General features: G+C 72.7%; 40 protein-coding genes (1 of these 40 only partly in view). 19 read left to right on the forward strand and 21 right to left on the reverse strand.

All coding sequences use genetic code 11. The features are described 5' to 3' along the window. Positions 1-44: 44 nt before the first annotated feature. Genes ABZ883_RS25110 through ABZ883_RS25120 form a run of 3 tightly spaced genes read left to right on the forward strand, consistent with a single transcriptional unit; the run spans position 45 to position 3,981 of the window. Positions 45-872, forward strand: a complete 828-nt coding sequence (locus tag ABZ883_RS25110; RefSeq protein WP_360909698.1) for a hypothetical protein — start codon at positions 45-47, stop codon at positions 870-872. Further along, positions 872-3,187 (forward strand): SDR family oxidoreductase, encoded by a 2,316-nt coding sequence (locus ABZ883_RS25115; protein ID WP_360909940.1) that lies wholly within the window; start codon positions 872-874, stop codon positions 3,185-3,187. Before ABZ883_RS25110 ends, ABZ883_RS25115 begins: the two co-directional genes overlap by 1 nt. Continuing rightward, complete coding sequence (locus ABZ883_RS25120; RefSeq protein WP_360909700.1) at positions 3,187-3,981, forward strand: ferritin-like domain-containing protein; 795 nt, start codon at positions 3,187-3,189, stop codon at positions 3,979-3,981. The genes ABZ883_RS25115 and ABZ883_RS25120 overlap by 1 nt, the downstream gene beginning before the upstream one ends. A 154-nt stretch (positions 3,982-4,135) precedes the next feature. Here the strand turns inward: ABZ883_RS25120 and ABZ883_RS25125 are convergent, their stop codons facing one another. Continuing rightward, positions 4,136-11,134 (reverse strand): glycoside hydrolase domain-containing protein, encoded by a 6,999-nt coding sequence (locus ABZ883_RS25125; protein ID WP_360909942.1) that lies wholly within the window; start codon positions 11,132-11,134, stop codon positions 4,136-4,138. A gap of 544 nt (positions 11,135-11,678) precedes the next feature. Here ABZ883_RS25125 and ABZ883_RS25130 point away from each other — a divergent pair. From ABZ883_RS25130 to ABZ883_RS25140, 3 genes are all read left to right on the forward strand, one after another. Next, positions 11,679-13,319: a M48 family metallopeptidase gene (locus ABZ883_RS25130; protein WP_360909702.1), complete on the forward strand. Its 1,641-nt coding sequence runs from the start codon at positions 11,679-11,681 to the stop codon at positions 13,317-13,319. 73 nt (positions 13,320-13,392) lie between these two features. Then, entirely contained in the window at positions 13,393-14,502 is a 1,110-nt protein-coding gene (locus ABZ883_RS25135; RefSeq protein ID WP_360909704.1) for a hypothetical protein, read from the forward strand. Positions 14,503-14,632: 130 nt separating this feature from the next. Beyond that, positions 14,633-15,637 carry a LacI family DNA-binding transcriptional regulator gene (locus tag ABZ883_RS25140; protein ID WP_360909706.1) on the forward strand — a complete coding sequence of 335 codons (1,005 nt, stop codon included), beginning with the start codon at positions 14,633-14,635 and terminating at the stop codon, positions 15,635-15,637. A gap of 7 nt (positions 15,638-15,644) precedes the next feature. Here the strand turns inward: ABZ883_RS25140 and ABZ883_RS25145 are convergent, their stop codons facing one another. Both ABZ883_RS25145 and ABZ883_RS25150 read right to left on the reverse strand, forming a co-directional pair. Continuing rightward, complete coding sequence (locus ABZ883_RS25145) at positions 15,645-16,415, reverse strand: hypothetical protein (RefSeq protein ID WP_360909708.1); 771 nt, start codon at positions 16,413-16,415, stop codon at positions 15,645-15,647. A gap of 79 nt (positions 16,416-16,494) precedes the next feature. Beyond that, complete coding sequence (locus tag ABZ883_RS25150; RefSeq protein WP_360909710.1) at positions 16,495-17,589, reverse strand: ABC transporter permease; 1,095 nt, start codon at positions 17,587-17,589, stop codon at positions 16,495-16,497. Positions 17,590-17,661: 72 nt separating this feature from the next. On the opposite strand from ABZ883_RS25150, the gene ABZ883_RS25155 reads away from it, so the two are divergent. Next, positions 17,662-18,111, forward strand: a complete 450-nt coding sequence (locus ABZ883_RS25155) for a MarR family transcriptional regulator (RefSeq protein ID WP_360909712.1) — start codon at positions 17,662-17,664, stop codon at positions 18,109-18,111. An 81-nt stretch (positions 18,112-18,192) separates the two neighbouring features. On the opposite strand, the gene ABZ883_RS25160 is transcribed toward ABZ883_RS25155, so the two are convergent. Together ABZ883_RS25160 and ABZ883_RS25165 are read right to left on the reverse strand one after the other, a co-directional pair. Then, the gene (locus ABZ883_RS25160) at positions 18,193-18,891 is read right to left on the reverse strand and encodes a zf-HC2 domain-containing protein (protein ID WP_360909714.1); all 699 of its coding nucleotides are present in this window, start codon (positions 18,889-18,891) and stop codon (positions 18,193-18,195) included. Beyond that, positions 18,888-19,445 carry a sigma-70 family RNA polymerase sigma factor gene (locus ABZ883_RS25165; RefSeq protein WP_360909716.1) on the reverse strand — a complete coding sequence of 186 codons (558 nt, stop codon included), beginning with the start codon at positions 19,443-19,445 and terminating at the stop codon, positions 18,888-18,890. Before ABZ883_RS25165 ends, ABZ883_RS25160 begins: the two co-directional genes overlap by 4 nt. A gap of 537 nt (positions 19,446-19,982) precedes the next feature. Here ABZ883_RS25165 and ABZ883_RS25170 point away from each other — a divergent pair. Beyond that, positions 19,983-21,044: a right-handed parallel beta-helix repeat-containing protein gene (locus ABZ883_RS25170; protein WP_360909718.1), complete on the forward strand. Its 1,062-nt coding sequence runs from the start codon at positions 19,983-19,985 to the stop codon at positions 21,042-21,044. Between the two features lie 2 nt (positions 21,045-21,046). Next, the gene (locus tag ABZ883_RS25175) at positions 21,047-22,093 is read left to right on the forward strand and encodes a methyltransferase (protein ID WP_360909720.1); all 1,047 of its coding nucleotides are present in this window, start codon (positions 21,047-21,049) and stop codon (positions 22,091-22,093) included. Positions 22,094-22,100: 7 nt separating this feature from the next. On the opposite strand, the gene ABZ883_RS25180 is transcribed toward ABZ883_RS25175, so the two are convergent. From ABZ883_RS25180 to ABZ883_RS25225, 10 genes are all read right to left on the reverse strand, one after another. Beyond that, the gene (locus tag ABZ883_RS25180; RefSeq protein WP_360909722.1) at positions 22,101-23,447 is read right to left on the reverse strand and encodes an acetyl-CoA carboxylase biotin carboxylase subunit; all 1,347 of its coding nucleotides are present in this window, start codon (positions 23,445-23,447) and stop codon (positions 22,101-22,103) included. A 5-nt stretch (positions 23,448-23,452) separates the two neighbouring features. Next, on the reverse strand, positions 23,453-24,025 hold the full coding sequence (locus tag ABZ883_RS25185; RefSeq protein ID WP_360909724.1) for a biotin/lipoyl-containing protein: 573 nt from the start codon (positions 24,023-24,025) through the stop codon (positions 23,453-23,455). Next, complete coding sequence (gene accA / locus ABZ883_RS25190) at positions 24,022-25,737, reverse strand: carboxyltransferase subunit alpha (RefSeq protein WP_360909726.1); 1,716 nt, start codon at positions 25,735-25,737, stop codon at positions 24,022-24,024. The genes ABZ883_RS25185 and accA overlap by 4 nt, the downstream gene beginning before the upstream one ends. A gap of 1 nt (position 25,738) precedes the next feature. Then, positions 25,739-26,071 (reverse strand): TcmI family type II polyketide cyclase, encoded by a 333-nt coding sequence (locus ABZ883_RS25195; RefSeq protein WP_360909728.1) that lies wholly within the window; start codon positions 26,069-26,071, stop codon positions 25,739-25,741. Then, positions 26,068-26,535 carry an SRPBCC family protein gene (locus ABZ883_RS25200; RefSeq protein WP_360909730.1) on the reverse strand — a complete coding sequence of 156 codons (468 nt, stop codon included), beginning with the start codon at positions 26,533-26,535 and terminating at the stop codon, positions 26,068-26,070. Before ABZ883_RS25200 ends, ABZ883_RS25195 begins: the two co-directional genes overlap by 4 nt. A 3-nt stretch (positions 26,536-26,538) precedes the next feature. Beyond that, the gene (locus tag ABZ883_RS25205; protein WP_360909732.1) at positions 26,539-26,796 is read right to left on the reverse strand and encodes an acyl carrier protein; all 258 of its coding nucleotides are present in this window, start codon (positions 26,794-26,796) and stop codon (positions 26,539-26,541) included. Between the two features lie 32 nt (positions 26,797-26,828). Further along, positions 26,829-28,049, reverse strand: coding sequence for a ketosynthase chain-length factor (locus ABZ883_RS25210; protein WP_360909734.1), 1,221 nt, complete (start codon positions 28,047-28,049; stop codon positions 26,829-26,831). Then, positions 28,046-29,314, reverse strand: a complete 1,269-nt coding sequence (locus ABZ883_RS25215) for a beta-ketoacyl-[acyl-carrier-protein] synthase family protein (protein ID WP_360909736.1) — start codon at positions 29,312-29,314, stop codon at positions 28,046-28,048. Before ABZ883_RS25215 ends, ABZ883_RS25210 begins: the two co-directional genes overlap by 4 nt. Continuing rightward, entirely contained in the window at positions 29,311-29,802 is a 492-nt protein-coding gene (locus tag ABZ883_RS25220; RefSeq protein ID WP_360909738.1) for a cupin domain-containing protein, read from the reverse strand. The genes ABZ883_RS25215 and ABZ883_RS25220 overlap by 4 nt, the downstream gene beginning before the upstream one ends. Positions 29,803-29,889: 87 nt before the next feature. Next, positions 29,890-31,002, reverse strand: coding sequence for a SchA/CurD-like domain-containing protein (locus ABZ883_RS25225; RefSeq protein ID WP_360909740.1), 1,113 nt, complete (start codon positions 31,000-31,002; stop codon positions 29,890-29,892). Between the two features lie 139 nt (positions 31,003-31,141). On the opposite strand from ABZ883_RS25225, the gene ABZ883_RS25230 reads away from it, so the two are divergent. Then, positions 31,142-32,779 (forward strand): FAD-dependent monooxygenase, encoded by a 1,638-nt coding sequence (locus ABZ883_RS25230; protein WP_360909742.1) that lies wholly within the window; start codon positions 31,142-31,144, stop codon positions 32,777-32,779. Between the two features lie 78 nt (positions 32,780-32,857). On the opposite strand, the gene ABZ883_RS25235 is transcribed toward ABZ883_RS25230, so the two are convergent. The 5 genes from ABZ883_RS25235 to ABZ883_RS25255 all read right to left on the reverse strand — a co-directional run bounded on the left by ABZ883_RS25235 (position 32,858) and on the right by ABZ883_RS25255 (position 37,971). Further along, complete coding sequence (locus tag ABZ883_RS25235) at positions 32,858-33,523, reverse strand: hypothetical protein (RefSeq protein WP_360909744.1); 666 nt, start codon at positions 33,521-33,523, stop codon at positions 32,858-32,860. 338 nt (positions 33,524-33,861) lie between these two features. Further along, a complete protein-coding gene (locus ABZ883_RS25240) occupies positions 33,862-34,359 on the reverse strand; it encodes an ATP-binding protein (RefSeq protein ID WP_360909746.1) in 498 nt (165 codons plus the stop codon). Positions 34,360-34,613: 254 nt separating this feature from the next. After that, entirely contained in the window at positions 34,614-35,381 is a 768-nt protein-coding gene (locus ABZ883_RS25245; protein ID WP_360909748.1) for an enoyl-CoA hydratase-related protein, read from the reverse strand. A gap of 67 nt (positions 35,382-35,448) precedes the next feature. Beyond that, a complete protein-coding gene (locus ABZ883_RS25250; protein ID WP_360909944.1) occupies positions 35,449-36,636 on the reverse strand; it encodes an Ig-like domain-containing protein in 1,188 nt (395 codons plus the stop codon). A 201-nt stretch (positions 36,637-36,837) separates the two neighbouring features. Next, complete coding sequence (locus ABZ883_RS25255) at positions 36,838-37,971, reverse strand: Ig-like domain-containing protein (protein WP_360909946.1); 1,134 nt, start codon at positions 37,969-37,971, stop codon at positions 36,838-36,840. A 261-nt stretch (positions 37,972-38,232) separates the two neighbouring features. Here ABZ883_RS25255 and glgX point away from each other — a divergent pair, with 261 nt between their 5' ends. The 5 genes from glgX (at position 38,233) to ABZ883_RS25280 (ending at position 48,438) form a co-directional block, all read left to right on the forward strand. Next, positions 38,233-40,509, forward strand: a complete 2,277-nt coding sequence (glgX, locus tag ABZ883_RS25260; protein ID WP_360909750.1) for a glycogen debranching protein GlgX — start codon at positions 38,233-38,235, stop codon at positions 40,507-40,509. Between the two features lie 135 nt (positions 40,510-40,644). Further along, positions 40,645-41,844 carry an MFS transporter gene (locus ABZ883_RS25265; protein ID WP_360909948.1) on the forward strand — a complete coding sequence of 400 codons (1,200 nt, stop codon included), beginning with the start codon at positions 40,645-40,647 and terminating at the stop codon, positions 41,842-41,844. Positions 41,845-41,878: 34 nt separating this feature from the next. After that, positions 41,879-43,693: an ABC transporter ATP-binding protein gene (locus ABZ883_RS25270; protein ID WP_360909752.1), complete on the forward strand. Its 1,815-nt coding sequence runs from the start codon at positions 41,879-41,881 to the stop codon at positions 43,691-43,693. Between the two features lie 55 nt (positions 43,694-43,748). Beyond that, positions 43,749-45,644, forward strand: coding sequence for an ABC transporter ATP-binding protein (locus tag ABZ883_RS25275; RefSeq protein WP_360909754.1), 1,896 nt, complete (start codon positions 43,749-43,751; stop codon positions 45,642-45,644). A gap of 418 nt (positions 45,645-46,062) precedes the next feature. Next, positions 46,063-48,438: a M4 family metallopeptidase gene (locus ABZ883_RS25280; protein WP_360909756.1), complete on the forward strand. Its 2,376-nt coding sequence runs from the start codon at positions 46,063-46,065 to the stop codon at positions 48,436-48,438. Between the two features lie 83 nt (positions 48,439-48,521). Here the strand turns inward: ABZ883_RS25280 and glgP are convergent, their stop codons facing one another. After that, the gene (gene glgP, locus ABZ883_RS25285; protein WP_360909758.1) at positions 48,522-51,158 is read right to left on the reverse strand and encodes an alpha-glucan family phosphorylase; all 2,637 of its coding nucleotides are present in this window, start codon (positions 51,156-51,158) and stop codon (positions 48,522-48,524) included. Positions 51,159-51,629: 471 nt separating this feature from the next. Between glgP and ABZ883_RS25290 the strand changes: the two genes are divergently transcribed. From ABZ883_RS25290 to glgB, 4 genes are all read left to right on the forward strand, one after another. Further along, positions 51,630-53,627 carry an alpha-1,4-glucan--maltose-1-phosphate maltosyltransferase gene (locus ABZ883_RS25290; protein ID WP_360909760.1) on the forward strand — a complete coding sequence of 666 codons (1,998 nt, stop codon included), beginning with the start codon at positions 51,630-51,632 and terminating at the stop codon, positions 53,625-53,627. Further along, positions 53,624-55,342, forward strand: a complete 1,719-nt coding sequence (treS, locus tag ABZ883_RS25295; protein ID WP_360909762.1) for a maltose alpha-D-glucosyltransferase — start codon at positions 53,624-53,626, stop codon at positions 55,340-55,342. The genes ABZ883_RS25290 and treS overlap by 4 nt, the downstream gene beginning before the upstream one ends. 253 nt (positions 55,343-55,595) lie before the next feature. After that, positions 55,596-57,056, forward strand: coding sequence for a maltokinase (locus ABZ883_RS25300; protein WP_360909764.1), 1,461 nt, complete (start codon positions 55,596-55,598; stop codon positions 57,054-57,056). Between the two features lie 37 nt (positions 57,057-57,093). Beyond that, positions 57,094-57,671, forward strand: partial view of a 1,4-alpha-glucan branching enzyme gene (glgB, locus tag ABZ883_RS25305; RefSeq protein WP_360909766.1) — the start only. Its footprint extends 2,098 nt past the window's final position; 578 of the gene's 2,676 nt are visible here — the first part of the coding sequence; its start codon is at positions 57,094-57,096; the stop codon falls past the right edge of the window.

Here is a 57,671-nt window from a genome sequence, read left to right on the forward strand (position 1 = left end):
CGGGATCCCCGCAGGAATTCCCCCCACCCCCAGAAAGCCCGCGCATGGACTCACACGACGAGGCGCCGACCACGCCGCCCGGTACCGCGGGCTTCGACGTGCGGGAGTTCGCCCGTACGGCACACGGCAGCCACCGCGGAACACTCGACCTCGCCGCGCTCGACCGGGAGCCGCTCGACGCCCCGTCCGCCCGGCTCGTCCGCGCGCTGCGGGACACGGAACGCGCGACGCTGCACCGCGTACGCGACCTCCTGGTGACCGCCACGCACAAGGACGCCCGCGTCACCGCGTTCCTCACGACCTGGATGTTCGAGCGGTTCTGGATCGCCGACGCCCTCGACGCCGTCCTGGACGCCTCGCCCGCCGCCCGCGCTCTCCCGCCGAGCGCGGGCCCGCCGCGGTGGTCCCTGGCCGAACGCCGCGAGCGCCGCGGCCCGGTCCGCCGCTCCCTCGTCGCGGGCGTCACCGGCACGCAGATCGTCGCCGAGCACATGACGACGGGCCTGGTGGACGAATGGGTCACCGGTGCCGCCTACCGGCGGCTGGCCGGGGTGTCCCCCGCCATGGCGGCGGTCGTCGACCCCGTGGTGGAGATCAAGGGGCGTCACATCGCCTTCCTCGCCGAGGAGGCGGAGCTGCGCCTCGGGCGCTCGGTCCGCGCCCAGCGCCTCACCCGCCGTGCCCTGCGGCACTCCGCCTGGCCGCTGGGCTGGGCCGGCCGCTCCGCGCACGAGCGCGACTTCTTCGAACGCCAAGTCTTCGGCGGCCGGCACGGAAGGGCCGAGGCGGCCCGGGTCCGCACGCTGGTCGCCGCACTCCCCGGCATCGGTCCCGGTGTCGCAGCCACCGTGGAATCGAGGCTCCTTCCGTGATGCCGCACAGCGCGAAGACCGACCTGGGCACCGCGCACGTCCTGCTCACCGGCGCGACCGGCTTCGTCGGGCAGGCCGTGCTGGAGCGGCTGCTCACCGATCACCCCGGCACCCGCGTCTCGCTCCTCGTGCGCGGGAAGGGCCGGCAGACCGGGCAGGACCGGCTCCGGCAGCTGCTGCGCAAACCCGTCTTCCGGCGCTGGCGGGAGGCCGTGGGCGCCGAGGAGGCCGAACGCGTCGTCCGCGAGCGGATCACGGTGCTCGACGGCAGCATGACCGCCGTTCCCGAACTGCCCTCCGATCTGGACGTGGTGATCCACTCGGCGTCGGTCGTCTCCTTCGACCCGCCCGTCCACGAGGCGTTCGACACCAACGTCAACGGCGCGGTGAACCTCTACGAGGCGCTGCTCGCCTCCGGGGCGGACCCGCACGTCGTCCATGTGTCGACCTGCTACGTCGGCGGCCTGCGCCGCGGTGTGGTGCCCGAGGCCAGGCTCGACCACGACGTCGACTGGCGCACCGAGTGGCGCTCCGCGACCCGGGCCCAGGAGCGCACCGAACTCGCCTCGCGGGAACCGGCGCAGCTGGAGCGGTTCATGTCCCGCGCCCGCGGCAGCCACGGCAAGCAGGGCCCGATCGCGGCGGCCCGCGCGAGCGAGGAGGCGCGGCGCGCGTGGGTGCGTTCGCAGCTCGTCGACGCGGGCCGGCGGCGCGCCCAGAGCCTGGGGTGGACGGATGTCTACACGCTGACCAAGGCGCTCGCCGAACGGGCCGCGGAGGACCTGTGGGGCGAGGCCGGGCACCGGCTGTCCGTGGTCCGGCCCGCGATCATCGAGAGCGCCCTGCGGCATCCGTTCCCCGGCTGGATCGACGGCTTCAAGGTCGCCGACCCGCTGATCTTCGCCTACGGCCGCGGCCAGTTGCCGGACTTCCCGGGGCTGCCCGACTCCATCCTCGACGTCATCCCCGTCGACTTCGTCGTCAACGCCATTCTCGCCGCCGCGGCCAACCCGGCCCCCGCCGACGAGCCGGCGTACTTCCACATCGCCTCGGGCGCGTCGAATCCGCTGCCCTTCCACCGCATGTACGACAACGTGCGCGCGTACTACCTGCGGCACCCGCTCCCGGGGGACGACGGCTTGGTCTCGGTGCCGACCTGGAAGTTCGCGGGCGAGCGCACCTTCAACCGGCGGCTCGCGCTGGCCCGGCGCAAGGCCGATCTGTGGGACGCCGGCCTGCGGCTGCTGCCCAACGACGAGCGCCGCCGCACACTCGCCGCGCGCAACGCCAAGCTGCGCGCCGGCATCGCCACCCTCGGCACCTTCACCGATCTGTACCGCGCCTATGTGCGGACCGAGATCATCTTCGACGACCGCAACGCCCGCGCCCTCCACCACGCCCTGCCGGCCGAGGTGCGCGAGGACCGCGGCTTCGACGTGGAACGGATCGACTGGGAGGAGTACCTGCAGCAGGTCCACCTGCCGTCCCTCGGCGAGTTGACGGCGGTCCACCGCCGCCGCAAGGCCGCTGCCGCCCGGCCGGCCGGCAGCCGCCCGAAACCCGCACTGCCGCACCGCACCGACGTACTCGCCGTCTTCGACCTCGAACGGACCGTGGTCGACTCCAACATCGTCGAGCAGTACCTCTGGGTGCGCACCTCGGGCTTCCGCAAGGCGGCCTGGCCGAAGGAGGTCGCCGACCTGCTCGCCTCGCTGCCCGGCTACCTCCGGGCCGAGCGGCGCGACCGCGGCGAGTTCATCCGCGCCTTCCTGCGCCGCTACCGCGGCATGCCGCTCGCCCGTCTCGAAGAGGTCGTCGCCCGGCGCGGCTACGCCGCGGCCGTGCTGCGGCACACGAGCGCGGACGCCCTGGAGCGCATCCGCGAGCACCGCGCGGCAGGGCACCGCACCGTCCTGGTCACCGGTTCCATCGGCCTGCTGGCCGCGCCGCTCGCCGGGCTGTTCGACGAGGTCGTCGGGAGCACGATGCACACCAAGGACGGTGTGCTCACCGGCTGGCTCGACAAGCCCCCGCTCGTCGACGAGGCACGGGCCGCCTGGCTGCGGCGCTACGCCGAGGAGGGCGGCTACGACCTCGCGGCCTCCTACGGCTACGGCGACAGCCACTGCGACCTGGCGTGGCTGTCGCTGCTGGGCAGGCCCTCGGCGATCAACCCCGACGCCGGACTGGCGCGCGAGTCGCACCGGCGGCACTGGGGCATCCACCGCTGGAAGCGCGGCGGCCCGGGCGTACTCGGCGAGATCACCGCTGCCGGGCCGGCGACGCCGGCGGGCACCGACGAGAAGAGCGACTGATGGCTTTCGACATGGACAAGTACGCGCAGAACTCCGCGGCGGTGCAGTGGGCCGACCTCGACTTCGACGCGTTCGAGCGCGACCCGCTGCCCGAGGGGACACTGCGCACGCTGCGGTACATGTGCGACATCGAGTACCACACGGTCTGCTACATGCGTGATCTGCTGACGACCCCGTCCCACAACGAGCCCGCGGTGGGCACGTTCATGACGATGTGGAACCGCGAGGAGTTCTGGCACGGCGAGGCGCTCGCGGCCGTGCTCGAACGCCACGGGATCCGGGTCGACTTCGACGCGCTCAGGGCGACCCGGCTGAAGCTCGGCTGGAAGGACCGCCTGGGGACGGTGAAGCAGACGGCGATGAGCCGCCTGGTCGGCCACGACTTCGTCGCCGTCCACATGGCGTGGGGCGCGGCCAACGAGTGGTCGGCGACCGCGGCGTACCAGCGGCTGGCCGCGCTGGAGACCCATCCGGTGCTGGTGACGCTGCTCAAGCGGATCGCGCAGCAGGAGACGAAGCACGTCGCCTTCTACGCGTCCCAGGCGCGCGAACGGCTCGCGGCGAGCAGGAAGGCCCGGGTGTTCGCCCGGTTCGCGCTGGAGAAGGCCTGGGGCCCGGTCGGCTCGGGCGTCATGTCCGAGGACGAGGTCACGTACGTCATGACCCGGCTGTTCGCGGGAGCCGAGGGCCGCAGGCTCGTCCGCGAGATCGACGCGCACATCGCGAAGCTGCCGGGCATGGACGGGCTGCGCATCGTCGAGGACTCCATGGACGAGCGCGGCATCCCCGCCTGACGCCGGTGCCGGACGGCCCGGCGCCCCCGCACGGGAACGGCCCCTCCGGGTGAACAGCGATGTTCACCCGGAGGGGCCGGCTCAGTGGTGGCGGTGCGCCTGTGCGGGAGCGGGGATCCGGCCGCGGTCCCGTGGGCCGCGGCCGGTCACAGGATCAGGTCGTGGCCTGCTCCCCCGGGATCTCCCCCGGGATCCACATGGGCTCCGCCCACTGCGTGCCCTGCGTCCAGAACCCGGTGCCGCCGAGGAAGTCCGCCCCGTGGCCGCCCTCGTGGCCCCACGGGCCGGAGGAGGGCCAGTGGCCGGAGTCCCCGTCGTCGCAGTTGCCGTTGCCGCCGGCCGGAACGGGCCGGTGGTCGCGGTCGGTGGGCTGGAACCCGACCGTCCAGGTCCGGGTGACCTCACCGTTGGCCGAGGTCACCGTGATGGTGCGGGTGGTGAACCGCTTTCCGCCCGAGAGGATCCTGCTGCCCTCGGTGACCTTCACCCGCGCCCCGGACTGGGCCGGCACGGCGGTGACGGACGGGATCTTCTTGTCCTTCGGCCAGTCCACGACGTACGTGGAGACCTCCGGGTCGAACCCGTCGATCGCGGTGCCCCCGACGGTGATCGCCGTGGCGTCGGCGTCGGAGGCCCTGGTGGCGTCCGAGTGGTTCGTCACCTTGACCGACCCGTCGGCGCGCACGACCACCCGGGCCGTCATCGCCGCCGCCAGGTTGATGCGCTGCCAGCTCGCCTGGCCGTCCGCGGTGAGGTCGAGCGGGTAGCCCGAGTCCGTCGCGGTCTGCTCGATGACCTGCGTGCGCTGCGCGGCGGTCAGGTTCGGGAAGGCGGTGACCAGCAGGGCCGCCGCGTCGGACGGCGCCTTGAGGCTCTGCCCGGCCTTGCCCACCTGGGAGAACCCGTAGGTCAGGCGCTGCGTGTACAGGTCGACGTCCTGCGCCGTGCTCAGACCGGCGTAGGGGTCGCCCGCGCAGGCCGCGAGCGTGTCGCCGTACCCCTCCTTCTCGCACTGCGCCAGCAGCACGTTCTCCATCTCGGTGTGGGCCTGCATCAGCAGGTCCGCGAACTCGGGGTCGGCCCACCGGTGGGCCACGGTGGCCTGTCCGGCGATGCGGCCGCCCATGACGTCGAGCGGGTAGTGGAACCCGAGGACGATGCGGTTGTCCCCGTACTCCGAGGTGCGCGCCAGGATCGACGGAGCCAGCTCCGGCAGGAGCGTGGCCAGGACGGTCCCGGCCTCGTAGCCGCCGTAGGTGTGGCCGCTGGGGTACGAGCCGCTGGTGGTGAGGCTGCCGTACGAGCCGTCCTGCGACTCGTAGATGTCACCGCCGTCGCCGACGAACCCGAGCCGCACGTACGGGCGCTGGTAGCCCCAGTGGTTCTTCGCCGCGTCGACCTTGTCCAGGCCCTGCGTGACGCGGCCGAACAGCGCGCCGGTCTTGGGCAGTCGGCCGCCGTTCAGGGCGTCGAGGTAGATCTGCCCGAGCCGGGACCCGAGGCCGTCGGCCATCGTGACGGTGGAGCTGTTCGTCGCGTCGACCTCGGCCCGGTCCACCTCCTTCTGCGTCGCCGCGTTGTTGATGCGCACGGCGATGCGGTCGTTCTCGGCGGTGGGCGGGGTGCCGAAGGGCACCTTGGTGTTGGCGGCGAGGATGCCGGAGCCGAGGGCGTCGACACCGTTGAGGAGACCGTAGAAGTAGTCGGTCCCGTCGCCGGTGCCCGGCCACGTGTCGGAGGCGTAGTTCGCCTTGAGCGTGTCGTCCGGGAAGGGCGAGGGCTCGTACGCCGGGTCGGTGGCGTCCGCCGAGGCGGTCGCACCCGTCGCGGCGGACGCGTCCGACTCGTCGGAGGTGCCGGCCAGGGTGACCGCGGTGACGGTGGCCGTGTGCGCCTTCGCCGTGTCCTTGGTGGTGAGCAGCGCGGTGTCCGCCGTGGCGGGCAGGTGCGCCGTGGTGCCGTCACCGAGGGCCACGGTGTAGCCGATGACCGGGAATCCGCCGTCGCCGGCCGGCCGCCAGGTCACCCGGACCTGCTTGCCGTCGGTGAGCACACCGGTCACGGCGGGCCGCTGCGGCTTGCCGCCGTCGGCCACCACGGGTGCCGTGACAGCACTCGGGCGCGAGGCGCCGTAGGTGTTCAACGCCTGGACGCGGGCCGCGTAGGACCGGCCGGACCGCAACCAGGTGAAGGTCGTGCTCCGGGCGGCCGGATCGTCGATCTGCACCTCGTGGCCGTCGTTGAGGGTGACGCGGTACCCGGTGACCGGGGAGCCGCCGTCGTCCTCGGGTGCGGACCAGGCGACCGTCACGCTCGTACCGGACGAGGACGCCGACACGGCGCCGGGCGCGGCCGGCACCGTCCTGGGCTTGGTGGTGAGCGCGGACATCGCGCGGCTCAGGGCGTCGTACCGGGCCGTGAGGGCCTGGTCCGTGGACGTATCGTCCGCGACCGCGGCCTTCGCCGCGGCGAGCGCGTCGGTGAACGCCTTCCACGACGCGTCCGTGTAGCGGGTGTTGTCCAGGGCCGACGCGGTCGTGACCAGGTTCTCCAGCTTCAGCCTCGGCAGCGGGATCAGCTGACCCGCGGCGAGGGTGAGGCTGCGCGTCTGTCCGTCGACCTCCAACTGCGTCGCGCCGTCCGCGTCCACGAGGGCGCGGGCGGCGGCGAGTTCCCGCAGGAACACACCGAAGTCGACCGTGTCGTAGCGCGCCGCGTCCGCGGAGAGCCCCGCGAACTGGTCGATCGCCTTGCGCAGGGCGGTCTTGTCGGTGACGGCGGGCGTGTCGACGTGGCTGAAGGTGATCCGGCCCAGGTTCGCCACGTACGGGTGCGAGGAGTCCGGGGTGGTCGTCAGCCGCAGGTAGACGGTGTGCGTGCCGGTGATCGCCTTCGGCAGGGTCAGGCTCGTCGTCCCACCGGACGACCACGCGCTCCCCGTCACCGGCAGCGACACGGTCGCGTACGGCGTGCCGGGGTTGGCCGCGTCGAAGGAGTCCAGGTAGAGCTGGACGGCGGAGCCGGTGCCGCAGCGGGCGGAGTTGTTGACGTAGGTGACGGTGACGGTGGACTTCGGCGAGCTGCCGAAGTCGATGTCCCCGTAGTTCAGCCAGGCGCCGTTGTAGGTGCCGCCGAGGTCGGTGGCCGAGCCGGCGCCGGTCCAGCCGACCGGCTCGCTCTTGAGGCCGCCGCCGCTGTTGGCGCGCCACGCGGTGGCGTCGAAGCCCACGGGGGCGTCGGCGTTGCGCGAGAAGGCCAGCGAGTAGACGTTGGCGACGTAGGGCTGGGCGCTGGTCTGCGTGCTGGACACGAAGACCGCGTACACGTCCTGGACGCCGGTGAAGACCTTCGGGTCGAGCTGCACGGTCGTGGTGGCGACCGTGCCCCAGCCCGATCCGGTGTAGTCGAGCGGGACGGAGACGGTCTTGGCGCCGTCCTTCGAGCCGAGGTGCAGCTCGATGTGCGAGTCGGACGCCGCCCGCGACTGGGGCTTGTCGTAGCTGACGCTGACGGTGTCGGCGCCGTCGCGCAGGTTGGTGCCCGTCCACTGGGCCCACGCGCCGTTCGTCACGTTCTCGAAGATGCCGCCCGTGAGCTTGAGCGGCAGCGAACCGTCGCCGGTCGAGGTGCTGTTCGCCGCGGTCAGCGTGGCGAGGACGGTCGAGGGCGTGGAGGAGACCGGGTTGGGCGAGAACTGGTACCAGTCGAAGTTCGACACCCACTGCTGACCGGCGGGGGCGTGGAAGACGAACGTCGCGCTCTTCGCCGCCAGCAGCGCCTCCGGGTCGGTGACGGCCACCTGCACCGTGGTGTAGAACTGCCAGCCGCCGGTCCCGGGGAGCGAGGCCGTCGCGACAATGGGCCCGTCGGCCGTGCCGGCGTGGATGTCCACGCTGCTCGGCTTCGCGTTCGTCGGCTGCGAGTTGGCGTAGCGGACCGCGATGCTGCGCGGGGCGACCCCGCCGAAGTCCAGCTTGCCGTACCGCTCCCAGGCGCCCTCGGTGACGCCGCCGAGGTCGCCGTCCGAGTAGTACGCCTCCTTCACCAGGCTCGGGCCCTGCATCTGGTCGGGGGCCTCGGCCTGGAGGACGGCGTAGCCGCCCTCGTCGATGACGAGCCCGTCGATCGCGGACCGCAGCCCGTCGGACGCGGCCATGATCGTGCCCGTCGCGGAGGCGGTGTCCGCGAGGACGGTCCGCGCGCGCTCCAGGGCCGAACGGAACAGGTTCCAGGAGCCGTCGGAGTAGTTGCCGCTGCGCACCAGGGACGCCTGGTCCACCAGTGCGGCGAGCGCCTTGCGGTGCACCGCGGCGGCGGAGACGAGCAGCGGGTCGGTCGGGGAGACCCCGGTGCCGGTCACCGTCGAGGCCCGCACGCCGTGGGCGAAGGCCGCGTCGCGGAAGGTGATGCCGACGCGCGCGTCGGCCTTCGTGGTGCCGGTGAGCGACAGTGTCGCCGTCCGCTTGTCGCCGACGCGCAGGTCCGCCGTGACGCCGTCCGGCAGGCCGGTCACGCTCGCCGCACCGCTCTTGGTGAGGCTGGTCCCCTTGCGGGCGTCGAACTCCGCCGGCCCGTCCAGGGTGAGCTTGACGCTGCCGTCGAGGGTGCCGTCCGCGGTGGTGGCGACGGCGCCCGGGCGGGCGGAGACGACGGTGTCGCCCTTCACCCCTCCGGTGCCGCCGTCACCGGTGTCGCCCCCGTCGGTGTTCAGCGAGTACGCGGGCTTGGTCTTGGCACCCCACTGGGAGGGCTTGGAGCCCATCGTCAGGTCCAGCGTTCCGCCGGAGACGATCTGGGAGTAGTCCAGCCACGTGTTGTCGAACCGCTTGCCGTTGAGGGTGGCGTTCTGCACGTAGTAGCTGCTCGGCGAGACGCCGTCGGCCTTCACCGTGAACTTCGCACCGTTGGCGTAGCTGATCGTCGTGGAGTCGAAGAACGGGCTGCCGATCTGGAACTGGCTGGAGCCCGCGGTCACCGGGAACAGGCCGAGCGCGGCGCCGACGAACATCGTCGACATGGTGCCGGCGTCGTTGTCCATGGTCGGCAGGAAGCCGTTCGGGGACAGCTTGTAGACCTGGGTCTTGACCGGCGGGCGGAACTCGCCGCCGGAGCTGGGGGCCTCGTTCGTGGAGCCGGTCGCGATGTAGCGGTTCCAGGTGGCGCCGGTGTAGATGGCGCGGACCCACTTCTGCGTCAGGCTCGGCTCGCCGACGTAGTTGAACAGGTACGGGGCCTGGAGGTCGATCTCGTTGGCGTTGGAGTGCAGCATGGTCGAGCCGTCGTCGACGGTCGAGTCCTCGCCGAACATGTGCTCGACCGCGGCCTTGCCGGCCTTCGGGCCGCCCATGGCCTCGATGAGGCCGCCCATGTCGTACGCGTCGTACCAGTGGTACTGCCAGAGCGTGCCCTGGTAGAGGCCGGCCGCCTCGAACTTCTCGTAGTCGGCGCTCTGCCAGTCGCCGTTCGCGGCGCGCGGGGTGAGCAGACCGACCTTGGTGCCGTCGGCCGCCGTCCAGGCGCCGGACTTCACGAGGTTGTCGATCGCCATCGTCGACTGGGCGCGCAGCTTCTTCGCGTCGTCCGTCTTGCCGAGCGCGTCGGCGATGACGGACAGCGCCCACTGGTCGTAGCCGCGCTGGACCGTCGTGCCGGGGTCACCGGTGACGTAGCCCTGCCGCAGCTGCGCCCCCGTGTAGTAGCCGCTGTACTGCAGCAGCGCCGGGTACGCCTCGTCCAGCCGGTCGAAGTTCTTGTAGCCCTTCGACAGCGCGTCGGCGACCAGCACGGCCGAGCGCTCCCAGCGCACGGTCGGGACCGAGTGGGTCAGGCTGCCGAGGCTCTTGCCGGAGGCGCGCTGGTCGGCGAAGAGCTCGATCAGCGACTGGATCATGTCCCGGTAGGTGGCCGGGTCGATGTACGCCTCGACGGAGTACTTGCGGAAGTCGTCCCAGGTGGACCAGCCGTCGTAGTACGTGAAGCCGTTGGCCTGGTGGACCGCGCCGTCGGCGCCGCGGTACGTGCCGCTGGTGCTGGTGGCGTTCACCGGTGCCGCGTACATGCGGTACAGGTGCGTGTAGAACTCCTTGGTGAGCGTCGACCCGGGGTCGGACTTCGCCGTGGCGCGCACGTCGACGGCGCCGAGCGCGCTGTTCCACTCCGCCTTGGTCCGCGCGCGGGCCTGGTCGAAGGTGAGACCGCCCACCTCGCTGCGCTGGTCGACGGCGGCCTGTTCGGCGCTGATCGGCGACAGCGTGATGCGCAGTTCGATGTCGTCGCCGGCGGCCTTGTCGAACCCGAGGACGGCACCGGTGTCGGTCCCGTCCTGCGAGGTCGCGTCGCTCAGCTTGCCGTCGTTGCCCCAGCTCTTCAGGGAGGTCACGGGGACGTTCGTGGTGGCGTTGTAGTACAGCTTGTACGAGGCGCCGTTGAACGAGCCCGCGATGAGGCCGGCGATCGAGGTGGTCCCGTCGGGGAGCGTCGTCGCCTTCATCGTCGAACGGGTGCGGCTGGTGTAGTTGTTCGCGAGGTCGAGGACCAGCTCCGGGTTCGACCCGGCGGGGAAGCTGTACCGCTCCAGCGCCGTGCGCGTCGTCGCCGTCATCTCGGCCTTGATGGTGCCGGGGTCCTGCGTGACCGACGAGGCCGTTCCGGAGATGGCCCCGAGGCCCACCTGGTAGGAGCCGGGCGTCGCGCTCTCGTCGTCGTGGCTGTACGCGTGGGCGTACGTGCCGGCGGCGGGGCGGCTGTCGTACTGCACGGAGGTCGGGACGACGAGCAGGTCGCCGCCGCCGCCCGAGCCGCCGACACCGTCGAGGTTCGTCGCGGTGAAACCGGCGATGTGGTCCTCGTTGTGGTCGTACCCGGTGTGGTTGCGGTTCGGCGTGGTCAGCGGGTTGACCTTGGCCAGGCTGTGCGGCGCCTCGGCGCCCGGCAGGTCGTTGCCGTCGTCGCCGGCGGTCGACACGAACGGGTCGACGAGCGCGGTGTAGTCCTTGCCGGCGGGGGTCCCCGAAGACCCCGAGGTCGCGCCGGGCACGGCCGCGGCCGTGCCGCCGCCCGCCAGCGCGGCGAGGCCGAGGGCACCCGTGAGCAGCGCGGCGACCGTCGAGCGCAGCGGCGAGCGGCGCCGGCGGGCGGGCCCCGGTGGGATCACGCGGGGCAAGGGGGGATGGGATCTGATGGGCACGTAACCTCTCCAGCGTCGCAATACGCACGCGCGGTCCGGCCTTATTCAGAAGACAACGTTGTCGACCCGAATACCGGGCGTGCAACCCAGAGCGAGACGGCAGTGGACGCACGGGATCGCACCCGCCGCGTTCACGACCGCCCGCCATCCCACACGGGAAAGGCGTACGGCGGGCAAAGGGAATACGTACAGTCCGTGCGTACCGGGCACCGCGGAGGCGACGCCGCCCCGCAGGGCGGCCGTCAGGTCCCGCTCCCCGCCGAAGAACCCGGCCGACGACGTGTCAGAGGGTAGCCGCACCGACCCCCCTGACAGGCGTTCATCCGTCCTCCCGCCCCGGTCGGCACCAGGATTGCCTTGCTGACCTGCGGTGCGGCATACTCCGTCTGCCCCGGCTTTGCCCGCGCTTTGCCGAGGGCCCTCCCCGGCTCCCCCACACGCGCTCACCCGGCGGCGTCCGTCCCGGGGTGTCCGCCATGTCATGTCTCCGTGCCCTGGGGGGAACCTGCCGATGGGTATGACCCTGCGCGCGCTGCGCGCCCTCATCCTGCTCTGCGGCTTCTATCTGCTGAGCGCCGCCCTGCTCGCCGTGCTGATCGGCCTCGATGCCCTCCTGCTCACGGAGGTGCACGGTCTGCTGGCCGTGAAGATCGTGGCCGTCTCGGCGCTGCTCGCCGTCCCGCTCGTGCGCGGGATGTCCATGCTGCGCTCGCCCAGAGGCGAGGATCCGCCCGGCATCGAGGCGACGGAGCAGGACGAGCCCCGGCTGTGGGCGCTCGTGCGGGAGCTCGCGCACGCGAGCGGCACCCGCGTCCCGGACCGCATCCTGCTCACCGACGACGTCAACGCGGCGGTGAGCGAGCGGCCTCGTCTGCTCGGCCTGCTCCCCGGCCCGCGGCGTCTCGATCTCGGCGTACCGCTGCTCATCGGCCTGACCGAGGCGCAGTTGCGGGCCGTGCTGGTCCACGAGTACGGCCACTTCGCCGGCGGCGACACCCGGCTGTCGGCGCTCGTGGTACGCGGCCGGATACAGATCGGCCTCGTCGTCGAGCAGTTCCACGCCCGCGCGGACAGCAAGGTCGCCGCCGAGCGCGCCCGCCAGGAGCAGGCCGCGGCCAAGCGGGTCGCCAAGGGCAAGAAGGCCGGTCCGGTCGACACCCGCGGCACCGGCGTGCTGTACCGCACGCTGGCCGCGGTCTTCACCTGGTACGGAAGGCTCTGTCTGCGGGCCTCCCAGTCCACCGCCCGCTCCCAGGAGTTCGCGGCGGACCTCGCCGCCGCCCGGGTCGCCGGCCGTGACGCGACCGCCTCGGCGCTGCGCGAGATCCCGGCCCTCGCCGCCTCCTACGAGTTCTACCTGGACTCCTACGCCACCTTGGGGCTGCCGGTACGCCTGCTGCCGCCGCGCGGCGCGTTCTTCGGCGGCTTCGCCGAGCTGCTCGCGGCCCGTGCGGACAACCTCGCGGCGTTGCGCGCGCAGCTCCCGTCGGCCCCCGTCTCGCCCGAGGACTCGCACCCGCCGATCGCCGAGCGGGTGCGCCGGATCGAGGCGCTGCCTGCGGACGGCCGCGCCGCCGCGAGCGGGGACGGCGCGTCACGGGCGGTGCTCACCGACCCCGCGCGCACCTGGGCCGCGCTGGAGGACGCGGTCCTGAGGACCGAGATCCTGGCCTTCGAACGCGCCGCGGGATGGCCGGAACTGCTGGACGCCGTCATGGCCCACGCACTGTCGTCGGCGCACACCCCGCTGCACCGTGCGCTGGCCGAGTACACGGGGAGTCCCGCGACACTGCCCGCGCTGCTGGACGTGATCGACGACAACAGGCTGTGGCGGCTCGCCGAGCGGCTGCCGATGTCCGAGGAGGCCGCGGCGGCGAAGGGCCGCGCCTTCCGGGCGTTCGTCCGGCCGTCGCTGACCGACGGGTTGAGGACGATGGTGCTGGCCGAGTTCGGTGCCCGCTCGCTGCTCCGGTGGGAGTTCTCCTGGTCCCGTGCCGCCGCGGCCCGGCTGCCCGGCTCGCTCGCCGCACAGGCGACGGGGGACGGTCCCGAAGCGGCGCTGGATGCCGCCGTCGCCGCCGCGCTCGCCGACCACCCCGACACCGGCCCGCTGCGGGCGCTGATCGCCCCGGAGCTGCCGGCGCCGGCGTGAGCGACACCCGTCCCACCCGGCAACCGGCGTTCCTCCCCCCGCAGTCCTTCCGACGAACGGAATCGCACCCCTCATGACCGTCCTGCTCTGGATCCTGGTGGCCCTGGCCGTTCCCACGGTGCTCTTCGGGGCATGGCTGGCCGTGGTGTTCCTCAAGACGTTCTTCTCGTGGAGCCCCGACGACGAGGAGACCCTGACCGCGGAGGCCGCGAAGGCCGCGGAGACGGCGCGGGGGCTGGGGCTGCTGCCCGTCGAGCGGCAGAACACCGAGTACGCGGCCGCCCTGCCCGAGGAGTGGTCCGCCGCCCTCACGGCCGTGCGCGACGGGGACTGGCGGCCCGCCGCCGGTCTGCTGCGCGCCGTCGGCCGGGACTGGGAGCGCCGGTCCGCGATCGCGTACCTGCTCGCCGAGAAGGCCGCCGAGGACGACGAGTGGCTGTTGGCCTGGGAGTCCGAGCGGGCCGACGACCCGGACGCGGCCGTGGTCCGGGCGCGCAGCACGGTCGTCCTCGCCTGGAAGCTGCGGGGGGCGAAGCGGAGCCAGTACACGACGCGGGAGCAGTTCGACCGCTTCCACCGGATGCTGGGGAGCGCCCGCGCGGAGACGGAGCGCGCCGCCGCCCTGAACCCCGACGATCCGACGCCGTACATCACGGAGATCTGGATCGCGCTCGGGCTCGGCTACCCCAACGCCGAGATGGACAGGCTGTGGGAGGAGATCACCGCCCGGGCCCCGCACCACTACGAGGCGGCCTTCTCGGCCCTGCAGTACTGGTGCGCGAAGTGGCGGGGTTCGGAGCGGCTGGCGTCCGAGTTCGCGGAGCGGGTGGCCAAGGACGCCCCCGTGGGGAGCCTGCTGACGGCAATGCCGCTCATCGCGCATTTCGAGCACGACGAGTCGGAGGACGTCTCCGCCGACAACACGCCCGAGATGCGGGCCCGGGTCGAAGCGGCCCTGGTGGACGTGGCCGCCGCCGACCCGGCGCACCCGCGCGTGGCCGAACTGCGTCATCTGCTCGCCTTCTACCTGCACCTCCAGGACCGGGACGAAGCGGCCCTGGAGCAGTTCACGCTGGTCGACGGTTATGTCCATGCCCTGCCGTGGCGCTACCGCCCGGGACCGGCGGCCTATTACTGCCAGGTCCGCGACGCGGTGGCGCAGGCGGTGGCGGGCACGGCCTGACAGGGGGCACGGGCGGACCGCGGGCCTTCCGCCGGCGCGTGGCCGGGTCCGGTCTCGCGCCGTCGTGCCCCGCGGGGGCATACTCGGCCCCTCGGGCGGATCGGCGCCCGTGGGCAGTGGGAGGTACGCGATGGTGTCGTCGTCGGGGACGGAGCCGCGGAGGATCACGATCCATGACGTCGCCCGGTCCGCGGGGGTGTCGCGGCAGACCGTGTCGCGGGCGCTGAACGACAAGGACGAGATCGACGGGCTGACCAAGCAGCGCGTACTCGACGCGGCGCGCGAACTGGGCTACCGGCCCAGCCGGTTCGCCCGCGGCCTGGTCCGGCAGGACACCACGACCATCGGGCTGGTGATCCCCGACCTGCTTAACCCGTTCTTCACCGAGGTCGCCGCGGCCGCGCTGGAGGCGGCACGCGCCCGCGGCTGGCACGTCGTGGTGTACGACACCGGCGACCGCGCCACGGAGGAGCTGGGCACGCTCCAGGTGATCTGCTCCCAAGTGGACGCGGTCGTGGGGTACTTCAACAGCCCGGAGAGCGAGATCGAGCACTTCACCCGGGGCATGCCGGTGGTGCTCATAGGCCGTGAGCACCACACCGCGCGCTTCAGCTCGATCCGGGTCGACGGCGAGGCCGGCTTCCGTGCCGCGGTCGCGCACCTGGTCGCAGGCGGTCACCGCCGCATCGGCATGCTCGACCACGACGGCCGCGCCGAACCCAGCGTCCGCCGGGCGTGGTTCGAGGCCGCGGCGGCGGCCCACGGGCTCGGCGCGGACGCGGTGACCGGTGCCGCGCAGTCCGCCGAGGGCGGCGCCGCGGCGCTGCGGGCGCTGCTCGGCCGCCACCCCGACGTGACCGCGGTCCTCACCTTCAACGACATCATCGCCATGGGCGCGCTGCGCGAGGCGCGCCGCACGGGCCGCGAGGTCCCGGGCGACTTCGCCGTGATCGGCTTCGACGGCCTGCAGCTCGGCACGCTCGTCGAGCCCGCGCTGTCCAGCCTTGCCCTGGACACCCGGCGGCTGGGCGCGCTCGCCATCGACCAGGCCGCCCGCCTGCTGTCGGGCGGCGAGCCGCTGGCCGCCGAGGAGCTCGTCGTCCGGGCCGAGTTGCTGCTGCGCGACTCGGCCTGATGGTACGTCAGATGACGGCGAGCACTCCGGCTCCGGCCACCGCCGCTGCGTAGACGGCGGTCGCCAGCAGCACCAGCCGGGTCCGCGCCGCCTCGCTCCACCCCGTGCGGGACAGCAGCCGGGCCAGCGCGGGCAGGACGAGCACGGCGTGCAGGCTCACGGCGTGCAGGGGCTTCAACGCGGCCGTGGAGTGGTAGGCGGCCTCCTGGTGGCCGGTACGGGTGAGGTACACGCCGCGGGCGATCATCGCGGCGCCGGAGGCGAGGCCCACCAGCAGGATCGCGAAGCCCGCGCGCAGGGCGAGGGCCATGCCCGCGGGCCCGTCGGGACGCCGCCGGAAGGCCGCGGCGGCGAAGGCGCCGAGCACGACGACCAGGACGGCGCCGCCCACCGCCAGCGTCATGGAGACCGTGGTGTCGAAGCCGGTCTCCATGTCGAGGTGCGAGGGCACCCGCCGCCAGGCCTGGAGCGTGATGCCCGCGACCTCGACGACGCAGTCGGCCGCGAACACCGAGAGCAGGACGGCCCGTCGGCGCTCCCCGGTCCGCAGGTACGAGGTGATCCAGGCGACCGCGATCAGGGTCAGCCCGAAGGAGACGCCGAAGGTGAAGGGCTTGCGCCACGACACGGGCCCGTTCCAGGGGCCCCCGTCGACGGACCAGACGGCCAGGTGGAACAGGCCCGACAGGACCAGGAGCGCGCCGGTCGCGTACGACACGCGCTCGGATGTGAGGGGGACGCGCAGCGCCTGCCGCGGGCCGAGGGTGGTGGTCGCCATGGTCCCAGCCTGCCGGGCGGGTCGCGGCCGGTCGTCCTCCGTCCGGAGGCCGGCCGCGTACGCCGCGGGGAGCAGGCCGTCAGCGGTGCGCCGCGTGCACGATGCCCGTCGAGGCCGCGATGCGGTCGAGCAGGTACACCGCCCCGACGCAGACGGCGATCCACGCGAGGAGGATCACGATCCCGCGGGTGAGGCCGTCGTGGTGGAAGTACGCGAGCCCGTCGAGCGCGCGGACGCCGACCCCGGCCGGCATCACGGAGGCGAGCGGCTCCAGCCAGCCCGGGAGGAAGCCCGGCGGGAGGACGCCGCCGCTGGTGGCGTTGCCCATGACGAGCATGAAGATGGAGCCGAGGAGGACGCCGACCGGGCCGAAGATCCTGATCAGCATGACGGTGGCCGCGGCGACGGCGCCGGCCATGAGCGTGATGATGCCCATGATGCCCAGGAACGAGCCGGGGATCGCCGCGAAGGCGGTGCACGCGATCAGCGCGGTGGCCAGGCCGCCGAGGACGGCGAAGAGCGCGAGGCTGACCATGCGCTGGCCGAACGAGAGCCGCGGCGCCACCTGGTAGGTCATCTGCCCGAACAGGAAGCCGGCCAGGACCAGCCCGAACGATGCGTAGAAGACCGACAGTCCCCTGCTGTCGCCGCTCGACAGCGGCAGGATGTCGACCACCGGGATCTTCTCCCCGTCGCCGTGCGGCACCGCCGCCAGCGGGGCCACCAGCGCGGAGACCGCCGGCCCGTTGGCCCCGGCGTAGACGACCCGGGGCTTGCCGCCGTCCGACAGGAACGCCGCGTACGCCCGGCGGTGTTCGACGGCCCGCCGCGCGGAGGCCTCGTCGGGGTAGCGGTCGATCTGGAACGCCTCGGGCGCGATGCGCTGGAGCCGGACGTCGAACAGCGCCGCCGAGTGGTCCGAGGCGGCCACCGCGACCGGCAGCCGGTGCGCGGTGGGGGTGTGGAAGGCGGCGAGGAACACGCTGACGAAGGCGAGACCGATGACCAGTACCGTGAGGACGGGCTTGATCACCGCGTGCGCGCCGGTCATCCCCGGGCGGGCGGGCGGAGCGTCGGTCTGCGGTCCGGGAACGTGCCGGTGCCGGTGGCGTTGCTGCGGGGCGCCCTCCTCCGCCAGGGGGTGAGCGTCACGCATGAGGGCGGTGTCGGACACGGCGGCCTTCCTCCCAGAATATAAGCTGACTGATATAAGTTAACAGACAACAATGCGGAAGGACGGTCCGGTATGCCCGTCGGCGACCCGGGTGAGCGCGTCGGCTATCTGATCTGGCAGCTCTCGCAGGCGTACGTGCAGCTGCTGGAGCAGGCCCTGCGCCCGTTCGGCCTGACGCAGACGCAGTACAGCGCCCTGGTCCGGCTGACCATGGAGGGACCCCTGTCGGGCGCCGAACTCGCGCGCCGCTGCGGAGTGACCGCGCAGTCCATGGGGGTCGCCGTGCAGGGCATGGCCGACCGCGGGCTCGTCGGGCGGCACGCGCATCCGACGCACGGGCGGATCATCGAGATCAACGTCACCCCGGCCGGCGAGACCCTGGCCGGACAGGCCACCGAGGCGCTGCAGCCGTGCGAGCAGGAGGCGCTGGCCCCCTTCACGGAGGACGAGGGGGCACAGCTCAAGGCGGATCTTCGCCGCATGCTGCGCTCGATGAACCCCCACGCGCTGCCGCACCCGTGAGCTGTGCGCGCTCGCGCAACGCCCGCCGCCCGCCCGTCCCGGTGACCAACGGGACGGGCGGGCGGCGGTCCGGCCGGGGGGTCAGACCCTGGCGGTCACGTACTCCTTGCCGGCCGCGTTCTCGACGACGACCTCGGAGATGTCGTCCGCGGCCACCGCGGCCGAACCGTCGAGGCTCACCCCGTGCTCCTCGCCGGCCTTGGGGACGACCCAGCTGCCCGCGACCTCCCGGTGGCCGTCCTTGCCGACCACCACGAGCCGGCAGCGCTCCCCCGCCGGGATCCCGCTGACCGACGCGTTGAGCCGGACCCAGGCACTGGCCGGGGTGACCCGGACGGTCATCCGGGCCTTGGTGGCCGGGTCGGTGGCCGACGCGACCTTGGCGCCGGGCTGCGCGCTGGCCCCCGGAGGCCCGGCGACGTCGGCCGTACCGGCGTTCTGCCCGATCACGACACCGCCGAGGATCAACACCGCCGCCGCGGCGGCCGCCGCCGCTCCGGCCGCGGTCCACCGGCGCCGCTGCACCCCCGTGCGCTCTGAGCGCACCTCCCGCAGCGTGCGCTGCAGCAGCAGGGCGCCGTCCTCCGGCGGGCCGTCCAGGAAGATCTCCGGCGGGACCTCACCGAGCGCGCGCTCCATCTCGCGGAGCTCGTCGACTTCGGCCCGGCAGCGGCCACAGGTGGCGATGTGCTCCTCTACGGCACGCACCTCCTCCGCGTCGAGTGCGCCGAGGACGTAGGCGGTGAGCGTCCCGCCGTCGTGCTGCTCTTCCGTGCTCATGCCGCCACCTCCCGCAGCGCGACCGGCTTCTTGGTGTAGTACTCCCGCAGCGCCTTGAGGGCGTAGTGGGACCGGGACTTGACCGTTCCCGGCGGTATCCCGAGGGTCTCCGCCGCCTCGGCGACGCTCTGCCCCCGGAAGTAGATCTGGTACAGCACGTCCCGGTGGTCCGGCGAGAGGCGTTCGAGGGCCTCCATCGCGACCATGGAGTCCACCACGGCGTCGGCGTGGTCGCGCTCGACGGGCGGCGTGGCCGGGGACTCGGCCACCTCCTGCGGCCGGGCCGCCTTGGCCCGGTACCGGTCCGTGATGATGTTGCGGGCCACCGTCAGCAGCCAGCCCCGCACCGAACCCTTGCCGTTGACCAGCGCGTCCGGGTGCCGCCACGCGCGGATCAGGGTCTCCTGGACGACGTCCTCGGCCGCGGCGCGATCGCCGGTGAGCCGGGTCGCATACGCGAGCAGGGCTTTGCCGTGTTCCTCGTAGAGCGCCCGTATGAGCGCCTCGTCACTCGTGCCCTTGCTCTGACGAGTGCGCGACCACAATGCCGCCATCCACTCACTCCGTCCTCTCCCGATCCGTGTCGCAGATCCCTCAGGGCGGACACGAGACGGGGAGGGCGGGGGGTTCAGGTGACCCTGGCCACATGTGGGGCTGCGCCCCTTGTACCGGGTTTTTCTCCCGCCCTCCCGCCCGTGTGCCCGGCACGGTCTGGGCGCCCCGACGCGCGTGCGGGGTGGGCCGGGTTCGGGGCCTCCGGGGCTGCCATTCTGGACAGCACATTTAGGTGCATCAGGTACCCGCCTTGATCGCCCCGGGTCGTGCACCCAAATATGCTCCAGTGTCCAGAACGCCACCCCTCCGACCCCGCCCCCTCCGTCTCGTCATGCGCCTGATCCCCGGTGGGGGGCGTGAAGCGGCACCGTGCTCAGGCGGCCGTTGGTGCGCGCCTGATCCCCGGTGGGGGGTGTGCTCAAGGGCCGTTGGCGTGGGCCTCTGATGGCCTGACGGAGTGGCAGGAGGTCATAACAGCTCATAACGTACTTTTCCGGGTGGCTGCGGAGGCCGCCAGGAAGGCAGGTGCGGCAGTCATGACACTTCGTCGGTCCCTCGCGGCCGCGGCCGCCACGGCCGCGGTCGTCGTGGGGCTGTGCAACGTCCCCGGGGTCCAGGCCGCGGACGCACCGCTCCTGGTGCGGCCCGGGGAGTCCATCCAGGCGGCGGTGGACCGCGCCCACCCGGGCGACGTCATCGAGATCGCGCCCGGGACCTACCCGGGCAGCGTCAACATCACCAAGCCCCGGCTGACCCTGCTGGGGGCAGGTCGCGAGACCGTGATCACCCCGAGCGACAAGGGGACGGAGAACGCCTGCGCCGCGGCCGGCCACGGCATCTGCGTCACCGGTACGGAGCAGAGCCCGCTGACCTATGTGCGGCTGCGGTCGCTGACGGTCTCCGGGTTCCGGAAGAACGGGGTCGACGCCGCCTGGACCGACCGCATGGACGTGACCCGGGTCGTCGCGCGCGCCAACGGGCAGCAGGGCATCAGCATGCAGCGTTCGGTGCGCGCCGTGTTCCGCGACAACGTCGCGGAGAACAACGGCGAGTCGGGGATCTTCCTGGCCAACGCGGTGGACGCCGAGGGCGGCGCCCTGGACACCAAGCACACCTTGATCGCCGACAACGAGCTGTCGGGCAACCGGATCGGCCTCGTGCTGCGCCGGGTGCGGACCGTGGACGTCGAGTACAACGACATCACCGCCAACTGCGGCGGCGTCTTCGTCGTCGGCGACGAGGGCGTGCCGCGGGCCGGGTCGCTCACCGTCTCCCGCAATCTGGTGGCGGCCAACAACAAGTACTGCCCGGCCAACGCCCGGCTGCCCTTCATCCAGGGCGCCGGCATCGTGCTGACCGGCGCCGAGAAGACCCAGGTGCTCCACAACCGGGTCGTGGAGAACATCGGCACCTCGCCGATGTCCGGCGGCATCGTGCTCTTCCGCAGCGTGGTGGGCGCCCCCAACACCGGCAACTCCGTACGTGACAACACCGCCATGGGCAACAGCCCCGCCGACCTGGCCGCCGAGGACCAGGGCAAGGACAACGTGTTCAGCGGCAGCACCTGCCGCGTCTCCCAGCCGAAGGGCCTGTGCTGACGATGAGTCTGACCGAGACCACCCCCACCGCCTCCCCCGCCCAGGGCGCGATGCGCCTGCGCGAGCTCGTCTTCGGCGCGGCCTGCGCCGCCGCCGTCCGGGCCGCGGCCCGGCTCGGTGTCGCCGACGCGCTCGGCGACCAGCCGGCGACCTGCGAGGAGCTCGCGGCCGTCGTGGGCGCGGAGCCGCGCCCGCTGCGCCGGCTGATGCGCGCGCTGTCCTCCTACGGGGTCTTCGAGGAGCGGTCCGACGGCCGCTTCGCGCACACCGACATGTCGCGGATGCTGCGCAAGGACACCCCCAACAGCCTGCACTACATCGCCCTGTGGTGCACCGAGCCGTGGACGTGGGAGGCCTGGCCGCGGCTCGACGAGGCCGTGCGGCACGGCCGCAACATCTTCCCCGACATCTACGGCAAGGAGTTCTTCGACTACCTGCACGACGACGCGCAGGACAGCGCCAAGGTCTTCGACCGGGCGATGACGAGCTCCAGCCGCCAGTCCGCGCAGGACATCGCCGAGCTGCTGGACCTGACGGGGATCTCCTCGGTCGCCGACATCGGCGGCGGCCAGGGCCACGTGCTGGCCGCGCTGCTGGAGAAGCACCCCGAGGTGCAGGGCTCCCTGCTCGACCTGCCCAAGGTCGTCGCGGGCGCCGACCCGCGGCTGCGCCAGGGCGGCGAACTCGCCTCCCGCGCGCGGCTGCTGCCGGGCGACTGCCGGGTGGAGATCCCGGTGACCGCCGACATGTACATCATCAAGAACATCCTGGAGTGGGACGACGAGAGCACCCGCCGCACGCTGCGCAACGTCGTGGCGGCGGGCCACCCCGGTGCGCGGGTGGTCGTCATCGAGAACCTGGTGGACGACACGACGTCCATGCGGTTCACCACCGCGATGGACCTGATGCTGCTGATGAACGTCGGCGGTCAGAAGCACACCCGCGACAGCCTGACCGGGCTGATGACCGAGGCGGGCCTCGCCGTCGGCGAGGTCACCCCGGTCAACCCGTTCCTGCACGCCATCCACAGCACCATCGGCCGGGTGTGAACCCGGCTCAGCCGGTCATCTCCCGTACCAGCGCCGTGGTGTGACGGCCCGCCCGGAACTCCGGGCGGGCCAGCACCGTGCGCAGGAAGCCCGCCGTGGTGCACACGCCCTCACCGCGGACGCGCAGTTCCTCCAGGACGCGGTCCATGCGGGCCAGCGCCCGTTCCCGGTCCGGTGCCCAGACGACGGCCTTGGCCAGCAGGGAGTCGTAGTCCGGGCCGATCCGCCAGCCCGGGTACGCGTGGGTGTCCACCCGGACGAAGGGGCCGCCGGGCGGCACGAACTCGGTGAGCAGCCCGGGGGTGGGGGCGAAGCCGCGGGCCGGGTCCTCGGCGTTGACGCGGCACTCCACGGCCACCCCGCGGGGCACGATGTCCTCCTGCCGGAGCGTCAGGGGATGTCCCGCGGCGATCAGCAGCTGCTCGCGCACCAGGTCGACGCCGGTGACCATCTCGGTGACCGGGTGCTCCACCTGGAGGCGGCAGTTGACCTCCATCAGGTAGAAGTCGCGCTCCGGGGTCAGGACGAACTCGAAGGTGGCGACACCCTCGTAGCCCACCGCCATCGCGCCGCGCACGGCGGCGTCGCACATGGCGCCGCGGAGCCGGGCCGGCAGGTCGGGGGCGGGGGTCTCCTCGACGAGCTTTTGGTGGTGGCGCTGCACGGAGCAGTCGCGCTCGCCCAGGTGCACCACCGCGCCGTGCCGGTCGCACACGACCTGCACCTCGACGTGGCGGGCCCCGTCGATGTACCGCTCCAGGTAGAGCCGGTCGTCGCCGAGGACGGCGCGGGCGTGCGCCCTGGTCTCGCGGAAGGCGTCCAGCAGCCGGTCCGGTTCGGTGACGACGGCCATGCCGCGCCCGCCTCCGCCCGCGACGGCCTTGAGGATCACCGGGTAACCGGCCTGCTGCGCCGCCTCCTTCGCCTCGGCCGGTCCGTCCAGCGGCCCGGGGCTGCCGGGCAGCACGGGCAGGCCCGCCTCGGCCATCAGGGCGCGGCAGGCGGCCTTGTCGCCGAGCCGCGCGAGCACCTGCGGCGAGGGCCCGATGAAGGTCAGTCCGTTGGCCTCGCAGACCTCCGCGAAGTCCGGGTCCTCGGACAGGAAGCCGTAGCCGGGGTGGACGGCCTGGGCGCCGGTGCGGCGGGCGGCCTCGACGACGGCGGGGATGTTGAGGTAGCTGGACCGCGCGGGGGGCGGCCCGATGTGCACGGCCTCGTCGGCGAAGCGGACGACGGCCGAGTCCCGGTCCGCGGTGGAGTACACCGCGACGGTGCGCAGGCCGAGTTCGCGGCAGGCGCGGGCGACCCGCAGCGCGACCTCGCCGCGGTTGGCCACCAGTACGGTGGAGAACACGGCGTTCACTCCCCTTCGGGCTCCACGGCGATCAGCCGCTGGTCGAACTCCACGGGCTGCGCGTCCCCGGCGACGATCTCCACGACCCGCCCGGCGACGTCCGACTCGACGGTGCTGAGCATCTTCATGACCTCCAGGACGCCCACCGGCTGACCGGGGGCGACGAGGTCGCCGACCCGGACGCAGGGCGCGCCGCCGGGTTCCTGGGCGCGGTAGAAGGTGCCCACGGTGGGGGCGCAGATGTAGTGCGGGGCCCCGGACGCCGGCTCGCCGGGCTCCTCGGGCCGCGGCGCGGACTCCTGCGGGGGCTCCTCCACGGTGATCCGCGGCGCGGGGCCGGCGGACTCGGGCCGTTCGTGGTCCCGGGGTTCCGGCCACTCGATCTCGACCGAGGTCTGACCGTGCCGCAGCCGGATGCGTCGTGGCGGGGTGGGGACGGACGTGGCCAGTTCGGTCGCGCTGCGGCACACGGCGTCGAGCACCGGGTGCGCCGGTTGCGCGGTGGGGGCCGATCCGTTCAGGTTCCGGCCCACGCCGGCGGCGTGGGCGGGCAACTTGTTGTCGCCGTGGAGCGTCATGGTGCTGCCTCCTCCTCCAGTCGTCCGGAACGGTGCAACCCGGGGGACCCTGAGAGCCGGTGGAACCGGTGGTAGCGATCGCGGCGTTCGGCCAGCAACCGCTCGGGCTCCAGGGCGCGCAGCTCGTCCAGGGCGGCCGTCAGCGCGCCGCCGACGTGTGCGGCGGCGGCCGCGTGGTCCGCGTGGGCGCCCTCCGGCGGCTCGGGGACGACACCGTCCACGATGCCCAGCCGCAGCAGGTCGCGGGCGTGCAGCCGCAGCGCGGCCGCGGCCCGGGGCGCCGCCCGCGGGTCCTTCCACAGGATCGCCGCGCAGCCCTCGGGGCTGATCACGGAGTAGATGCCGTTGGCGCTGACCAGCACCCGGTCGGCGACGCCCAGCGCGAGGGCGCCGCCGCTGCCGCCCTCGCCGGTGACGACGGCGACCACGGGCACCGGCAACCGGGACATCAGCCGCAGGTTCTCGGCGATGGCGAGTGCCTGGCCGCCGCTCTCGGCCTCCGGCCCGGGGTCGGCGCCCGGCGTGTCGATCAGGGTGATCACCGGCATGCCGAGCTTGGCGGCGGTGCGCATCAGGCGGGCGGCCTTGCGGTGGCCGGCCGGGCTTGCCATGCCGAAGTGCCGCCGGCGGCGGCCGGCGGGTGTGGGGCCGCCCTTGTGGTGGCCGATCAGCATGACGGGGTGCCCGTCGAGCAGACCGGGTCCGCCGATGACGGCCGGGCAGTCGGCGCCGAGCCGGTCGCCGTGCAGTTCGTGGAAGTCCTCCAGCAGGTGCGCCGCGTAGTCGGCGGCGGTCGGCCGGCAGGGGTGCCGGGCCAGCCGTACGGCCTTCCAGGCGTCGCGCTCGGGCAGGGCGTCCACGTCGCGGACGACGGTCACCGGCGCCCGGGGCGCGGCGGCCCGGTGCGGCGCGCCGGGGCGCATCCCGAGCAGCCGGGCGAGCGTGCCGCGCAGGGCGGCGCGCGGCACGACGTCGTCGACGAGACCGTGCGCGAGCAGGAACTCCGCGGTCTGGAAGCCCTCGGGCAACTGCCGCCCGGTGGTCTGCTGCACGACCCGGGGCCCGGCGAAGCCGAGGCGGGCGCCGGGTTCGGCGAGGACGACGTCGGCGAGGGTGGCGTACGAGGCGGCGACACCGCCGTAGGTGGGGTCGGTGACCACGGAGAGCACCAGGACCCCGGCCTCGTCGAGTTCGGCGAGGGCCTGCGCGGTCGCCGCCATCTCCATCAGGGACAGCGCGCCCTCCTGCATCCGGGCCCCGCCGGAGGCGGTGACCAGCAGCAGGGGAACGCGATGGCGCAGGCTGGTGCTCGCTGCGGCGGTGATCCGCGCGCCGACGCCGAGGCCCAGACTGCCGCCCAGGAAGCGGAAGTCCATGACGGCAGCGATCACCGGCCGGCCGCCGATCGTGCCGCGCACGCAGAGCACGGCCTCGTCCAGGCCGGTGGCCTCCCGGGCGTCCCGCAGCCGCTGCGCGTAGGGCCGGGTGTCGGTGAACTCCAGGGGGTCGTGCGCAGGCGGCCGCTCGCCACCCTCGGGGACGAGCGGCGCCTGCGAGCCCGGGTCCAGCAGCTGGTCCAGCCGCTGACGGGCGGTGAGCCGGCCGTGCGCGCCGCAGTGCGGGCAGACGCGCAGCATGCGGGTCCAGCGCTTGGTGTACACGAGCGCCTCGCAGCGTTCGCAGCGCACCCACTCCGGCTCGGTGGCGGCCATGTCAGCCGCTCCGCTCCCAGCGGTAGAACTCCCGGGCCATGGCGTCCTTGGGCTCGCGCCAGGTCTCGGGGTTGTACGGCAGCACGTAGGACGACAGCCGCTCGCTGATGTCGCGGAAGGCGGGGTGGTCCTTGTACCGGGCGACCTCCGGGCCGGGCGGCCGGTCGGCCTCGACCAGGTGCAGGTAGACGTCGCCGAACTGGAAGAGGCTGCGCCCGGTGACCCCGATCAGACCGGGGAGTTCGCCCTGGTCCGAGTCGGCGAACACCCCGGCGACCTGGTCCTCCACACCCGGCTTGATCCGGGCCACGATGAGCGAGCGGTAGGTGCTCATGCGCGCCCCTCGCCGTCCCGGTGCCGCTTGACGATGCGCTCGCGGATCAGCTCCAGCTGGACCTTGGAGTTCTCGTTGATGCGGTTGGTCATCGCCTCGTCGTCCAGCGGCGCGCCGGGCTTCATGGAGAAGTCCTGGACCCAGCGCATCCGGACGCCCTCGGGGGTGTCCTGGTACGACCAGTGGATGTCCATGTACTGGAACGGTCCGGTCTCGACCCGGTGCGCGCGCACCGTGCGCGAGGCGCGGTCCGCGGTGCGCTCGGAGACCCAGCTCCAGACCTGCCCGTTCTCGTCGGGGTGCATCGTCAGACGGAAGACGACCCGGTCGCCGTCGCGCTCGACGATCTCCGCGGAGGCGTACTCGCTGAAGAGCTGCGGCCAGTCCTCCACGTCGTTGGTGATGTCCCAGACGAGGTCGAGCGGGGCGGGGATGGTGATCTCGTTCTCGGTGTGGCCGGGCATGAATCAGACTCCTGCCTTGAGTGAGTGGTTGACGACGTCCATGAAGGCGCCGGGGGTCTTGCACGAATCGGCGTCGCCGGCGATCGACACGCCCCGGTCGTTCTCCAGGGCGCCGACGATTCCCAGCAGGCCGAGCGAGTCCAGGCCGTACTCGGCGAAGGGCGTGTCGGGGTGACCGGCCAGCATGGTCGGTTCCACGGTGATGCCCGCGCTGGACTTCATCAGAGCGGCGAGTTCGCCGTACGTGAGTTCCTTGGACATGGAGCACTCTCCTTGGATGGACGGGACGGGCCTCAAGCCCGGACCACGAGGGCCGAGTTGGAGCCCATGAGGCCGCGGCTGAGGACCAGCGCGGTGCGCAGGTCCGCCGGGCGGGGCCGGCCGGTGACCAGATCGAGGTCGTGGCAGATGTCGGTCACGTTGGGGGTCGGGGGGACCACCTGGTGCCGCAGGGCGAGCACGGCGGCGGCCACGTCGAGCACCGGGGCGCCGCAATAGGCGCGGCCGGTACCGGTCTTGGGAGCGGTGACGGGGACGCGGGCGGCCCACGGCCCGAGGGCGTCGCCGAGCGCCAGCGCCTCGGCCCGGTCGGCCTCGACGGTGCCGAGCGCGTCGGCGAAGACGACGTCGATCTCCTCGGGCGCGCACCGCGCCTCGGCGAGGGCGTCGCGGATCGCCCTGGCCAGGCCCTCGCGGGACCTCTCCCACTGGGAGGCCCCGGTGAAGGTGGCGCCGTGCCCGGCGACGACGGCCCGGACCTCGGCGCCGCGGCGGGCGGCGTGCTCGGCGTCCTCGACGACGAGCATGGCCCCGCCCTCGGCGGGGGCGAAGCCGCGGGCGCGGTCGGTGAAGGGCAGGTAGGCCCGGTCGGGCTCGGACTCCAGGCTGAGTTCCTGGTAGCCGAGCTGGCACACGCCGGAGTACGGCGCCAGCGGCGCCTCGGCGGCACCGACGACGACCGCCCGGGTGCCGGTGCCGCGGGTGATGTTGCGGCAGGCGTGCGCGATGGCGTCCAGGCCGCCGGCCTCGTCGCTGGCGACGACGCCGCAGGGGCCCTTGAAGCCGCCGCGGATGGAGATCTGGCCGGTGCTCGCCGCGTAGAACCACGCGATGGACTGGTAGGGGCCGACGAAGCTCGGCCCCTTCCCCCACAGGTGCTGCAGTTCGCGCTGGCCGAACTCGCCGCCGCCGGAGCAGGCCGCGGTCACCACACCGATGTCGAACGGGGCTCCCTCGTCCGGGCGCAGGCCGGAGTCGGCCACCGCCTGGTCGGCCGCCGCCATCGCGAAGTGGGTGAATCGGTCGGTCTGGACGGTGTAGCGCTCCTCGACGACCGCGGAGACGTCGAAGCCGCGCACCTCGCCGGCGACGCGCAGCGGAAGGTCCTGGCAGCCCTCGCGGCTGACCGAGTCGAGAACGGCGACGCCCTCCTGGGTGGCCTTCCAGAAGGCGTCGGCACCGATGCCGTTCGGCGCGACCACGCCGATGCCGGTGACCACCGCTTGGGTTCTCATCGCTGGCTCCCCTCCGGTCGGTTGAGGACCACCGCGGACTGGAAGCCACCGAAACCGCTGCCGACGGACAGCACGGTGCGCAGCTTGAGTTCGCGGGCGGTGCGCGGGACGTAGTCCAGGTCGCACTCGGGGTCCGGGGTCTCGTAGTTGGCCGTCGGCGGGACCACGCCGTGGGCGAGGGCGAGGGTGCAGGCGGCGAGTTCGATCGCGCCGATGGCACCGAGGGAGTGGCCGACCATGGACTTGATGGAGCTCATGGGCGTGGAGTAGGCGTGCTCGCCCAGCGAGCGCTTGACCGCGGCGGTCTCGTGGCGGTCGTTCTGCTTGGTGCCCGAGCCGTGGGCGTTGACGTAGTCCACGTCCCGGCGGTCGAGCCGCGCGTGGTCCAGGGCGCGGTCGATGGCCTCGGACATCTCCAGGCCCTCGGTGGTGAGACCGGTCATGTGGTAGGCGTTGCCGTAGGTGGCGTAGCCGCCGATCTCGCAGTAGATGCGGGCCCCGCGGGCCCGGGCGTGCTCCAGGTCCTCCAGGATGAGGACGGCGCCGCCCTCGCCCATGACGAAGCCGTCGCGTCGGGCGTCGAAGGGCCGCGAGGCGTGGGCCGGGTCGTCGTTGTTGGGCGACGTGGCCTTGATGGCGTCGAAGCAGGCCACGGTGATCGGGGATATCGGGGAGTCCGAGGCGCCGGCGATGACGATGTCGGCGCGTCCCTCCTCGATGGTGTGGAAGGCGTAGCCGACCGCGTCCAGGCCCGAGGTGCAGCCGGTGGAGACGGTCTGCACGGGCCCGCGGGCGCCGTGCCGCTCGGCTATCTCGGAGGCGAGCGCGCTGGGTGCGAACGCCCGGTGGAGGTGGGCGCCGGCCTTGGCGGGGTCGACGTCCCAGCGGGCGCCCGAGGCGCTGACGCGTATGTAGTCGTGTTCGAGCCGGGTGGTGCCGCCGACGGCGGTGCCGAGCGACACCCCGACGCGCCACGGGTCCTCGTCGTCCAGGTCCAGTCCGGCGTCGCGCAGTGCCTCGGCGGCCGCGACGAGCGCGAACTGCACGTACCGGTCGGCGCGTTCGGTGTCCTTGGGGCTCAGTCCGCAGGCCTCGGGGTCGAAGTCGACCTCGGCGGCTATGCGGGACCGGAAACCCGTCGCGTCGAAGAGCGTGATCCCGCGGGTCGCCGTACGGCCGGCGGTCAGCAGCTCCCAGAACGCGGGGACCCCGACACCGCCGGGGGCGACGACACCTGCCCCGGTGACCGCCACCCGGCGGGTCATGACGCCGGGCCCTGGTGGGTATCGCGACCCTGGTCGGCCGCAGCGGTCCAGGCGGGCTCGGTGCCCTCCGTGACCTCCGTGTCCACGTGCCCGAGTTCGGGGCGCGGGGCGAGCGGGCCGAGGTGGAAGACGAGCCGGGCCTCGGTGCTGCCGACGTTGCGGAACCGGTGCCGGACGTACGGGGGGATCATCAGGCCCTGCTCGGGCCGGAGCGGGCACGGCTCCCCGTCCAGGTCGACCTCCAGTGAGCCGCACTCCACGTACACGAACTCCTCCGAGTACGGGTGGTAGTGCTCACCGATCCGCTCGCCGGGCTGCACGAGCGCCACGCCCATGAAACCGCTGGTGGCGCCGACCGCGGTCGGGGTGAGCATCGCCCGCAGGTCGCCGCCGCGACGGCGGTTGGGCGCGGTGTCGCCGAGATTCACGATCGTCGGGGTGAACGGAACGTCCCGGTTGCTCCGGTCGTTCGTCAGCAGGTCATCCATGCTTCTCTCCTCCGGCCGGGCCGGCCCCGGGGCGTACCCGGGGCCGGCCGGTACCTGCCGGTTGCGGTGGCGGGTGTGGGGGGTGGTTCAGGACGCGGGCGCGTTCGCGGGGGCTCGCCGGTCGGTGAGCATCCGCATGTCGCACTCGTTGAGGAACCGCTTGAGACCCAGGTCGCTCGAGACGTCCAGGTCGGGCCCGACGTCCAGCAGCCGGGCGAGCACGCTCGCCTTGTGCCGGCCGGCGGCCCCGACCGCGATCAGGGGTGCCTCCTCGACCGGCATGCGCAGGTCGATCAGGCGGACGACGATGTCCTCGCGCAGGTACACGGTGCTCCGCGCGAGCGGGCCCTTCTGGTCCTCGACCGCCTGCTCGTCCTGCGCGGCCAGCATCTTGGCGACGGAGGGCCCGCAGCCGTCCTTGGCGGGGTAGAACAGGGCGTGCCGGCGCAGGGTCTCCGGCCGGTCGGCGCCCTTGGCGACGTGGTGCACGGCCGGCAGGGCCGCGCGGGCGAAGAACTCCCGTGCGGAACTGGGGTCGCTGAGGTCGCGGTGCGCCTCGAGGTAGGGGTTGATGGCCTCCTCGACCTCCTGCACCTCCGGCTGCCGCGCCACGTGGCGCAGCGCCCGGATCAGGTCGCCCTCCACCTCCACCGCACGCACGACACGGTTGCCGTGCATGAACAGCGAGGTGCGGTGCAGCCGCGTGGTCTCGTCGACCTGCGCCTGCGGTGAGGTGTAGCCGGCGAGGATGTCGGCGACGACCGACTCGCTGCCGGGCTTCACGGTGAAGGTGATGGCGTGTCGGTTCAGCCCGTCGCCGACCCTCGGCACCGACTGCAGGAGACCCGGCTCGTACGAGGTACGGGTCTCCCGCAGCACGCCGAAGCGCAGCGAGCGGGTGTCCTTCACGCAGCCGTGCATCGGCTGCACCATCTCCAGATGGGTCGGGCTGTCCACCCAGGCGAGGAAGTGCAGCGCACTGTCCCACTCACTGGTGATCAGCCATTGCGAGGGATTCTCGATCGACTGGCAAAGCTGGTCGCTGACGTGCCCGGGCACGGCGGCGACATGGCGGCACATTTGGTCATACGCGTCAAGAAACCGCTGCTCGGCACCGTCCTCGACATCCAGCATGAGGACGACGCGCAGGCGGGTGCCATCGAGCGCGGACTGCGAGACCTTTTCGGCCAGGGGTGTCATATTCCACCTCTTTCGAGAGCGAGCAACCCCGAGGTCCGTCGTCCATTGATCGTGCTGTGGTGGCCCAACCGGTGCGAGATATGTGATCCGATTGGGTGACGGGCGTAAATACGCTCCGTTATCGGGCATCAAGGGAGCTATGACTCCACAGGCCGAAGACCGGGTCCCGGTCCTCATCGTTGGAGGCTCCCTCGTAGGGCTCTCCACTTCCGTCTTCCTGGGCCGGCTCGGCATCCGGCACCTCCTCGTCGAGAAGCACCCGGGAACGTCCATCCACCCCCGCGGCCGCGGCAACAACCTGCGGACCATGGAGGTGTTCCGCACCGCGGGCGCCGAGCAGAAGATCCGGCAGGCGGCCTCGGTCCTCGCCGACAACCACGGCATCCTCCAGGCCGAGTCGCTGACCTCGGCCAACGCCGAGTGGCTGTTCCGCGACATCGACCCGGGCGGCCGGCTCGCCGGGATCAGCCCGAGCGGCTGGTGCCTGTGCAGCCAGAACGACCTGGAGCCGGTGCTGCTGAAGTACGCCCGCGAGCTGGGCGGCGACCTCGCCTTCAGCACCGAGATGCTCTCGTTCGAGCAGGACGGCAGCGGTGTCACCGCGGAGCTGCTGGACCGGGAGACCGGCGCGCGCCGCACGGTGCGGGCGGACTACCTGGTCGCCGCCGACGGCCCGCGCAGCCCGATCCGCGAGCGGCTGGGCATCGGCCACAGCGGGCGGGGCGACCTGTTCGCCAACATCAGCGCCACGTTCCGGGCCAAGCGCCTGGCCGACGCCGTCGGCGACCGGTACTTCATCGCCTGCTACCTGACCAACCCCGAGGCCGACGGGGTGCTGCTGCCCGTCGACAACCAGGAGAACTGGGTCTTCCACGCCCCCTGGCACCCCGAACACGGCGAGAAGATCGAGGACTTCACCGACCAGCGGCTCATCGCCCACATCCGCACCGCGGTGGGCGTGCCCGACCTGGAGGTCGAGATCACCGGGCGCGCGCCCTGGCGGGCCGCCGAGCGGGTCGCCGACTCCTACGGCCGCGGCCGGGTGCTGCTCGCCGGCGACTCCGCCCACGAGATGTCCCCGACCGGCGCGTTCGGCTCCAACACCGGTATCCAGGACGCCCACAACCTGGCGTGGAAGCTCGCGGCGGTCGTCGACGGCTGGGCCGGTCCCGGGCTGCTGGAGACCTACGAGGCCGAGCGCCGCCCGGTCGCGGTGGCGACCAGCGAGCGGGCCTCGGCCCGTTCCGCCGAGCACGCCCACCCCGGGTACGCCCCGCCGGCCGGCGGCGGCCCCCAGAAGGGCGTCCTCGTGGTCGCCCTCGGCTACCGCTACCCCGAGGGCGCGTTCCTCGGCGGCGAGGCCGGCCGCCCGGTGGTCCCGGAGGACTTCCGCCCGGTCGCCGAGCCCGGCGGGCGCGCCCCGCACCTGTGGGCGACGACGCCGGACGGCGAGCGGCGCTCGACGCTGGACCTGTACGAGCGCTCCATGGTGCTGCTCTGCGGCGACGGCGCCGAGGGCACGGCGTGGCACGAGGCCGCCCGCACGGCCGGCGCGCGCCTCGGCGTGCCGCTGGCCGCGTACCGTCTCGGCGGCTCCGCCGACGCGGACCTGACCCCCGAGGGCGACACGGACTGGGCCGCCCTGCACGGCATGTCGGCGCGGGGCGCGGTCCTGGTCCGCCCGGACGGTTTCGTCGCGTGGCGCTCCGAGGACGCCGTGGACGACCCGGAGGCCACTTTGGCCGCGGTGCTCACGACGGTGCTGCGGCGCGGCTGACCGCCCGTCGGACAAGGGCCCCGCGGGGGGCCGGGGCCCTGTGGTCCCGGTCCCCCGCGGGGCCCGCGTTCTTCCCCGTCACGGCGCCGCGGGCCGGCCGCCCCCGCTCGGCTCCGGCACGCCGGTCCAGGCGGGGGCGGGCCAGCCGCGCCAGGGGGCGTAGGAGGGGTTGGTCACGCACTGAGCGGTGATCTCGGTCCGGGTCGCGGGGTCCACGGGGCAGCCCTTGACGACGAACTGCCGGGCGATGCCGCCGGGGAAGGCGACGGCCGTCTGGGGCGCGCGGACGGTGCGGGTGCCGACGGTGGCGTTGACGTCGATGCCGCCGGGGGCGTCGATCCAGTAGTGGTAGGCCTCGCCCTGCCGGCGGTAGGCCTCGCGGTCGTACGTCGCGGCGACGTAGGGCGCGGGCTGGTCGCGCTGGGCGTAGGACCGCAGGTCGTACTGGCCGTGCGTGTCGGCCGGGCGCAGGCCCTCCTTGAAGACGACCGCGGGCGGCCGGTCGTCCGAGCGGTACAGGGCGAGGCAGTTGGCGCGCCAGGCGGGCTCGCCGGGCCGCATCCTGGCGAGGTCCACACCGGGGTCCGCCGCCGCGTAGAGCCGGTCGGGGACGAGGGGGCACCACTCGGCGGTGTCGGCGAGCCCGGGGGCGACGGCGTCGGCGGTGGCGCACAGCGGGAGGGCGAGGACGCCCAGCGGAAGCGCGGCGGCGCTCAGCCGGCGCAGCATACGCAGTGTGATCATAAGCTCACGATCACCCCGGTCCGGCCCGGGGACGGGGATGCTCACCCGATCGTCGGCGTGTCCGCGCGATCGCGCCCCCGCCGCCGCCGCGGCGGCCGGCGCACCGACCCCGTACCACCCACAAAAAGAGGCCCCCTGTGCGCCGTTGTTCGGCGAGGCGGGGGCCTCTCATTCGTCATGGAACCAGGGGGTGTGATCCAAGACGTCCTGGAACGACCGAGCCGGGTCAATGGGGTCGTTACGCACAACTATACGACCTTCCCCACCCTGAACCTCACGATGTGGGCGTGAGGTGGGCCACTGACCTTGCAAACGCAGGCGCTAAGTTCACTTTGTGTTCAACGGTCCATGACGCGCATTTCGAACCAAGTGGTCTTTCCGCGCGGGAGCAGATCCACGCCCCACCGGTCCGCCAGCTTGTCCACCAGGAACAGGCCGCGGCCGCTGATGTCCATCTCCCGCACCGGCATCAGGCAGGGCAGCGCCCGGGACGGGTCGCGCACCTCCACCCGGATCCACCCGCGGCGGCGCAGCATGCGCAGGCCGAAGGTACGGGCCCCGGTGTGCCGCACGGCGTTGCCGACGAGCTCCGAGACGAGTAACTCGACGACGTCGTCGAACTGCGGCAGGCCCCACAGCCGCAGCACCGAGAGCGCCAGCCGGCGGGCGGTGGCCGCGGACTCCGGGCGCGAGGTGAGCCGCACCTCGTCCACGGACGGGTTCCCCACCAGATCGAGGGATGTCGCCGCCAGTTCGTCGGCCGCCGCGGGCGGCCGTCCCGCAGCCGGGATCGTCACCCGCTGCGGCTGTTCCGATGCTCCCTGCTGCCCCGCCATGCCCTCATGATGACCGCCCCGGGCGGCGGTTCGGGGCGGATCGGGGGAATTGACGGGGCGGAATGGGATGTTCCGTGTAGCCGTTTTGACATATGTCAAGGGCAAAAATGGATCTCGCGCAACACCTTTCACCTGCGGGAACCGTGCCCCGGCGACGGCCCGTCCACCCGTCCGGCACAGGTCGCCTTAAGGTCTGCTTAAGGTTGCCTTAAGGCGACCGGGCCGGTTCCGGCGGTCACTCAACCGGGTGGGTTCTAAAGGAACTTCGCCTTGCCGGGACCCTCCTCGACGAAGCTGCGCATGCCCGTCGTGCGGTCCTCGGTGGCGAACAGGCCCGCGAAAAGGTTCCGTTCGATCGTCAGGCCGGTCTCCAGATCGGTCTCCAGGCCGGCGTCCACCGCCTCCTTCGCGGCGCGCAGCGCCAGCGCCGGGCCGCGCGCGAGGCGCTCCGCCCAGGCACGCGCCTCGGCGTACACCCGCTCCGCGGGGACGACCTTGTCCACCAGACCGATCGTCAGCGCCTCGTCCGCCGCCACCATGCGGCCGGTGAAGATGAGGTCCTTGGCCTTGGACGGCCCGACCAGCCGGGACAGCCGCTGGGTGCCGCCGGCGCCCGGGATCAGGCCGAGCAGGATCTCCGGCTGGCCGAGCTTGGCGTTCTCCCCGGCGATCCGGATGTCGGCGCACAGGGCGAGTTCGCAGCCGCCGCCGAGCGCGTACCCCGTCACGGCGGCGACCACCGGCTTGGGGATCCGGGCGACCGCCGTGAAGGAGTCCTGCAGCGCGCGGGCCCGCACGGCCATGGCCTCGTAGTCCATGGCCTGCATTTCCTTGATGTCCGCGCCCGCCGCGAACACCTTCTCGCCGCCCCAGACCACCACGGCGCGGACGTCGTCACGCCGGGCCGCCTCCTCGGCGACCTCGCGGAGCCGGTCCTGCGTCGCGACGTCCAGCGCGTTCATCGGGGGGCGGTCCAGGCGAATGGTGCCGACACCCTCGTCGACCTCGAGATTCACTGTCATGGCCGACGAGGGTATCCGTGAACGCCCGTTTACGCTGCGACGTGCCTCACGGGCACGGCGCCCGGTGTCAGGACGCGGCGGTCCACTCGCTCCACGGCATGTTCCAGCCGTTGAGCCCGTTCCACCACTGCACCGTCTTGTCCTTGGAGTTCTTCACCTCGACCACGTCACCGATGATCGAGTTGTTGTAGAACCAGCCCGACGGGCTGCTGCTGCTGCCGCCGCGCACGTCCTGCAGACCGACGCAGCCGTGGCTGACGTTGGCGTTGCCGAAGGTGGAGGGGCTGGCCCAGTAGTTGCCGTGGATGAAGGTGCCCGAGGTGGTCAGTCGCTGGGCGTGCGGCACGTCCTTGATGTCGTACTCGCCGCCGTAGCCCACCGTGTCGCCGTTCATGCGGGTGACCGGGTAGCGCTCGGTGATCACCATCTTGCCGTTGTACGTGGTGGTGCCGGGGCCGCCGGAGGTGATCGGGACGGTCTTCAGCAGCTTGCCGTCGCGGTAGACCTTCATCGTGTGCTTCGCGGCGTCCACGATGCTGACCTGGCTGCGGCCCACCGTGTAGTGGACGTCCTTGGCCTGGGTGCCGTAGACGCCGTCCGCGCCCTCGACGCCGTTCAGCCGCAGGGACAGCGTGACCTTGGTGCCCTTCGCCCAGTACTTCTCCGGGCGGAAGTCGATGCGCTGGTTGCCGTACCAGTGGCCGGCGACGGGGACGGACGGGCTCGCGGTGACCTTGATGGCCTTCTCGACGGCCTTCTTGTCCTTGATGGCGCGGTTGAAGTTGAGGGAGACCTCCATGCCCGTGCCGATCGTCTGACCGTCCTCGGGCGTGAAGAAGCCGATGAAGGTGTCCTTCGGGGTGACCGTGGTGAAGCTCGCGTGCTTGGCGGACTCGCGGCCCGAGCTGTCCTTGGCTATCGCGTCCACCGTGTACTTGGTCGAGGCGCCCAGCGTCTGCGTGGGCTCCCAGCCGGTGCCGTCGGCGGATATCTCCCCGTCGACCTGCTCCCCCTTGGCGGTCTTCACCACGACCGAGGTCAACTTGCCCTTGCCCGCGGTGACCTTCAGTTTGCCCGTGGTGGCCACGTCGTCCGCGCCGTCCTCCGGCGAGATCGTCACGACCGCCTGCGACTCGGTGGTGTCACCGGTGCCGCCGCCCGCCGACGCCGACGCCCCCGGCTTGGCGGTCTTGTCGCCGCCGTCCTTGCTGTCCCCGCTCGCGCTGCCCCCGCAGGCGGTCACGAGCAGCAGCATCGCCCCCACCGCCAGAGCCACGGTGCTGCGCTTGGCGCCCGGCGCTCCCTGTATCGCCTTCAACTCTCTTCTCCCCATGCCCGGCCGTGCCCGTGTGAGTCCCCCTCACTCTTGTGCCAGCCAACCACAGGAAAGCGCTCCGGCAGGTCCCGGTAATGTCACCGTTCCGTCCCGATCACCGGGCCCTGCCAGGGCGGGTGTTCAGCCTCCGGAGACCCACTGCCGCCAGGACAGGTTCCAGCCCCCCAGACCGTTGTCCGGGGCGACGGTCCGGTCGTGGGAGTTGACCACCGTGACCGTGTCCCCGACGAGGGTGTGGTCGAAGAACCAGCCCGCCGGGGTGGCGTCCCCGCCGCCCTTCACGTCGTACAGGCCGACGCAGCCGTGGCTGGTGTTCGCGGAGCCGAAGGTGCCGGGCGGCGCCCAGTAACTGCCGTGCACGAAGGTGCCGGAGCGGGTCAGGCGCAGGGCATGCGGGACGTCGGGGATGTCGTACTCGCCGCCGAAGCCGACAGTGTCGCCGTTCATCCGGGTCAGCCGCAGCTTCTCGGAGACGACCATGGCCCCGTTGTACGTCGGGTTGTCGGGCGCGCCGGCCGAGACCGGCAGGACGCGGAAGACCTGGCCGGCCCGGCGCACCGTCATGGTGTGGGTGGCCGCGTCGACGACGCTGGTCTGGTCGCGGCCGACGGTGAAGCGCACGTCCTTGTGCTGCACCCCGTACACCTCGTGCGCCGCCTCCACGTCGCGCAGCCGCAGCGCGAGGGTGACCGCGGTGCCCGGCTGCCAGCGGTAGCGGGGCCGGAAGTCCAGGCGCTGGTCGCCGAACCAGTGCGGCTCGACGTCGACGGCCGGCACGGAGGTCACGGAGATCGCGCGCTGGACGGCTGCGCGGTCGGCCACCGGCCGGTTGAAGTCCAGGGACACGATCATCCCGGTGCCCACGGTCTGGCCGTCCTCGGGCGTGAAGTAGCCGACCAGGGTGTTCCGGGGGACGAGGGTGGTGAACACCGCGTGCTTGGCGGCGCGCCGGCCGTCGCCGTCCACGGCGACCGCGTCCACGGTGTACTTCGCCGACAGCGCCAGGCGGTCGCGCGGCTGCCAGCGGGTGCGGTCGGGGTTCAGCGCGCCGTCGATCGCCGCCCCCTCGCCGTCGGCGACCCGCACGGAGGTGAGCCGGCCGTGCTCCGCCTCCACGGTGAACGGATCGTCGGGGCGCACCTCGCGGGCCCCGTCACCGGGCGTGATCCGGATCTGGGCCCGGGACACCTTCGGCGCCCGGTCCGCGGCCCCGCCCTCCGCGGGCGCGAACCCCAGACCGCATGCCGTCAGCACCGAACCCAGCCATATGGCGGCGGTCAATCCCACCCCCGCGCGCACAGCGCGCCGCACCGCAGTCGTCACGCAGGGTCAACGAGCGGGCGGTCGCGGGGAAACGCGCCGGCGCCGCCGATCGATCAGGCGTGTGACGTCGTACGGGGAACGGGAAAGTAAAGCGGGAGGGCGCAGCGCGCGCACGGGAGGGACACCGTGCCGCGACGGTCCTGGCCGGCGCGGCCAGGACCGGCCGTCCCCCGAGCCGCAGGAGGCGAGCACGTGTCAGAGACGCGCCAGGACGATACGGCCGAGCGGGCCGGCATGCTGCGCCCGGTCGGCCCCCCGATCGCTCCCCTGTCCGTGCCCCTCCCGCGCCCGCACTCCGATCCGGCGGCCGCCGAGGCGGAGCCGGCGACGGAGGTCTGGCCGGGCAGCCCGCAGCCGCTGGGGGCCCGATTCCACCTCGGCCCGGACGGGCGGCCGGGCACCAATTTCGCGCTGTGGGCGGGCGGCGCCGAGTCCGTCGAGCTGTGCCTGTTCGACGACGACGGCGCCGAGACCCGGGTCCCGCTGACCGAACTGACCCATGAGATCTGGCACGGCTTCGTCCCCGGCGTCCTGCCGGGCCGGCGCTACGGCTACCGCGTGGGCGGCCGCTGGGACCCGTGGACCGGCGCCCGCTGGAACCCGGCCAAGCTGCTGCTCGACCCGTACGCGCGGGCCGTGGACGGTGACTTCACGCTGCCCCCGGAGGTGTACGGGCACGTCCGCGACTGGCCCGAGCGCGCGGTCGCCGACACCGTGCGCGACAACCGCGACTCGGCGCCGCACGTCCCCAAGGGCGTCGTGGTGGACGACGACGACTCCTGGGAGGACGACCGGCGGCCGAAGACGCCCTGGGCCGACTCCGTCATCTACGAGCTGCACGTGCGCGGCTTCACCATGCGCCACCCCGGCATCCCGCCCGAGCTGCGCGGCACGTACGCGGGGCTGGCGCACCCGGCGGCCGTGGAGTACCTGGCGGGCCTCGGCGTGACGGCGGTCGAGCTGCTGCCGGTGCACCAGTTCGCCCACGAGGACCACCTGTTGCGCCGGGGCCTGCGCAACTACTGGGGCTACAACTCCGTCGGCTACTTCGCCCCGCACGCCGGCTACGCCGCCACCGGGAGTCGCGGGCAGCAGGTCGGCGAGTTCAAGCGGATGGTGCGCGCGCTGCACGACGCGGGCATCGAGGTGATCCTCGACGTCGTCTACAACCACACCGCCGAGGGCAGCGAGCTGGGCCCGACCCTGTCCCTGCGGGGCATCGACAACCGCGGCTACTACCGGCTCCAGGGCGACGCCCGGCGCTACGCCGACTACACCGGCTGCGGCAACACCCTGCACGTCGTGCAGCCGCAGGTGCTGCGGCTGATCACCGACTCGCTGCGCTACTGGGTCACCGAGATGGGCGTCGACGGCTTCCGCTTCGACCTGGCGGCGGCGCTGGCCCGCTCCATGCACGACGTCGACATGCTCTCCCCCTTCCTCGCCGTCATCGCCCAGGACCCGGTGCTGCGCCGGGTCAAGCTGATCGCCGAGCCGTGGGACGTCGGTTCCGGCGGCTACCAGGTGGGCGCCTTCCCGCCGTTGTGGACGGAGTGGAACGACCGCTACCGCGACACGGTGCGCGACTTCTGGCGCGGCACCCACCACGACGTGCGCGACCTCGGCTACCGGCTGTCGGGCTCCAGCGACCTGTACGCCTGGGGCGGCCGCCGCCCGTACGCCTCGGTCAACTTCATCACCGCGCACGACGGCTTCACCCTGCGCGACCTGGTGAGCTACGAGAGCAAGCACAACGAGGCCAACGGCGAGGACAACCGGGACGGCACCAACGACAACCGCTCCTGGAACTGCGGGCACGAGGGCGAGACCGACGACCCGCAGGTGACGGCGCTGCGCCGGCGGCAGCTGCGCAACATGCTCGCCACCTTGCTGCTGTCCACGGGGGTGCCGATGCTCACCGCCGGGGACGAGGCGGGGCGCACCCAGGGCGGCAACAACAACGCCTACTGCCAGGACAACGAGATCGGCTGGATGGACTGGTCGCTGCTGGAGGACCCCACCTGGGCGGCGCTGCGCGACCTGACCACCCGTCTGGTGCGGCTGCGCAGGCGCCACCCGGTGCTGCGCCGCAGGGCCTTCTTCTCCGGCCGCCCGCAGTCCGACAACGGGCTGCGGGACCTGGCCTGGTTCACCCCGCGGGGACGGGAGATGACCGAGGGGGACTGGCACCAGGCGACCTCGACGCTCGGGATGTACCTGTCCGGGGCGGACATCCCGCACCGCGACCAGCGGGGGCAGCCGGTGCGGGACGACAGCTTCCTGGCCGTGCTGCACGCCTCGCACCGCCCCGTCCGCTTCACCCTGCCGGGCGCTCCGTGGGCGGCGGGGTACGAACTGCTGCTGGACACCTCGCGCGAGGACCAGGAGCAGGCACCGGGCACCCGGTACCGCGCCGGCGACGTCCTGACGGTGCCCGGGCGGACGGTGCTGCTGCTGCGGGCGGTCTGAGGGGCGAGACGGTCCGGCAAAGGTGTGGACTCGGCCAATTGGTCCAGTCCACACTGGTCGTCCGTGACCTCCGCGCCGCCGCCCTCCCCGCCGTACGCCTCCGACCGCACCGCGAAAGCCCTCCCCGGGAACCGCCTGTGGTCACGGGGGTTCACGCTCTACTTCACCGCCCGCAGCGTCGCCATGCTCGGCGACTCCATGCTGCCGGTCGCCCTGTCGGCCGGACTGCTCCAGCACGGCTACGGTGCCGGCGACATCGGCTACGCCATGGCCTCGTTCACGGCCTGCTTCGCCGGGCTGGTCGTGTTCGGCGGGGTGCTGGCCGACCGGTTCAGCGCGCGGGCGCTCATGATCGGCGCGGATCTGGTCCGGGTCGGCACGCAGACCCTGGCCGCCTGGCTGTTCTTCTCCGGGCACGTCGTGCTCTGGCAGATCTGCGTGATCGGCGCGGTGAACGGCGTGGCGGGCGCCATGTTCCAGCCAGGGGTGGCCAGTACGGTCCCCCAGGTGGCGCGGGACGTCCAGGAGGCCAACGGGGTCGTCCGCACGGCCGAGTCGCTGATGGCGCTGGCCGGACCGGCACTGGCCGGTGTCCTGGTGGCCTTCACCTCCGCTGGCGGGGTGTTCGCCGTGCACGCCGGCACGTACGCGGTGAGCGCGGTCTGCCTGCTGCTGCTCCGGCTGCCCGGGCGGACCGCGCGCGGACCGCGGGACGCCGTGCGGCGCGGCAGCTTCCGGGCCGACCTGGCCGAGGGTTGGCGGGAGTTCCGGGCCCGCACCTGGATGTGGTCGGTGATCGTCGTGTGGATGGTCTTCATGATCATGGTCATGGGGCCGGTGACCCCGCTGGCGGCCGGGGAGATCCTGCCCGCGCACGGCCCGAAGGCGTACGGCCTGGTCTCCTCCGCGCTGGGGGCGGGCACCGCGCTCGGCGGGCTGCTGGCGATCCGGGTCCGGCCGGCCCGCCCGCTGCGGGGCGGAGCCGTCGCGCTGTTCGGGTTCGCGCTCTACCCGGCGGCGGTCGGCGCGGGGCTGCCGGTGCCGGTGGTCGCGGCGGCGGTGCTGGTGGCCGGGACGGCGTGGGCGTTCTGGAGTGTGATGTGGGCCACCAGCGTGCAGACGCAGGTGCCCGGCGAGATCCTCAACCGGATCCACGCGTACGAGGTCGCGGGATCGGTCGCCATGCTGCCCGTCGGCCAGGCCCTGGCGGGCCCCGCGGCCGGATTCTTCGGGGCCCGGCCGGTCCTGCTGGCCGGTGGCGTGGTGACGGTGGGGGTCTGCGTGGCGCTGCTGTCGGTGCCCGCTGTGCGGGACCTCGGCCGAAAATCCGGATGAGCGTTGTCGGTGGTGGCACGTAGTCTCTGGAACGATGCCTGAGTCGACCATCCAACCCGCGCCCGACCGTCCTCGATCCGCGGTCCGCTCACTGCTGCGCCTGTGGCCGTACGTGAAGCCGGTCAGCCACCGGCTCTTCGGCTCCGCGGGCGTGGCCGTCGTCGCGTCCTGCCTCGCGCTGCTCATCCCGCTCGTCCTGAAGTGGATCGTGGACGGCCCGGTCGCCGACCGCGACCCCTCCGGCGTCTGGCTCGGCGGCGGCGTCGTGCTGCTCCTCGGCCTCCTGGAGGCGGGGCTCTTCGGCATACGGCGCTGGCTGGTGGCCCGGCCGATGGCGGGGCTGGAGGCGACCATGCGGGCGGACCTGTACCAGCGGCTGCAGCGGCTGCCGGTGGCGTTCCACGACCGCTGGGGCTCGGGGCAGCTGCTGTCGCGCGCCACCAACGACCTGCAGATCCTGCGGATGTTCCTGACCTTCCCCATGGTCTTCCTCGCGGTCAACGGCGCGACGATCCTGGCGGGCTTCGCCATCCTGTTCTTCCAGCACTGGTCGCTCGGGCTGATCCTGCTCGTGCCGGTCGTGCCGCTGGTGTTCCTCTGCGCGTACTTCGAGGCGCGCTACCAGCAGGCCTCCCGGCTCGCCCAGGACCAGGTCGGCGACCTGACCACGCTGGTCGAGGAGTCCGTGCTCGGCATCCGCATCATCAAGGCCTTCGGACGGCACCGCAGCCAGGCCGAGTCCTTCCGCCGCCAGTCGCGCGAGCTGCGCGGCACGGAGCTGCGCAAGGCCCGGCTGCTGGCGGACCTGTGGATGGTCATCACCGCCCTGCCGGACGTGGCGCTCGGCGCGGCGCTGGTGCTGGGCGCCACCCAGGTGGCCGACGGCAAGCTGTCCGCCGGCACGCTGGTGGCCTTCCTGTCCACCGCGCTGGCGCTGCGCTGGCCGGTGGAGTCGCTGGGCTGGCTGCTGTCGTTCAGCAACGAGGCGGCCACCGCCGCCGATCGTGTCTTCGAGGTGCTGGACTCCGAGCTCCCCCCGGAGACCGGCAGCGGCACCGGGCCGGGGGTGACGGCCGGCGGCGGCGACGGCATCCGTTTCTCCGGCGTCCGCTTCCGCTATCCCGACGCCCCCGAGGACACCCCGGACCTGCTCACCGGTATCGACCTGCACATCCGCAGCGGCGAGACGGTCGCCCTGGTCGGCTCCACGGGCAGCGGCAAGACCACGCTCACCTCGCTGATCCCCCGGCTGTACGAGCCGACCGGGGGCCGCATCACCCTGGACGGCGCCGACGCCGCCGGGCTGAGCCGCTCGGCGCTGCGCCACCTCGTCGCGACGGCCTTCGAGGAGCCCACGCTCTTCTCCGCCAGCGTCCGGGAGAACGTCCTGATGGGCGCCCCCGACGCGGACGAGGCCGATCTGCTGCGGGCGCTGGAGATCGCCCAGTGCGACTTCGTCCACAAGCTGCCGCACGGTGTGGAGACCCAGGTCGGCGAGCAGGGCCTGAGCCTGTCCGGCGGCCAGCGGCAGCGCCTGGCCCTGGCCCGCGCGGTGGTCGGACGGCCGCGCTTCCTCGTCCTCGACGACCCGCTGTCCGCGCTGGACGTGCACACCGAGGCCCTCGTCGAGGCCGCCCTGCGCCAGGTGCTCGCCACGACCACCGCCCTGGTCGTGGCCCACCGTCCCTCCACGGTGATGCTCGCCGACCGGGTCGCCCTGATGGCCGGCGGCCGGGTCACCGAGATCGGCACGCACCACGAACTGCTCGCCGCGTCCCCGGAGTACCGCCGTCTGATGTCCGGCCAGGACGAGCCCGCCACCGTCCCCTCCGGGGGAGGCGCGGCCTGATGACCCCGTCCCGCACCGGCCGCGGCATGATCCGATCCCAAGGGAGCAGCGCACGATGACCTCGGTCACGGAGTCACAGCCGTCCACCGGCGAACCCGGGGAACCGGGCGCGCCCGCCGGCCCCGGTGAGCCCGCCGAGGACCGCACACCGGCTGCCGGGGACGATCCCTTCGACCGGGACACCCTGCCCACACCCCCCGGGGCGTCGCGGCAGTTGCTGCGCGACCTCGTCGGCCCGTACCGCGGGCGGGTCTGGTTCGCGGCGGTGCTGCTGCTCGTGCAGCAGGCCGCGGTGCAGGCGGGCCCGCTGATCGTCGCGCTGGCCATCGACCAAGCGATCCCGGCGCTGCGCCGGCACGACCACGGGCCGCTGATCGCGGTGGCCGCGGCCTACATCGGCTGCGCCGTCGTGGGCGGGCTGCTCCAGCGCGCCTTCATCCGCAAGGCCGGGCTGATCTGCCAGGACGTCCTGGTGGAGCTGCGCGGCCGGATCTTCCGGCACGCCCAGGCGCTGGGCCTGGACTTCCACGAGCGCTACACCTCCGGCCGGATCATCGCCCGCGCGACCTCCGACGTGGAGTCGATCCGCGAGCTGCTGACCGAGGGCCTCCAGGAACTGCTCAACGTCGGGCTGTCGGTGCTCTACATCTCCGCGGTGCTGCTGTGGCTGGACTGGCCGCTCGGCCTGTTCACGCTGGCGAGCGGCGTGCCGCTGGTGTTCACCATCCGCGCGTTCCGCCGCCGTTCGGCCCGGGTGTACACGCGGCGCTCGGCCGCGACCGCTGCGGTCATCGTGCGCTTCACCGAGACGATGAACGGCATCCGGCCCGTGCAGGCGTTCCGCCGGGAGCAGGCCAACGACGAGGCCTTCGGCGAGCTGAACGCCACGCACCGCAAGGCCAACGGCGACGCGATCCTGGAGATGGGCCGGTTCACCGTCTCCTCCTGGCTGATCGCCAACACCTCGGTGGCGCTGGTGGTCCTGTGGGGCGCCTACCGGGTGGCCTCCGGTTCGCTGGAGCTCGGCGTGCTCGCGGCGTTCGTGCTCTACCTGCGCCGGCTGTACGCGCCGATCGACCCGCTCGGCATGTTCCTCAACTCCTACCAGTCGGCCGCCGCCTCGCTGGAGAAGATCGCCGGCCTGCTCGCCCAGCGTCCCTCGGTGCCGGAGCCGGAGAGCCCGCGGCCGCTGCCGCCCACGGTGGCGGAGATCCCGGGCCGCGAGGTGGCCTTCGACGACGTCCGCTTCGCGTACCGCACCGGCGGCGAGGTGCTGCCCCGGTTCGACCTGCGGCTGCCCGCGGGGCAGACGGTGGCGGTGGTGGGGGCGACCGGCGCCGGCAAGTCGACGCTCGCCAAGCTGCTGGCCCGCTTCTACGACCCGACCTCGGGCCGCGTCACCCTCGACGGGGTGGACCTGCGCGACCTGACGCTGCCGGACCTGCGCCGCGGCGTGGTCATGGTCACCCAGGAGGCGTTCCTCTTCTCCGGCACGGTCGCCGAGAACATCTCGATCGGCCGCCCGGAGGCGACCCGTGAGGAGGTCGAGAACGCCGCCCGCGCCATCGGCGCCCACGAGTTCATCGCCGCCCTCCCGGACGGCTACGACACCGACGTCCGCAAGCGCGGCGGCCGGATCTCCGCCGGGCAGCGCCAGTTGGTCGCCTTCGCGCGGGCGCTGCTCGCCGACCCCGCCGTGCTGATCCTCGACGAGGCGACCTCCTCGCTGGACGTGCCCGGCGAGCGCGCGGTGCAGCGCGCGATGAGCGAGGTGCTCCGGGGCCGTACGGCGGTGATCATCGCGCACCGGCTGTCGACGGTCGAGATCGCCGACCGCGTGCTGGTCATGGACCAGGGCCGGATCGTGGAGGACGGCACCCCCGCCGAGCTGGTCTCCGGGGCGGGCCGCTTCGCCGATCTCCACCAGGCCTGGCGCGACAGCCTCGTCTGACGCCCCCTCCCCCCGGCGCCGCGCCGGGGGGCCGCGTCACGGGACGCGTACTCCGGCAGCCGCTCGCCCTGAATGCCCGTTTCGTGCGGCATTGCACGCTGCCCCCGACCCGGGCCCTGTCGCGCCGTCACGCCCTGCGGGACACGTCGTCCGTTATGCGGACCGACTGTCCTCCTGAAAGGACGTATTCGGCCAACTTCTCGTCACGTACATGACATCAACCCATGAGTAGTGGCACTCTTCCCCCGGTCGGCTCAGAACGCGCCCGCGCCGGTGCACCTCCGCGCGCCGGCGCTCCGGCCGGAGCTCCGCAACGTCCCACCCGCACGGCTTGCACGGCTAGTTCCGCCCGGGCAGCACACCCTGTCTGCCCGGCTGTCCCCGGCCGCCAACCGCGGCCGACGCAGTAGGAGTCCGAGTGAGACGATCCCCCCGCAAGGCAGTCGCGGCCACAAGCCTGGTCGCCACCGCCGCATTCCTCGCCGTCGGCATACCGTCGACCACCGCCGCGGCGAAGCCCGCCCCCCACACGAGCCAGGCCCGCGCCGGAGCGCTCGAGGCCACGCTCACCCCCGCCCAGCACAGCTCGCTGATCAAGAGCGCGAGCGCCCGGACGGCCGTGACGGCCCAGTCCCTGGGCCTGGGCAGCAAGGAGAAGCTCGTCGTCCGGGACGTCGTCAAGGACGTGGACGGCACCCTGCACACCCGCTACGAGCGCACCTACGCCGGGCTCCCCGTGCTCGGCGGTGACCTCGTGGTGCACACGCCCGCCAAGGGCGCCGGCACGCTGGGCACCACGTTCAACACGAACAAGGCGATCACGGTCGCCTCGACGACGCCGAAGGTCGCCGGGTCCGCGGCCACCACCTCCGCGCTGAAGGCCGCCAAGGCGCTGAAGGCCGAGGCGCCCGCCGCGGACAGCGCCCGCAAGGTGATCTGGGCCGGGCAGGGCACGCCGAAGCTCGCCTGGGAGAGCGTCGTCAGCGGTCTGCAGGACGACGGCACGCCGAGCCGGCTGCACGTCGTCACCGACGCCATGACCGGCGCGGAACTGTACCGGTACCAGGACATCAAGACCGGCACCGGCAACACCCAGTACAGCGGATCGGTGACGCTCGGCACCACGCTGTCGGGCTCGACGTACCAGCTCACCGACAACACCCGCGGCGGCCACAAGACGTACAACCTCAACCGGGCGACGTCCGGCACCGGCACCCTGTTCACCGACGCCGACGACGTCTGGGGCGACGGGACGGGCTCCAACACCCAGACCGCCGGCGCCGACGCCGCCTACGGCGCCCAGGAGACCTGGGACTTCTACAAGACCACCTTCGGCCGCAGCGGCATCCGCAACGACGGTGCGGCGGCGTACTCGCGGGTGCACTACAGCAGCGGCTACGTCAACGCGTTCTGGGACGACAGCTGCTTCTGCATGACCTACGGCGACGGCTCGGGCAACACCCACGCCCTGACCTCGCTGGACGTCGCGGGCCACGAGATGAGCCATGGCGTCACGTCCAACACCGCGGGCCTCAACTACACCGGTGAGTCCGGCGGCCTCAACGAGGCGACCTCCGACATCTTCGGCACGGGCGTCGAGTTCTACGCCAACAACAGCAACGACGTCGGTGACTACCTCATCGGCGAGAAGATCAACATCAACGGCAACGGCACCCCGCTGCGCTACCAGGACAAGCCGTCCCGTGACGGCACGTCACCCGACAGCTGGTACTCCGGCATCGGCAACCTGGACGTGCACTACTCCTCGGGCCCGGCGAACCACATGTTCTACCTGCTCTCCGAGGGCAGCGGCGCCAAGGTCATCAACGGGGTCAGCTACAACAGCCCGACCGCCGACGGCATCGCCGTCGCCGGCATCGGCCGCGCCGCCGCGCTGCAGATCTGGTACAAGGCGCTGACCTCGTACATGACGAGCAGCACCAACTACGCGGGCGCCCGCACCGCCGCGCTCAACGCCGCCTCCGCGCTGTACGGCGCCTCCTCCGCCCAGTACGCGGGCGTGCAGAACGCCTTCGCGGGCATCGGCGTCGGCAGCCACGCCCCCGTCTCGGGTGTGACGGTCACCAACCCGGGCAACCAGAGCAGCACCGTGGGCACCGCGGTCAGCCTGCAGATCCAGGCGAGCAGCACCAACAGCGGCGCCCTGAGCTACGCGGCCAGCGGTCTGCCGGCCGGTCTGTCGATCAACGCCTCCACCGGTCTGATCTCCGGCACCCCGACCACCGCGGGCACCTCCACCACCACGGTCACGGTCACCGACTCCGCCGCGAAGACCGGCACCGCCTCGTTCACCTGGACCGTCACCACCCCCGGCAGCTGCGCCTCGGCGCAACTGCTCGGCAACCCGGGCTTCGAGTCCGGCAGCGCCTCCTGGACGGCGAGCAGCGGTGTGATCACCAATGACAGCGGCCAGGCCGCGCACGGCGGTTCGTACAAGGGCTGGCTGAACGGCTACGGCACGACGCACACCGACACGCTGTCCCAGTCGGTGACGATCCCGGCCGGCTGCAAGGCGACCTTCACCTTCTGGCTGCACATCGACTCCGCCGAGACGACCACCAGCACCCAGTACGACAAGCTGACCGTCACGGCCGGGTCGACCACCCTGGCCACGTACTCGAACCTCAACAAGGCCACGGGCTACACCCAGAAGTCCTTCAGCCTGAACGGCTTCGCCGGCTCCACCGTCAGCCTGAAGTTCACCGGCACCGAGGACTCCTCGCTGCAGACGAGCTTCGTGGTGGACGACACGGCCGTCACCACCTCCAGCTGATCCCCGCGGGGTGACGTGAACGCCGGGCCCCGGCCGTCGAGGACGGCCGGGGCCCGGTCATGTGCCCGCGCAGGCGGTGCCGGTCAGCGCAGCACGCCGGCCGTCATGCCCACCGCCTCGGCGGGCACCGCGATCAGCCCCAGCTCGGCAGGCGAGGCGAGCAGCCGGTGGGTGGGCAGCACCCGCACGGTGTAGCCGAAGGGCCCGGTGCGGTCCAGTGCCAGCGGCCCCTCGTACAGCCAGCGGCCCTCCAGGTCGGGCCGGCCGCCCGGCTTCAGCGAGACCACCGACAGGTCGGTGATCCGGTCGGAGTCGTCGACCCGGCCGGAGACCACCTGGACGTCGACGTCGCCCGGTTCCAGGTCCCCGAGGGCGACCTGGACCCGCAGCGTCAGCGTCGTCCCGAGCTCGGGCGAGCCGCCGACGGCGGCACCGGTCTCCACGTGGTCCACGGCGATCCGCGGCCACTGCTCGCGCACCCGCCGCTTCCACGCGGCCAGTTCGGCCGCCTCCCCGCCGGTGGCGAGGCGGTGCGCGGCGGCGGCCGGGGCGTACAGCCGCTGGACGTACTCGCGCACCATGCGGCCGGCCAGCACCTTGGGCCCCAGGGTGGTGAGGGTGTGCCGGACCATCTCGATCCAGCGCGCCGGCAGCCCGTGGGTGCCCTGGTCGTAGAAGCGCGGGGCGACCTGGTTCTCGATCAGGTCGTACAGCGCGGCCGCCTCGATGTCGTCGCGCCGGTCGGGATCGCCCTGGGCGCCGAAGCCGTCGGCGGTGGGGATGGCCCAGCCGTTGTTGCCGTCGAACCACTCCTCCCACCACCCGTCGAGGACGGAGAGGTTGAGGCCGCCGTTCAGCGCGGACTTCATCCCGGAGGTGCCGCAGGCCTCCAGCGGGCGCAGCGGGTTGTTCAGCCAGACGTCGCAGCCGTGGTACAGGTGCTGCGCCATGGCCATGTCGTAGTCGGGCAGGAAGACGATGCGGTGCCGTACCCGCGGGTCGTCCGCGAAGCGCACCAGCTCCTGGACCAGGCGCTTGCCGCTGTCGTCGGCCGGGTGGGCCTTGCCCGCGACGACGATCTGGACCGGCCGGGAGGCATTGAGCAGCAGGTCCATCAGCCGGTCCTGGTCGCGCAGCATCAGCGTGAGCCGCTTGTACGAGGGCACCCGGCGGGCGAAGCCGATGGTGAGCACATCGGGGTCGAGCACGTCGTCGGTCCAGCCCAGCTCGGCGGAACCGGCGCCGCGCTGCCGCCAGGACGCGCGCACCCGGCGGCGCACCTCCCACACCAGCTGCTCGCGCAGCTCGCGGCGCAGCTCCCAGACGGCGGCGTCGGGGATGGCGCCGACGGACTCCCAGGTGTCGGCCAGGCCGACCGTCATCGCGTCCTCGGCGATCTGCGAGCCGGCCTGCCGGGCGCCGAGCCGGAACACCTCGGGCGCCACCCAGGTGGGGGCGTGGACGCCGTTGGTGACGGAGGTGATCGGCACCTCCTCCGGGTCGAAGCCCGGCCACAGCCCGGCGAACATCTCACGGCTGACCTGGCCGTGCAGGGTGGAGACGCCGTTGGCGCGCTGGGCGAGCCGCAGGCCCATCACGGCCATGTTGAAGACGTTGGGGTCGCCCCCGGAGTACGTCTCCATGCCCAGTTCCAGCACGCGCTGCACGTCCACCCCGTGCAGTTCGCCGTCGTCGCCGAGGTGACGGGCGACCAGCTCGCGGTCGAAGCGGTCGATGCCCGCGGGCACCGGGGTGTGGGTGGTGAAGACGGTGCCGGCGCGGACCGCCTCCAGCGCGGAGTCGAAGTCCGTGCCGGTGTCCTCGGCCGTGAGCTCGCGGATGCGCTCCAGACCGAGGAAGCCGGCGTGCCCCTCGTTGGTGTGGAAGACCTCGGGCGCGGGGTGGCCGGTCAGCGCGCAGTACGTGCGCACCGCGCGGACGCCGCCGATGCCCAGCAGCATCTCCTGGAGCAGCCGGTGCTCGCTGCCGCCGCCGTAGAGCCGGTCGGTGACGTCGCGTTCGCTGGGGTTGTTCTCCTCGACGTCGGAGTCCAGGAGCAGCAGCGGCACCCGGCCGACCCTGGCCAGCCAGACATGGGCGCGCAGGCTCCGGCCGCCGGGCAGGTCGAGGACGATCAGGACGGGGGCGCCGCCGTCGTCGCGCAGCAGGGACAGCGGCAGCTCGTTCGGGTCGAGCACCGGGTAGTGCTCCTGCTGCCAGCCGTCGCGGGACAGCGACTGCCGGAAGTAGCCGTGCCGGTAGAGCAGGCCGACGCCGATCAGGGGGACGCCGAGGTCGCTGGCGGCCTTGAGGTGGTCGCCGGCCAGGATGCCCAGGCCCCCGGAGTACTGGGGCAGCGCGGCGGTGATGCCGAACTCGGGCGAGAAGTAGGCGATGGCGGAGGGGAGTTCCCCGCTTCCGGCGGCGCCCTGGTACCAGCGGGGGTTGGCGAGGTAGTCGTGGAGGTCCTCGACGGCGGTACCCAGCCGGCGCAGGAAGCGGCGGTCCGTGGCGAGCGCGTTCAGCCGTTCCTTGGAGACGGCGCCGAGCAGGCGCACCGGGTCGCCGGCCGCCGCCCGCCAGCCCTCGGGGTCGACCGCCTGGAACAGCTCGCGGGTCTCGGGATGCCAGGACCAGCGCAGATTCTGCGCGAGCTCCCCGAGCGGACGTAGTGGTTCGGGCAGGACAGTTCGCACGGTGAATCGACGAATAGCCTTCACTCTTCGACGGTAGCGGCATCCCCCGGCGCGGTGGTGGCAACCGACGACCGGATGCGCTCCGCGCCGGTGCACGCCGGGGGCGCACCACCAGGGGGCGCGGACCGGCGCCCGCGACGTGACCGCAACCGCTCCGCGGACCCCCCGGACCACCCGGCCACGCCCCCTCGGCAACGGCTCCGACCCGTCGACAATCGGCCAGAACCACGGCGTCCACGGGGCCGGCCGGTTTTCCGGAGGCTTTGCAAGCTACGCCCCAGTACCCCCTTCCCAAGGGCATTCGGGCGGCATCCACTGGGCAGGCTCACCCTTGCGCGACGCGGCGCCACTTCTCCTCCTCACACCTCGACTCACATCCGCCCACCCGAGTGAACGCGGACAGGAGCGGTCATGCCCCCAGGCAGCCAACCGAAGGAGCAGATAAAAAGAGTGCACGTCACCCGCCCGGCCACCAGCTCGAACAGGTGAGGCGCAATGATCGGTCGTATCCCCGTCCTGGACGTCCGCCCGCTGGTCGACTGCGGGCGCCGCCCCGCGAAGGCGGTGGCAGGCGAGACCTTCCAGGTGTCGGCGACGCTATTCCGTGAAGGACATGACGCCGTCGGGGCGAATGTGGTCCTGAAGGACCCCTCGGGCCGCAGCGGCCCCTGGACCCCGATGCGCGAACTCGCCCCCGGCACCGACCGGTGGGGCGCCGATGTGACCCCGACCGCCGAGGGCCGCTGGACGTACACGGTGGAGGCCTGGAGCGATCCGGTGGCCACCTGGCGGCACCACGCGGGCATCAAGATCCCCGCCGGCATCGACACCGAACTGGTCCTCGCCGAGGGCGCCGCACTGCACGAGCGCGCCGCGGCCAAGGTCCCCAAGAAGGACGGCCGGGCGGTCGTGCTCGCCGCCGTCGACGCGCTGCGCGACGACAGCCGGCCCCCCGCGGCCCGGCACGCGGCAGCACTGGCCCCCGACGTCGTGGCCGTGCTGGACCGCCATCCCTTGCGCGAACTGGTCAGCGCCTCCCGCCCGGCGGCGCTCCAGGTCGAGCGGCAGCGGGCGCTGTTCGGCTCCTGGTACGAGATGTTCCCCCGCTCCGAGGGCGCGGTGGTGGACCCGTCCGGGAAGCGGCCCCCGCGGTCCGGCACCTTCCGTACGGCGGCCGACCGGCTGCCGGCGATCGCGGCCATGGGCTTCGACGTGGTCTATCTGCCGCCCGTTCACCCGATCGGGTCGGCCTTCCGCAAGGGGCCGAACAACTCCCTGACGCCGGGTCCGCACGACGTCGGCTCGCCGTGGGCGATCGGCTCCCCCGAGGGCGGCCACGACGCGGTCCACCCGGACCTCGGCACGCTGGAGGACTTCGACTTCTTCGTCGAACGGGCCCGCGAACTGCGGCTGGAAATCGCCCTGGACTTCGCCCTGCAGTGCTCCCCCGAGCATCCGTGGGTGGAGAAGTACCCGGAGTGGTTCTCGCGGCGGCCGGACGGCTCGATCGCGTACGCCGAGAACCCGCCGAAGAAGTACCAGGACATCTACCCGATCGCCTTCGACTCCGACATGTCCGGGCTGGTCCGCGAGACCGAGCGGGTGCTGCGGCACTGGATGGACCACGGGGTGCGCATCTTCCGGGTGGACAACCCGCACACCAAGCCGGTGGTCTTCTGGGAGAAGGTCATCACGCACATCAACCGCACCGACCCCGACGTCATCTTCCTGGCCGAGGCGTTCACCCGTCCGGCGATGATGCACACCCTGGCCCGGATCGGCTTCCAGCAGTCGTACACGTACTTCACGTGGCGTAATGAGAAGCAGGAGCTGGTCGACTATCTGACGGAGCTCAGTGGGGACGCGGCGAGCTACATGCGCCCGAACTTCTTCGTCAACACCCCCGACATTCTGCATGCCTATCTGCAACAGGGGGGACGGGCGGCGTTCGAGGTGCGCGCGGTGCTCGCGGCGACCCTCTCGCCCACCTGGGGGGTGTACGCCGGATACGAGCTCTGCGAGAACGTGCCGGTGCGCGAGGGCAGCGAGGAGTACCTACACTCGGAGAAGTACGAGCTGAGGCCCCGTGACTGGGCGGCAGCCGAGGCCGAGGGCCGTTCCCTCGCGCCGCTGCTCACCGCGCTCAACCGGCTGCGGCGCCGCCACCCCGCGCTCCAGCAGCTGCGAGATCTGCGCTTCCACCACGTGAACAACGACGCGGTGCTGGCGTACTCGAAGCGCTCGGGCGACGGCGGTGATGTCGTACTGGTGGTCGTCAACCTGGACCCGCACCACACCCAGGAGGCGACCGTCTCGTTGAACATGCCGGAACTCGGCCTCGCATGGCACGAGTCCACCCCGGTGCGCGACGAGCTCACCGGTGAGACCTACCACTGGGGCAGGAACAACTATGTGCGCCTCGAGCCGGGCCGCGTGCCCGCGCACATCTTCACCCTGCGACCTACTCCATCGACAGGAGGGTCACCCACTTGATCGTCAACGAACCCGTACCTGACACGTTCGAAGACACCCCGGCCAAGGACCGGGACCCCGATTGGTTCAAACGGGCCGTCTTCTACGAGGTACTCGTACGGTCATTCCAGGACAGCAACGGCGACGGGGTCGGCGACCTCAAGGGGCTCACCGCCAAGCTGGACTATTTGCAGTGGCTGGGCGTCGACTGCCTGTGGCTGCCGCCGTTCTTCGCGTCACCGCTGCGCGACGGCGGCTACGACGTCTCGGACTACACGGCGGTGCTGCCGGAGTTCGGCGACCTGGCGGACTTCGTGGAGTTCGTGGACGCCGCGCACCAGCGCGGGATGCGGGTGATCATCGACTTCGTCGTGAACCACACGAGCGACCAGCACGAGTGGTTCCAGCAGTCCCGCAGCGATCCGGACGGACCCTACGGCGACTACTACGTCTGGGCGGACGACGACAAGCAGTACCCGGAAGCCCGGATCATCTTCGTCGACACCGAGAGCTCCAACTGGACGTTCGACCCGGTGCGCAAGCAGTACTACTGGCACCGCTTCTTCTCCCACCAGCCGGATCTCAACTACGAGAACCCGAAGGTCCAGGAGGAGATCCTCGCCGCCCTGCGCTTCTGGCTCGACCTCGGCATCGACGGGTTCCGGCTGGACGCGGTGCCGTACCTCTACCAGGAGGAGGGCACCAACTGCGAGAACCTGCCGCGCACCCACGGCTTCCTGCGGATGGTGCGCCAGGAGATCGACGCCCACTACCCGGACACGGTGCTGCTCGCCGAGGCCAACCAGTGGCCCGAGGACGTCGTCGACTACTTCGGCGACTACGCCAAGGGCGGCGACGAGTGCCACATGGCCTTCCACTTCCCGGTCATGCCACGCATCTTCATGGCGGTGCGCCGGGAGTCGCGCTACCCGGTCTCGGAGATCCTGGCCAAGACCCCGGCGATCCCCAAGAACTGCCAGTGGGGCATCTTCCTGCGCAACCACGACGAGCTGACGCTCGAAATGGTGACGGACGAAGAGCGCGACTACATGTACGCGGAGTACGCCAAGGACCCGCGGATGCGGGCCAACATCGGCATCCGGCGCCGGCTCTCCCCGCTGCTGGACAACGACCGCAACCAGATCGAGCTCTTCACCGCGCTGCTGCTCTCCCTGCCGGGCTCGCCGATCCTCTACTACGGCGACGAGATCGGCATGGGCGACAACATCTGGCTCGGTGACCGCGACGCGGTGCGCACCCCGATGCAGTGGACGCCCGACCGCAACGCGGGCTTCTCCTCCTGCGATCCGGGGCGGCTGTACCTGCCGACGATCATGGACCCGGTGTACGGCTACCAAGTCACCAATGTCGAGGCGCAGATGAGCTCACCAAGCTCGCTCCTGCACTGGACCCGCCGGATGGTCGAGATCCGCAAGCAGAACCCGGCCTTCGGACTCGGCTCGTACACCGAACTGCCCTCCAGCAACCCGGCCGTCCTGGCCTTCCTGCGCGAGGCGCCGTCGCTGGACGGCAAGGGCGACGACCTCGTCCTGTGCGTGAACAACTTCTCGCGCTTCGCCCAGCCCACCGAGCTCGACCTGCGCTCCTTCACCGGCCGCCACCCGGTCGAGCTCATCGGTGGTGTCCGCTTCCCCGCCATCGGGGAGTGGCCCTACCTGCTCACTCTCGCCGGTCACGGCTTCTACTGGTTCCGGCTGCGCCGCGACGCGGTGTAGCCGGACCGCCCGAGGACGGCGACCCCGGCGGTCCGGTGCGGTTTCGCACCGGACCGCGGGGGCAGGCTCCCCCTGCCGAATCCAGCGTCATATCGGATGCTTGTCGGGCGCTTGGCACCTTGTAGGCCAGTACGCCAATTGCACCACCAGCTCGGATGATATTCGTCCGACACGTCCCGTGAGTCGGACAGTCGCCGCAGCGCACCCCTTCACTTAGGGAACCAGCAGGCCCGGCACCCGAGGAAAGGACGTCATGTCGGACACCTCGTGGCTTCGCTCCTCCGCAGCCCCCGCCGGCACCACCGTGCCCCCGGCCCCGGGACTGCTCTCCACTCTCGGCCCCTTGCTGCGCGAATGGCTGCCCCGGCAGCGGTGGTTCGCCGGCAAGGGGCGGCCGATCACCGCGTTCGGCCTGGTCTCGGCCACCGAGCTGCTGCCGGCGGACGGCCGGCTCGGCACCCCCGGGCTGCTCCATCTGCTGCTCGACGTCCACCAGGACGGCCCGCACGAGACACAGCGGTCGGGCCGCGGCCACGGGCACCCCGACACCTACCAGTTGCTGCTGGGCTCCCGGGCCCTGCTGCCGCCGGCCCTCGCGCCCGCCCTCATCGGGCACGCGGTCGGCGGGCCGCTGGACGGCCTCACCATCTACGAGGCGCTGCACGACCCCCGGCTGACCGCCCTGCTGCTGGAACGGCTGCGCGCCCCCGGCCGCACCGGGCACCTGCGGTTCGGCGCCGAGGCGGATGCGGCGATCCCGGCCGGCCCGGCGCCGCGGCTGTCCACCGCCGAACAGTCCAACAGTTCGGTGATCTACGGCGACAGCCACATCCTGAAGCTCTTCCGGCGGGTCGCGCCCGGCCCCAACCCGGACCTGGAACTGTCGCTGGCCCTGGCCCGCGCCGGGTCGCGGCGGATCGCCGCGCCCGCCGCCTGGTTCGAGGCGGTGGGCCTGTACGACGAGCCCGCCACCCTGGGCGTGCTGCAGCGCTACCTGCCCGGCTCGTCCGGCGCCTGGGAACTGGCGCTGGAGGCCGTGGAGAAGGACCTCGACTTCTCGGGCGACGCGCACGCGCTGGGGCGCGCGACCGCCGAGGTGCATCTCGCGCTGGCCCGCGCCCTGCCCACCAGCACCCTGCGCCGGCAGCAGATCGAACACATCGCCGGGGCGATGGCCGACCGGCTGGACGCCGCGGCCGCCGCCGTACCCGCGCTCCGGCCGTACCGCGCCCGGCTGCGCGCCGCCTTCGAGGACCTCGCGGTGCTCGGCGAACAGGGCACGGAACTGGCGGCCCAGCGCATCCACGGCGACCTCCACCTGGGTCAGGCCCTGTTGACCCAGGCCCAGGGCTGGGTGCTCATCGACTTCGAGGGGGAGCCGGCCCGTCCGCTCCCCGAACGCCGCCGTCCCGCGCCGCCGGTGCAGGACGTGGCCGGCATGCTGCGCTCGTTCGACTACGCGGCCCGGCACCACGATCCGGCCGCCCCGGGCGCGCCCGAATGGGCCGAGACCCAGCGGGCCGCGTTCTGCGCCGGATACGCGGAGGCCGCCGGGACCGACCCACGGGACGAGCCCGTGGTGATACGTGCCTACGAGACCGACAAGGCCGTCTACGAAGTGCTCTACGAGGCCAGGCACCGGCCCGCCTGGCTGCCCATCCCCATGGCCGCCGTGCGGCGCCTCTCGCAGCCGCTCCGCGGTGCCACCCCCTGACCGGGCACCCCCGCGCCCTACCGAGGAGGACCTGATCGTGACCGATCGTCAGCCGTTCCCCGACGCCGATCCCGGCACCCCCGGCCCCGGCCCCGGCGGGAACGGGCCGTCCGGCGCCGCGCGTTCCACGCCCGGCGGCGGGCCCGAGGGTTCAGTGCCACCGCTCGCCGCGGCGTCGCCGGGCCCGTCCGCCCGTCCGGCGAAGCCGGCCCGCGGGGCGAAGGCGCCGAAGACCGGGCAGGCGGCGCGGGCCGCGCAGGGCGGCCGGACGGGACGGTCCGCGGATGCCGCCGCGTCGTCGGGCTCCCGGCGCAAGGCGGAGCGCCCCTCCGCGGCGGACGCCCCCACCTCCGAGGCCGTCGCACGCGGTTACGACCCCGCCGGCTCCGACCGGCCGCCCGCCTCGGGCGGCGCGCCCCGCACCGTGCCCGCGTCCGTGCCCGGCACCGTCGCGGTCGGCCACCAGGCGCCGCCGCCCGGGGCCGAGGCGACCCGGCCGGCAGCGGCCGCCGCGCCCGCCGACGTACGTCCCGCCCCGGCGCTGGACGCCGGCGACCGGTGGCGGCTGCTGGACGGTTCGCACCACGACCCGCACGCCCTGCTGGGCGCCCACCC

This window comes from Streptomyces sp. NPDC046977 (assembly GCF_040644455.1).
Taxonomy (GTDB): Bacteria; Actinomycetota; Actinomycetes; order Streptomycetales; family Streptomycetaceae; genus Actinacidiphila.

Coding starts and splice junctions, on each gene's coding strand:
- ABZ883_RS25110 (WP_360909698.1), top strand. CDS start 45: ATGGACTCACACGACGAGGCGCCGACCACGCCGCCCGGTACCGCGGGC.
- ABZ883_RS25115 (WP_360909940.1), top strand. CDS start 872: ATGCCGCACAGCGCGAAGACCGACCTGGGCACCGCGCACGTCCTGCTC.
- ABZ883_RS25120 (WP_360909700.1), top strand. CDS start 3,187: ATGGCTTTCGACATGGACAAGTACGCGCAGAACTCCGCGGCGGTGCAG.
- ABZ883_RS25130 (WP_360909702.1), top strand. CDS start 11,679: ATGGGTATGACCCTGCGCGCGCTGCGCGCCCTCATCCTGCTCTGCGGC.
- ABZ883_RS25135 (WP_360909704.1), top strand. CDS start 13,393: ATGACCGTCCTGCTCTGGATCCTGGTGGCCCTGGCCGTTCCCACGGTG.
- ABZ883_RS25140 (WP_360909706.1), top strand. CDS start 14,633: ATGGTGTCGTCGTCGGGGACGGAGCCGCGGAGGATCACGATCCATGAC.
- ABZ883_RS25145 (WP_360909708.1), bottom strand. CDS start 16,415: ATGGCGACCACCACCCTCGGCCCGCGGCAGGCGCTGCGCGTCCCCCTC.
- ABZ883_RS25155 (WP_360909712.1), top strand. CDS start 17,662: ATGCCCGTCGGCGACCCGGGTGAGCGCGTCGGCTATCTGATCTGGCAG.
- ABZ883_RS25160 (WP_360909714.1), bottom strand. CDS start 18,891: ATGAGCACGGAAGAGCAGCACGACGGCGGGACGCTCACCGCCTACGTC.
- ABZ883_RS25165 (WP_360909716.1), bottom strand. CDS start 19,445: ATGGCGGCATTGTGGTCGCGCACTCGTCAGAGCAAGGGCACGAGTGAC.
- ABZ883_RS25170 (WP_360909718.1), top strand. CDS start 19,983: ATGACACTTCGTCGGTCCCTCGCGGCCGCGGCCGCCACGGCCGCGGTC.
- ABZ883_RS25175 (WP_360909720.1), top strand. CDS start 21,047: ATGAGTCTGACCGAGACCACCCCCACCGCCTCCCCCGCCCAGGGCGCG.
- ABZ883_RS25185 (WP_360909724.1), bottom strand. CDS start 24,025: ATGACGCTCCACGGCGACAACAAGTTGCCCGCCCACGCCGCCGGCGTG.
- accA (WP_360909726.1), bottom strand. CDS start 25,737: ATGGCCGCCACCGAGCCGGAGTGGGTGCGCTGCGAACGCTGCGAGGCG.
- ABZ883_RS25195 (WP_360909728.1), bottom strand. CDS start 26,071: ATGAGCACCTACCGCTCGCTCATCGTGGCCCGGATCAAGCCGGGTGTG.
- ABZ883_RS25200 (WP_360909730.1), bottom strand. CDS start 26,535: ATGCCCGGCCACACCGAGAACGAGATCACCATCCCCGCCCCGCTCGAC.
- ABZ883_RS25205 (WP_360909732.1), bottom strand. CDS start 26,796: ATGTCCAAGGAACTCACGTACGGCGAACTCGCCGCTCTGATGAAGTCC.
- ABZ883_RS25210 (WP_360909734.1), bottom strand. CDS start 28,049: ATGAGAACCCAAGCGGTGGTCACCGGCATCGGCGTGGTCGCGCCGAAC.
- ABZ883_RS25215 (WP_360909736.1), bottom strand. CDS start 29,314: ATGACCCGCCGGGTGGCGGTCACCGGGGCAGGTGTCGTCGCCCCCGGC.
- ABZ883_RS25220 (WP_360909738.1), bottom strand. CDS start 29,802: ATGGATGACCTGCTGACGAACGACCGGAGCAACCGGGACGTTCCGTTC.
- ABZ883_RS25225 (WP_360909740.1), bottom strand. CDS start 31,002: ATGACACCCCTGGCCGAAAAGGTCTCGCAGTCCGCGCTCGATGGCACC.
- ABZ883_RS25230 (WP_360909742.1), top strand. CDS start 31,142: ATGACTCCACAGGCCGAAGACCGGGTCCCGGTCCTCATCGTTGGAGGC.
- ABZ883_RS25235 (WP_360909744.1), bottom strand. CDS start 33,523: ATGATCACACTGCGTATGCTGCGCCGGCTGAGCGCCGCCGCGCTTCCG.
- ABZ883_RS25240 (WP_360909746.1), bottom strand. CDS start 34,359: ATGGCGGGGCAGCAGGGAGCATCGGAACAGCCGCAGCGGGTGACGATC.
- ABZ883_RS25245 (WP_360909748.1), bottom strand. CDS start 35,381: ATGACAGTGAATCTCGAGGTCGACGAGGGTGTCGGCACCATTCGCCTG.
- ABZ883_RS25250 (WP_360909944.1), bottom strand. CDS start 36,636: ATGCTGCTGCTCGTGACCGCCTGCGGGGGCAGCGCGAGCGGGGACAGC.
- ABZ883_RS25270 (WP_360909752.1), top strand. CDS start 41,879: ATGCCTGAGTCGACCATCCAACCCGCGCCCGACCGTCCTCGATCCGCG.
- ABZ883_RS25275 (WP_360909754.1), top strand. CDS start 43,749: ATGACCTCGGTCACGGAGTCACAGCCGTCCACCGGCGAACCCGGGGAA.
- ABZ883_RS25290 (WP_360909760.1), top strand. CDS start 51,630: ATGATCGGTCGTATCCCCGTCCTGGACGTCCGCCCGCTGGTCGACTGC.
- ABZ883_RS25300 (WP_360909764.1), top strand. CDS start 55,596: ATGTCGGACACCTCGTGGCTTCGCTCCTCCGCAGCCCCCGCCGGCACC.